Consider the following 55,730-nt stretch of genomic DNA (forward strand, 5'->3'; position numbering starts at 1 on the left):
TCGAGGAGACCCAGGTTCCCTCGCTGCCCTATATCTTCCGCTCCGTCGAGCACATGCACAAGGTGATGGACGGCGAGATCGGCCAGGAAATCCTCGAGGCCTTCTCCGCCCATGACCTCGTCGGCCTCGCCTTCTACGACGCCGGCTCGCGTTCGTTCTACAACCGCCAGAAGCCGGTCGAGACCATGGCCGACCTGTCGGGCATGAAGTTCCGCGTCATGCAGTCGGATCTCTTCGTCGACATGGTCAACGCGCTCGGCGCCAACGCGACGCCGATGCCCTATGGCGAGGTCTATTCCTCGATCCAGACCGGCGTCATCGACGGGGCCGAAAACAACTGGCCGTCCTTCGAAAGCTCCGGCCACTACGAGGTTGCCGGCCACTTCACGCTCGATGAACACCTGATCGTCCCGGAAGTGCTGGTCATGTCGAAGAAGAGCTGGGACAAGCTCTCGGCCGAGGACCAGGAGATCATCCGCCAGGCGGCCAAGGACTCCGTCCCGCACATGCGCAAGCTCTGGGCCGAGCGCGAGGCGGCCTCGGAAGCCAAAATCCGCGAGGCCGGCGTCCAGATCGTCAGCGAGATCGACAAGACGCCGTTCATCGAGGCGATGAAGCCGGTCTACGAGAAATACGTGACCTCCGACAAGCTGAAGGACCTCGTCGCCCGCATTCAGGCGACCGAGTGATCCCGACGTGACTTCGAACCCGCGGCGGCCGGTCCGCCGCGGGCTTCTTCTTGCCGGGAGGACGCATCTTGCAAGGGACAATGCGCGCCGTCGCGCGGATCACGGGCATCATCGGCCGCATCGCCCTGTGGCTGTCGGCAACGGGCCTGGTGCTGATGACCGCTTTCATTTCGGTCCAGGTGTTCTACCGCTATGTGCTGAACGACAGCCAGTCCTGGACGGAGCCCGCCTCGGTCATGCTGATGGGCTGGTTCATCTTCCTGGGCGCTGCCGTCGGCATCCGCGAAGGCTACCACCTGTCCTTCGACGTGCTGCTCTACGTGCTGCCGCTGAAGGTCAAACTGGCGCTGCACTCCGTCTCCGACGCGGTCGTCATCGCCTTCGGCGCCGGCATGGTCTGGTACGGCGCCGAGCTTGCCGCCAAGACCTCCGGCAACAAGCTGCCCTCGCTCGGCATCTCCGGCGCCTATGACTTCCTGCCCCTCGTCGCCGGCGGCGTTCTCATCGTCCTGTTCTCGCTGGAGCGGCTCGCCCGCCGCGCCGCAGGCCTGCCGACCGCGCGCTTCGGCGAAACCGAACTGGAGGATTGACCGATGGAACTGTTGATCCTCTTCGGCACCTTTACCACCCTGCTGCTGATCGGCACGCCCGTCGCCTTCTGCCTCGGCGTCTCGTCCTTCGCCACCATCGTCTATCTCGGCCTGCCGCCGGTCGTGGTGTTCCAGCGCCTGAACTCCGGCGTCTCCGTCTTCGCGCTGATGGCGATCCCGTTCTTCATCTATGCCGGCGAGTTGATGGTGCGCGGCGACATTGCCCGCCGGCTCGTCGCGCTTGCCGGTGCGCTGGTCGGCCATATGCGCGGCGGCCTCGGCCAGGTCAACATCACCGCCTCCGTGCTGTTCGGCGGCATTTCCGGCTCGGCCGCGGCCGATGCCTCGGCGATCGGCGGCCTGATGATCCCGCAGATGAAGGCGCGCGGCTATGACGTCGCCTACGGCGTCAACGTCACCGTCGTCTCCTCGATCATCGCCCTGATGCTGCCGCCCTCGCACAACATGATCATCTATTCGATCTCTGCCGGCGGGCGCATCTCCATCGCCGACCTGTTCACCGCCGGCATCCTGCCCGGCCTGCTGCTGGCGCTGGCGCTGATGTTCGCCGCCTGGTACGTCGCCCGGAAGCGCAACTATCCCATCGATCCGTTCCAGGGCTGGGCCATGGTCGGCTACCTCCTGATCAACGCGATCCCGGGCATCCTGCTGATCGCCATCATCTTCGGCGGCGTGCGCTCCGGCATCTTCACGGCCTCGGAGAGCTCGTGCATCGCCGTGGTCTATGCCCTGTTCATCACCGCCATCGCCTACCGCACCATGAGCTGGCAGACCTTCGTGCTGGCGACCACCGCCGCGGTGCGTACCACCGCCATGGTGCTGTTGGTGATCGGCTGCGCCGCCTCCTTCGGCTGGCTGCTCGCCTATCTGCGGGTACCGACGACCCTCGTCGCCGTCATGCAGGACATCTCCCAGAACCCGCTTCTCGTCCTGCTCCTGATCAACATCATCCTGCTGATCCTCGGCACCTTCATGGACATGTCGCCGCTGATCGTCATCACCACGCCGATCTTCCTGCCCGTTGCCCAGGCTTTCGGCGTCGATCCGGTCCATTTCGGCGTCATCCTGATCCTCAATCTCGGCATCGGCCTGTGCACCCCGCCGGTCGGCGCCGTGCTCTTCGTCGGCTGCGCCGTCGGGAGGATCACCGTCTGGGAGGCGGTGCGGTCGATCTGGCCCTTCTACTTCGCCGCCGTCGGAACCCTGCTGCTCGTCACCTATGTACCGGCCCTGTCGCTCTGGCTGCCCTCGCTGTTCCACTGATCCGAACGGAGCCCGCCCATGTCACCCCCCATGTCGCCCCTTGCCGCCTTTCCAGAAGTTGCGACCGGACCGGGGATAACCCGCCGCGTCGTCGCCGACAGTCCGCAGATGATGGTCGTCGCCTTCACCTTTGAGGCCGGCGCAGAAGGCGCGCTGCACAGCCATCCGCATATCCAGTCGACCTATGTGGAAAGCGGCCGCTTCGTCTTCACGCTTGACGGCGAGGAGTTCGAGGTCGGCCCCGGGGACAGCTTCATCATTCCCTCCAACGCGGTGCACGGCTGCCGCTGCCTCGAGGCAGGGCGCCTGATCGACGGCTTCACGCCCCGCCGCGACGACTTCCTCTGATCCCGAACATCCCCCTTTGAAGGAGCCGCCATGCTGAGCGTCGAGACTCGCCACGCCGTCCACCAGGACCATGCCAGGGGCATGGACACGGACGAGCTGCGCCGCCACTTCCATGCCGGGAGCCTCTTCCGCAACGGCGAGATCCGCCTCGTCTACACCCATTACGACCGCTTCGTGCTGGGCGGCGCGGTGCCGGGCGCCGGCAAGCTCACCCTCGACAAGGTCGAGGAAACCCGCACCGCCACCTTCCTGGAGCGGCGCGAGATGGCCGTCGTCAATATCGGCGCGACCGGCGAGGTCTCGACGGATGGCGGAAGCTGGACGCTGGAGCGCGGCGACGTGCTCTATCTCGGCATGGGCGCCGGCCCCGTCACCTTCTCCGGCGGCGGGCGCTTCTACATCACCTCCGCCCCGGCCCACCGCTCCCTGCCCGCGCGGCTGATCCGCCTGTCGGAGGCGAACAGCCTGAAGCTCGGCGCCACAGAGACCTCCAACAAGCGCACCATCAACCAGTTCGTCCATCCGCTGGTGATGGAAAGCTGCCAGCTCGTGCTCGGCTACACCACGCTGGAGGACGGCTCGGTCTGGAACACCATGCCCGCTCACGTCCACGACCGACGGATGGAGGCCTATCTCTACTTCGACATGACCGAGGATCAGCGCGTCCTGCACCTGATGGGCGAGCCGCAGCAGACCCGCCATCTCATCGTCGCCAACGAGGAAGCCGCGATCTCGCCGCCCTGGTCGATCCATTCGGGCGCCGGCACCGGCAGCTACACGTTCATCTGGGCGATGGCCGGGGACAATGTCGACTACACCGACATGGATTTCGTCAGCATGGCGGAGATGAAATGAGCCCCTCCTTCTCGCTCGCCGGCCGCAAGGCGCTGGTGACCGGCGCCAATACCGGCATCGGCCAGGCCATCGCGCTCGCGCTGGCGGCAGCCGGCGCCGAAGTGACCTGCGCCGGCCGCCGCTCCTGCCTTGAGACCGTCGCCATCATCGAGGCCGCCGGTGGAAAAGCCTTCTCGCTTACCCTTGATCTCGCCGACCCGATGGCGGCGCGCGACGTCTTCGCCGGCACGGGGCATTCGATCCTCGTCAACAATGCCGGCATCATCCGCCGCGGCGACAGCGCCGACTTCACGGAAGCTGACTGGGACGCGGTTATGGACGTCAATCTCAAGGCGCTGTTCTTCACCACCCAGGCCTTCGCCCGCGAGTTGCTGGCGCGCGGCGACGGCGGCGCGGTCGTCAACATCGCCTCCATGCTGTCCTTCCAGGGCGGCATCCGCGTGCCGTCCTACACCGCCGCCAAGCACGGGGTTGCGGGGATAACCAAGATCCTCGCCAACGAATGGGCAGCCAAGGGCATCAACGTCAACGCCATCGCGCCCGGCTATATCGCCACCAACAACACCAAGGCGCTGCGCGACGATCCGGACCGCTCCGCCGCGATCCTCGACCGTATCCCGGCCGGCCATTGGGGCGCGCCCGAGGACATCGCCGGCACCGCCGTCTTTCTCTGCTCCCCGGCCGCCCGCTACGTGCACGGCGCGGTGATCCCTGTCGATGGAGGCTGGCTTGCCCGCTGACCTGCCCCGCCTTTCGCCCCGCCGCAAAGGCCCCCGCCCCGGCACCGGCATCGTCCATCTCGGCCTCGGCGCCTTCTTCCGCGCCCATGGCGCCCTCTATATCGCCGAGGCGATGGCCGCGTCCGGCGGCGACTGGGGCATCATCGGCGTCTCGCTGAAGCGGCCCGACCAGCGCGACCGGCTGGCGCCGCAGGACTTCGCCTATACCGCGCTGGAGCTCGGCCCCAGCGGCGAGGTCCCTCGCCTCGTCGACGTGCTGGCCGGCGTCCTCGTCGCGCCGGAAGACCCGGAAGCGGTGGTCGCCCTGATGGCCGCACCCGCCACGCGGATCGTCACCCTCACGGTCACCGAGAAGGGCTATTGCCACGAGCCCGCGACCGGCCGGCTGTCGCTCACCCATCCAGACATCGTCGCCGACCTCGCCGAGCCGGCACGGCCGGCCTCGGCGCTCGGCTTCCTGGTGCGTGCGCTCGCCCGCCGCCGCGCGGCGGGGATAAAGCCCTTCACCGTGCTGACCTGCGACAACCTCCCCCACAACGGCGCGATGTTGCGCGGCCTCGTGCTGGAACTGGCCGAGCGGATCGACCCGGCGCTTTCCGAGTGGATCGCGGCGGAAGGTCGCTTCCCCTCCACAATGGTCGACCGCATCGTGCCGGCGACCAGCCCGGCAGATCTCGACCATGTCGCCCGCCTGATCGGCTGCCGGGACGAAAGCCCGGTGCTGCACGAGCCCTTCCGCCAATGGGTGATCGAGGACGATTTCGTCGGCGGCGATCGGCCGGACCTTGGCGCCAGCGGCGCGGAACTCGTCGCCAACGTCGCCCCGTACGAGCTGATGAAGCTGCGCTGCCTCAACGGCACGCACAGCTCGCTCGCCTATCTCGGCTACCTCGCCGGCTTTGAGACCATCGCCGAGACCGTCGCCGATCCGACCTTCTCGACCTTTCTCGATCGCCTTTGGGCCGAGGAGATCCTGCCCGGCCTCACCCCGCCGCCCGGCGTCGACCTTGCCGCCTATGCGGCACGGCTGAAGGAGCGCTACGCCAATCCGGCGATCCGCCACCGCACCTGGCAGATCGCCATGGACGGCTCGCAGAAACTGCCCCAGCGCATCCTGGGCCAGCTCGAGGAAGGCCTTGTCGCCGGCCGGTCGATGGCGGGCCTCATCCTCGCGGTCGCCGCCTGGATGACCTATGTCGGCGGCACCGATCTTTCGGGCAACCCCATCGACGTGCGCGATCCGATGGCCGACCGCCTGCGCGCCCTGTGCGATGCGGCCGAAGGTTCGGCCGCGAAGGTCGCCGCCCTTTTGGCGCTGCGCGAGATCTTTCCGGCAAGCCTTGCCGGCAACACAGCGTTCCGCACCCGTCTCGTCGAGGCCCATGCCGGCCTTGCCGAGCGGGGCGCCCGCGCCATGGTCGAGGCCTGTCATGCTTGAGAGCTGGCGCTGGTACGGACCGCTCGACCGCATCGGGCTTGACGAGATTGCGCAGACCGGCGCGCGCGGCATCGTCACCGCGCTGCACGAGATCCCGTACGGGGAAATCTGGAGCCGCCAGGCCATCGCCGCCCGCAAGGCGATGATCGCTGCAAGCGGTCTCGACCTCTCCTGGCAGGTGGTCGAGAGCCTGCCCGTGCACGAGCATATCAAGCGCGGCGACGGCGACCTCGCCCCGCTCTTTGCCAATTACCGCCAGTCTCTGGCGAACCTTGCGGCCGAGGGTATCTTCGCCGTCTGCTACAACTTCATGCCGCTGCTCGACTGGACGCGCACCGACCTTGCCAGCCCGGTCCGGGGCGGCGGCACCTGCCTGCGCTTCGACGCCGCGCGCATGTGCGCGCTGGAGATGTTCATGCTGGAGCGCGAGGGGGCGGAGGAGGACTATCCGGACGAGGTGCGCGCCCGCGCCCGCCGGTGGTTCGAGGCAAGCGATGAAGCCGCGCGCGAGGCGCTCGTCGCCGCGATCATGGCGGGCCTTCCCGGCGCCTATGACCGCTACGACATCCCGGCCCTGCGCCGGGCATTGACGCTCTATGCCGGCATCGACACGCAGGCCCTGCGCGCCAACTTCGCCCGCTTCCTCGACGAGGTGGTGCCGGCGGCCGCAGAGCTCGGCATGCGCCTGTGCGTCCATCCGGACGACCCGCCGCGCGACATTCTCGGCCTGCCCCGCATCGTTTCGGATGCCGAGGATATCGCCTGGATCCTCGGCCGCGACGAGACGCCGGCGAACGGCCTGACCCTGTGCTCCGGCTCGCTCGGCGCCAATCCGGCGAACGACGTACCGGCCATCGCCCGCCGTTTCGCCCCGCGCATCCATTTCGCGCATCTGCGCAATGTCGCCAAGGAGCCAGACGGCAGCTTCGAGGAAGCCGCGCACCTTGCCGGCGACACCGACATGGTGGCGCTCGCCGCAGCACTGCTCACCGAGGAGCGTCGCCGCCGGGACGAGGACCGGCGGGACGCGGAAATCCCCTTCCGCCCCGACCACGGACACGTGCTGCTGTCGGACTTCGACCGCGACACCCATCCGGGCTATCCTCTGATCGGACGCATGCGCGGCCTTGCCGAGTTGCGCGGCGTCGTCACGGCCCTCTCCCCCCCCGGAACCCGCCATGCCTGACACCGAAACCGGCCTCGCAGATCGACCACCGCTCGTCCTTTCGGAGCGCGACAATGTCGCGGTGCTTGCCGCCCGCGCGGAGGCCGGCAGCGATCCGCTGGGGCTGGGGGCACAGCTTTCGGCGGCGGTCGCGCCGGGGCACAAGATCGCCCGCCGGGCGATTGCGACGGGCGAACCGGTGGTCAAATACGGCCAGGTGATCGGCTATGCGACGGACGAAATTGTCGCCGGCGCGCATGTCCATTCGCACAATTGCGAGATCGGCGCGCATGAGCGCGCCTACCGCATCTCCGACAAGCTGGAGGAGGCGCGCGCCGCGATCCCGCGCCTTGCCGAGGGGGATATCGCCGGCAGCTTCCTCGGCTACCCGCGCACTGATGGGCGCGCCGGCACGCGCAACATGATCGCGCTGGTCGCCACGGTGAACTGCTCGGCGACCGTGGTGCGGCGGGCCGCCGACATCCTCAACGCCTCCGGCGTGCTTGACGACTGGCCGAACATCGACGGCGTCGTCGCCTTCGCCCACGGCACCGGCTGCGGCATGTCCTCGAGCGGCCCGGGCTGGGAGATCCTCCAGCGGGTGCTGTGGGGCCATGCGACCCATCCCAATGTCGGCGCTGCGGTTTTCGTCGGCCTCGGCTGCGAGGTGATGCAGGTGGCGCGCATGAAGGCGCTCTATTCGGACGGCGCGGAGACCCGCTTCCACGGCCTTGCGATCCAGGAGAACGGCGGCACACGCGCCACCATCGAGCGGATCGTCGCGACCGTCCACGAGCTGCTGCCGGAGGTGAACCGCACCGCCCGCCGGCCGGTGCCGATCTCGGCGCTGAAGCTCGGCCTGCAATGCGGCGGCTCCGACGGCTGGTCGGGGATAACCGCCAACCCGGCGCTCGGCATCGCCTGCGACCTCTTGGTGGCGCAGGGCGCGACCGTCGTCCTGTCGGAAACCCCGGAAATCTTTGGCGCCGAACAGCTTTTGCTGTCGCGCGCGGCCTCGCAGGAGGTCGCCGACCGCCTGATCGAGCGCATCCGCTGGTGGGAGGGCTACGCGGCGCAGAACGGCGCCTCGCTCGACCAGAACCCCAGCCCCGGCAACAAGGCCGGCGGCCTCACCACCATCCTGGAAAAGTCGCTCGGCGCCGTTGCCAAGGCCGGCGCCACGCCTCTGAACGAAGTGGTCGGCTACGGCGAACAGGTGAAGGGGCCGGGCCTCGTCTTCATGGACACGCCCGGCTACGACCCGGTCTCGGCGACCGGCCAGATTGCCGGCGGCTGTCAGCTCGTCGCCTTCACCACCGGGCGCGGCTCGGCCTTCGGCTCCAAACCGGCCCCGACCCTGAAGATCGCCACCAGCGACCGGCTCTACCGGGCAATGCGCGAGGACATGGACGTCAATGCCGGCGAGGTGCTGGAAACCGGCGTCTCATTGGCCGAAAAAGGCCGCGAGATCCATGCCCGGCTGATCGCCGCCGCCTCGGGCGAACGCACGAAATCCGAGGCTTTGGGCCTCGGCGACCACGAATTCGTGCCCTGGCAGATCGGCGCGGTGCTGTAGGGATCGGGATCGCCCCAAAACGCAAAAAGGCCGGGCGAACCCGGCCTTCCCTTGTGCCTCGATGAGTGCTGCCAGTACATCCGTGGTCAGCGCTCAGAAGCACGATTGCGTTCGTCGGGGCGTCGCCGTTGAGGGCGCCTGACAGGCGGGGATATGTCCGCCAAGCCTGTCAGTCCCGACGCTGCAGGTCCTTACGCGGCCTGCAGGTTGTCGGCGGCAGCCTTGCCGCTGCGGCGGTCGGTGACGATCTCGAAGCTGACCTTCTGGCCCTCGACGAGGCTGGTCATGCCAGCGCGCTCGACCGCAGAGATGTGAACGAAGACGTCGGGCTTGCCGCCGCCCTGCTCGATGAAACCGAAGCCCTTGGTGGTGTTGAAGAACTTCACGGTACCGGTGTTCATGGCGATTTCCTTTTCATATCGCGAACGGGTAGATGCCTGCCCAGCAAAAGCAAACGGCAGACGGTTCAGATCGATTTTGAGAGAGGAAGATCGCCGTTCACGCGCCACGCGCGCTCAGGAACAAAGTTCGACAACCCAGATCGATATGCCCCTATATGGACGCCAACGGTGACCAAAACAAGGCCTCATATCGCGGGGACAAAATAAATCGCACGGCCACCCCGCCAGCCCCTTTCGCTGTCGCAGGCCTCCCGCCCGGTCATCCGTCCCCCCGCCCGCTGGACCGGCAATAGAACAGCCCGGTCAGCGGCAGATCCGCAGCAGGATGTCGTGGCCGCCGCCGCTGCGATGCGACAGGTTGGTGGCCAGCGCCAGCGACCCGTCCGGCAGGACAGCGGCGGGCCCGGCCGAGGTCGCCCGCTCGAGCCGAGCATCGTCCTGCGGCGGACGGTTGTCGCTGCGCGTCTCCGGCGACCAGGCACCCGAAGCGCCGTCGAAGCGCAGCATCCGGTCGATCCCCCAGCCACGCTGGACCAGCCAGAAGCCGCCGTCGCGCGTCGGCTCGACCTGCGGCACCCCGGTGGAGCGCTTCATGTCCAGCCCCTCGATGGGCTGCGGCGCGCTCATCGCTCCGTCCTGGATACGCACCCAGCTATTGCTACCCCTTTGATGTTCAAGGACAAACAGCGCATCTCCCCAAGGCGAAGCGCCGCCCGCCAGCAGAGTGTGCGCCCCTTCGGGCTCCAGCACCGGCCCGATTGCTGCCCCGTCAAGGCCGACCCGAACCGCCCGCAGCGGCGCCCCCACATCCGACCACCAGAGCAGCAGTTCGCCGCCGAGACCGACCGCGCCGGTATAGCCGTTGGTCATCGCCACCCGGTCGCTGCCCGTCGCAGTGATCCGCGCGGGAGCGCCCCAACGGCCGGACGCCGCCTCGCGCGTCACCATATAGAGGTGCGGCCGGGCCAAGCTTGCCCCGTCCGCGAAGGGCTCGCTCCAGATCGCCGTCAGGTCGCCATTGGGATGCGAGGCGCCAATGACATGGCCGATCCGGGCGCCAGAACCGCCGGATTGCACCTCTTCCACCTGCCAGCCTCCTGCCCGCCCGGCGCGCACAGCCACCAACGAGCGATCCGAAAAGCCTTTAAGCATCAATAGGATCAGACTACCATCGCCGTTGCGATGGGCATGCAGGGGGCCTGCCGCAGGCGACGGGGCGCGGGTCTCGATCTCGCCGCCCGACGGGCCGCCGGGATCGATCAGACCCAGTGCCTGATCGCGGTAACCGGAGGCGGAGCGGACGGTGCCGGTCCAAACGCCGACGTGGCGGAGGGTCTGGTCGCGGAGCAGCACCGGGTCGCCGGACCCGACTTCGCCGCCGCCGGACGGCAGCGGCCCGGCCAGCGCCGGGCTGAGGCGCGCGAGCCGGACATCGGGCCGCAGCGCCGTCCACAGCACCTGCGGCGTGCCAGCGGCGTCGGCGAGGACAAAGTGGCCGAGGCCGCGCTCCGAGGGAACGAGCTGGCGGCTCTCGCAGATCGGCGGCGCCGAGACATCGACCGGGGCGGAGGCCACAGGTTGCGGCCGGGCAGCGGGCGCAAGCGGCGCCGGCGCGGCGGCCGCCGCCTGGCGCTGCCGCTCCTCTTCCTCCGCATCCTCGCGGGCATAGAGCGAGCCGCCCTCCAGCACCTCACCATAGCCTTCCCGCACCAGCATCGCCTCATAGGCCGGCGTCGCCACATCGAGCACCCGCCGGCTCTGCGGGTGGTCGGGATTGTTGAGATGCAGGTCGTGGTAAGGGTCCCAGGGACCGAGCGTGACGTCGCGGCCGCCGATCCGCGATCCGGCAAGGCCAGCGACCGCCGGATCGTGCAACACCTGGCACATGCCGGTCACGGTCAGCCGCGCCAGAACATAGCCGTCGAGCTCGAACCCGTGCACCTCGCCCTGCAGGTCGTCGAGCAGTTCCACCCGCAGCCAGGATCGCGGGTCGCGGGGATTGCCTGAGCGGACCCGGAGGCCGGTGCCGTTTTCCAGGGTCGCCAGAACCGGGTGCTGGGTGCCCGGCCCGGCGCGGACATTGAGCGTGTCGCCGCTCGCCGTGCAGCTCTCGATCAGCCAGCCGGCGCCGTCGTCGGAGGCAGACCCGGACGCGACCTCGGCAAGCATGACGACGGGGACAAGAAGCAGTGTCAGAAGGAAACCAATCGCCCGCATCCCGTCCCCTTTGCCGGTCTTTCGCAACAGCCGTGCCGTCATGCTGGGCGACAAACGGCCGGGGATCAACCCCTTGCGGCCGCCTTTTCCGGCCGGATCGGTCTTGCGCGACCCAACTCGCGGAATCACAAGGAAGTTCTGTTTTTTCAAAGGCTTGAACGCAATTTCAGGTTGCGACGATTTTTGCGAAATTCGCTCTCAAAATGCCCGAAAATTGAGACTCGCGTCGCAATCGCCGCTCAGACGGCAAGTTGCCGGGCGACCTCCGACAGGGTCGCCAGCAGCGGCGTCAGCGGTTCGCGCTGCACCATGACGAGGCCGATCGGCTCTCCCGCATCCGCGCTGTCGCCGGAGATCGGCACGGCGGCGATGGCGCCGGCGGAGACGAACATGCCGGCGAGCTTTTCCGGCACCACGGAGGCCCATTTGCCGGTGATAACATGGGCGACGAGGGCGATGATCGAGTTGGATTCGACCTGGGCCTTCGGCGTCACCCCGGCGGCCGCAAGATGCCGGTCGACAATGGCGCGGTTCTGCATGTCGGGGGTCAGGAGGCAGAGCTGCTCGCCGCCGAGCTCGTGCCAGCCGATCCGGTCGCGCGCTGCCAGCGGATCGGACACGGAGACAAGCAGACGATAGCGCTCGGCGTAGAGCGGCAGCACGGTGCGGCGGCGCCGGGCGTCGGCGTCGAGATAGGTGATGCCGGCATCGAGGTCGAGCCGGTCCATCTGCTCGAGGATCTCGGCCGAGGTGCGCGACAGGATCTGGAAGCGCACGCGCGGGTGGCGCAGCGCATAAGGAGAGACCAGATCGGCGACCATCGGCAGCGCCGTCGGGACGACGCCGATGCGCAAGGTGCCCTCCAGATCGGAGCGCACGGCGCGCATCTCCTCGCGCAGGGCACGCATGTCGCCGACGATCCGCAGGGCCAGCGCATGCACCCGCTCGCCCTCCGGCGTCAGCCCCTGGAAACGCGAGCCGCGATGGACGAGCTGGACGTTGAGCTGGTCCTCAAGCTGGCGGATCGCCGAAGACAGGGTCGGCTGGGTGACGCCGATGCTCTCCGCCGCGCGGCCGAAATGGCGCTCGCGCACCAAGGCAATGAACATTTCCAGCTTGTCGATCATGCCGCCGTACCCGTTTCCGCCCTTTATCGACGATCCGCCTTGCGGCAGCCGTCGCGATTGCGCCGGACGATAGCACGGGCGCGACCGCGCCAGACAGAGCATGGGCGCGACCGCGACGGGCGGCAGCGGCAGGCAAGGACAGTGGAAACCGCGTCAGATCGAACGCTGGTTGACGCGCGCCGACACCTCGGCCGCCGTCTCCACCCGCTCAGAATAGCGGTCGACCAACGCGTTGGAGCGCCCGCGCACCATCAGCGTGAACTTCACCAGTTCCTCGGTGACGTCGACGATGCGGTTGTAATAGGAGGACGGCTTCATCCGGTCGTCCTCGCCGAATTCGGCGAAGGCGCGGGCGACGGAAGACTGGTTGGGGATGGTGACCATCCGCATCCAGCGGCCGAGAATGCGCATCTGGTTGACCGCGTTGAAGCTCTGCGAGCCGCCGCAGACCTGCATCACCGCCAGCGTCTTGCCCTGGGTCGGGCGGATGCCGCCGAGCGACAGCGGCAGCCAGTCGATCTGCGTCTTCATCAGGCCGGTCATCGCCCCGTGCCGCTCCGGCGAGACCCAGACCATGCCTTCCGACCACATGGCGAGCTCGCGCAGCTCCCGCACCTTGGGGTGCTCCGGATCGGCCCCGTCGACCAGCGGCAAGTCGCGCGGGTCGAACATCCGCGTCTCGCAGCCGTGCCAGTCGAGCAGGCGGCGGGCTTCTTCCGCAACGAGGCGCGAGAAGGAGCGCGGACGCAGCGAGCCGTAGAGCAGCAGGATGCGCGGGGGATGGAAGGCCTCGCCCGGCAGGGCGTAATCGGCCGGGTCGATCCGGCGCATCTGCGAAAAATCGATGTTCGGCAGGTCGGCGGCGGCAAGATCGGCGACGGCAAGATCGGCGACGGAACTCACGAGGCGGCCTCCCCCGCCCCGGAAGCTGCCCCCGAAGCGGTACCGGAAGCGGAGCCGGCGACGACGATCTCGCCGTCCTCCTTGCGGAACGTGCCGATCGCCGCATTCGGCAGGATCTCCAGCACGGCTTCCGAAGGGCGGCAGAGGCGAATGCCCTTTTCGCTGACGACGATCGGCCGGTTGACCAGAATGGGATGCTCCAGCATGGCGGCAAGGATGGTCTCGTCGTCGACGGCGGGGTCGGTGAGGCCGAGCTCCTCGGCCGGCGACTTCGATACGCGCAGGGCGCTGCGCGGCGTCAGCCCGGCGCCGGCGAACAAGGCCTGTAGCTGCGGCCGGGTCCAGCCGGTCTTGAGATACTCGATGATGACAGGCTCCTCGCCGGAAGCGCGGATCATCTCCAGCACGTTGCGCGAGGTGCCGCAGTCGGGATTGTGGTGAATGACGATGGTCATGAGGGTCCTTAACGTATCACGGGGTCCGGCGCGCAGCAGGCCGGCAGCGACGCCAGCAGCGGACGGCAGACATCGGGCGCGCCGCCGCAGCAGTCTTCCATCAGGAAGGCAAGCAGCGCCGTCAGGCCGCCCATATCGGCGACATAGCGGATCGTCCGCCCCTGCCGGTGGCTGCGCAGCAGGCCGGCACGGGTGAGGATCGCCAGATTGGTCGACAGCGTGTTCTGCCGCACGCCGAGCGCGGCGGCGATGTCGCCGGCCGCCATCCCCGCGCTCCCCGCCCGGATCAGCAGGCGCAACACGTCGAGACGGGTCTCCTGCGACAGGGCGGCGAAGGCCGAAAGAGCGTCTGTCTTTTCCATATTTCGAGAATAGTCGATATATGAAGCCCGTCAAGCCCCATCAAATCCCCGGCGAACCCCCGGCGAACCCCCGGCGAGACCCTGGCGAGACCCTGGCGAGACCCGCCCGAAACGAAGGCGGGCCGCGCGATCCCGCACGGCCCGTCCGGTTATCGGCTCCGCCGGGCGGGCGGCGCGGGCGGGCGGCGCGGTCAGGCCGGCTGTTCGCCGCCGGTGCCGCGATAGGCTGCGTCCTCGCGGCGCGCGCCGCCTGCCGGCGCGGCGACCAGCCGCGTGTCGGCCAGTTCGCCGCAGGCCTCCAGGATCGGCTGGGCGACCACGACGAAATGGCCATGGATGCGCTTGAGGTCACGCAGCACGTCCATATGGATGGAGGTCGTCTCCATCGACAGCTTCACCCCATCGCGCAGCCGCGCGTAATGGCGCTCGGCATAGTGCCGCTCGAGATCGCGGATCGCCGTCTTTTCGGCGAAGAGCCGGCGTGCCAGGTCGACATCGCCGGTGGCGAAGACGTTGAGCGCGGTGGCGAAGTTCGACGCGACGCGGGAATGGAAGGTCTTGAGGTCGGCAAGCCCTTCGGAGGAGAAGGCGAGATTGCCGCGCCCCTTCTTCTCCGCCAGTTCCAGGAGCTGCTTGTCGATGACGTCGCCGATATGCTCCAGATTGGTGGTGAAGGAGAGGATCTCCATGAAGCGGCGGGAATCCTCCTCCGACATGCCCTTGCGCGACATGCGCACCAGATGCAGCTTGATCGCCTCGTTGACCGCGTCGACCGCGTCGTCGCTGGCGCGGATGTCGCGGATCAGCTTCGGATCGCCGGTCTCCAGCGCCTCCATCGAGCGGATCAGCATCGCCTCGACCCGGTCGCCGAGCGCCAGCGCCTCGCGATGGGCGGCGGCCAGCGCCTCCGACGACATGTCGGTGGCGGCGCTGCCGAGATAGCGCGGCCGCTTCGGATCGGCGGGCTGCGCCGCGGCCGGCACGAGCCGCTCCAGCAGCCGCGACACCGGCCCGACCAGCGGAATGAAGATCAGCGCGACAAGGATGTTGTAGGCCAGATGCACGTCGACGGTCAGCCGCGCGCCGACCAGCCCGTGGCTGGTGGCGAGATCGGCCAGCACGCCGGAAAACGGCACCAGCACCGCCGCGACCGCGCCGCGCATCAGCATGTTGCCGAGCGGCACCCGCTTGGTCTCCGGCGGCCCGCCCCAGTTGGCCGAAAGCGGCGCCGCGGCGGCTCCGACATTGGCGCCGAGCACGGCGGCGATGGCGAGCGTCGGCGTGACCGCGCCGGTGAGCGCCAGGGTGGCGATGACGAGCACCACGGCGAGCGAGGAATGCGCCGCCCAGGTGATGCCGGCGGCCAGGATGGCGGCGAGGATCGGCTCGCTGCCGAGCGCGGCGAGCACCAGGGCGAAGGTCTCGGACTCCGTGAGCGGCACCACGGTCGCCCGCAGCGCCTGCAGCGACAGGGTCAGCAGGCCGAGGCCGATCAGCGCCCGGCCGATGCACTGCGCCCGGTCGGCCTCCATCGACAGGAAGGTGACGACGCCGGCGGTGACGAAGACCGGCCACAGATAGGAGACGTCGAGCGACAGGATCTGCGCGGCGATGGCCGAGCCGACATCGGCGCCGAGCACCACCGCCAGCGCCATGGCGAGCGGCACCAGCCCGCGCCGCGAGAACGAGGTGAGCAGCATCGCCGTCGCCGTGGCGCTCTGCATCAACACGGTGACCCCGGCGCCGGCCAGCGCCGCTGTCGCCCGGTTGCGCGTCGCCGAGGCGAGCACCGCCCTCAGCGAGGAGCCGAACGCCCGCACCACGCCGGTGCGCACCATCCGCACCGCCCAGATCAGCAGCGCAACGCCGCCGATAAGCTGCACGAAGACCGCACTCGCACTCATCATCTCTTCGTCGTCCTCTTGCCCGTCATCTTGGCGCCCGTCATGTCGGTGCCTGTCGTCTTGGCACCTGTCGTCTTGGCGCCTGTTGTTTTGGCGCCTGTCGTCTTGCCGCCCGTCTTTTGCCGGCGGTCTCGCGGCCCCTCTCCGGGTCGCCGGACGGACGCCGCCAAACACCGAACCGTCGTCAAACCGTAATGTTCATCCGCCATTGCTGCGCGTGCCGGAGCCAGGGACCGTCCGGCACGGAGCGTTCTGAAGTCTCGCCGTCAAACATGGCGGCAGGATGCCGACAAACCGCTTTTCCATCGGCCGAATACGTGGAAAAACAAAGATGGCAGATATTTGTCGGCTAAGTAAGAGGAAAGCATGAGCGCACCCCTGAATCCGGACGTGACGTTGCGGTTTCTTGCCCTTCAAGGACTTGCGGCCGAAGCCGCGGCCCTTGCCATGCGGTATTTCGACAATCGCGACGCCATGGCCGTCTCGCTGAAAGGCGCCCAGGACTGGCTCACCGAGGCCGACGGGGCGGTGGAAGCCCTGATTCGCGCCCGCATCGCCGAAGTGTTCCCGCAGGACAGCGTGCTGGGCGAGGAAGGCGGCGGCGAGGTGAGCGAGCGGGTGTGGATCGTCGACCCGATCGACGGCACCTCCAATTTCGCCCATGGCGACCGCACCTGGTGCATTTCCATCGGCTTCCTCCTCAACGGCACCCCGGAACTCGGCTGCATCGCCGCCCCGGCGCTCGGCGAGACCTATCTGGCGCGGCGCGGCCATGGCGCGACGCTGAACGGCAAGCCGATCAAGGCGGCCGCCACCGACACCATCACCCGCGCCACGCTGGAGCACGGCTGGTCGCCGCGCCTGCCGGTCGGCCGCTTCATCGACACGGTCCGCGCCCTGTTCGAGGCCGGCGCCAATGTCAAGCGCTCCGCCTCCGGCGCGATGGGCCTTGCCTCCGTCGCCTGCGGCCGCAGCGACGGCTATCTGGAAGGCCATATCGACTCCTGGGACGTCGCCGCCGGGATCGTCATCGCCAGCGAGGCGGGCGCCCGCGTCAGCGACTTCTTCAGCGGCGACTGGACGAACGGAAATCCGATCCTCGTCGCAGCCCCCGCTGTCGCCGAGGAGACCGCGCGCGTCGCCGGTCTGTCGCTCCCCTCGCCTGCCTCAGCCCTGGCAGTTTCCCCAGGGTCAAAGGCGGGAGATTGACGATCGGCCTCGCGCAATTCAAGTTGAACGCACGAATGCACAGGTTTGCAAGCCTGTTTCGTAAAGGGAGGAAATCATGAAAACGACTGCCAGCAAGATCACCGTCAGCCTGCGCGCGCTCGCGTCAAGCGCCGCCTTCGGTCTCGCCGGACTGGTGTGGGCCGTGCCCGCCTCGGCCTCCGGCGAACTCACCCTTTACTGCTCGGTCCAGGAGGAATGGTGCCGGCCGATGGCGCTGGCCTTCGAGCGCGAGACCGGCATCAAGGTCAACATGACCCGCAAGTCGTCCGGCGAGACGCTGGCCCAGATCAAGGCGGAAGCCGCCAATCCGCGCGGCGACGTGTGGTGGGGCGGCACCGGCGACCCGCATCTGCAGGCGGCCGAGGAGGACCTGACGGCCGAATACCAGTCGCCGATGCTGGCCGAGCTGCAGCCCTGGGCCGTGTCCCAGGCCGAGCAGTCCGGCTTCAAGACCGTCGGCATCTATGCCGGCGCGCTCGGCTACTCGTTCAACACCGAGATGCTCGCCTCCACCGGCGCGCCGGAGCCGGCCTGCTGGTCTGACCTTCTGCGCGAGGAATTCCGCGACGAGGTGCAGGTCGCCAACCCGAACTCGTCGGGCACCTCCTACACGATGGTCGCGACGCTGGTGCAGTTGATGGGCGAGGATGCGGCCTTCGACTACATGAAGGCCCTGCACAAGAACATCAACCAGTACACCAAGTCGGGCGCGGCCCCGGCGCGTGCCGCCGCCACCGGCGAATCGCTGATCGGCATCACCTTCCAGCATGACGGCGTCACCCAGGTCGTCCAGGGCGCGCCGATCAAGGTGGTCTCCCCCTGCGAGGGCACCGGCTACGAGATCGGCTCCATGTCGATCATCAAGGGCGGCCCGAACCCGGACAATGCCAAGAAGTGGTACGACTGGGCGCTGACCCCGGCGGCGCAGGAAATCGGCGCGGCGGCGAACTCGTTCCAGGTGCCGTCCAACAAGGCGGCCAAGGCCCCCGAGGAGGCGCCGGACCTGTCGTCGGTCAAGCTGATCGACTATGATTTCGCCAAATACGGCTCGTCGGCCGAGCGCAGCCGCCTGCTGTCGAAGTGGGATGCGGAGGTCGGTGCCGCGCCGAAGTGAGGCGCGCCACCGTCCCTCGACCGACAACATCGCGATGATCGACCGATTTCCGGTGATCCTGGCCGCCGCCGGGCTGATTGGCCCGGCGGTGCTGGCCTACCATGCCGACGACGGCACCCGCCTCGGCGGCGTGCTCGCCGCCGGCCATCTGGCACCGGCACTCGGGTGCCTCGCGCTCGCCCTGTCGGGCGCCGCAAGCCTTGCCGGCGCCCAGCGCGCCGGCGCCCTTTTCGGGTCGATCGGCGGCGCGCTGGCGCTCGCCGCGCTCGTCGTCGCCGGTTTCTTCCCCGTCCTCGCGCTCTCTCTCGGCTTTGCCGCGAGCGAGGTCGCCCGGCCGCTCGGCCCCGGCGCCGGCATTCTCGCCCTAGCGCTGATCGCCCTGGCCGCCGGCGCCATCGCCCGCTTCGGCGCCTTCCGCAACGACCGCTTCGTCTCGGTCAGCGTCGTCACCATCGGCGCGCTGGTGGTGCTGTTCGTGTTCTGGCCGGTGCTGCGCATGCTCTCGGAAGCCTTCCAGGGCGACCGGCAGGCCGACGCCGGCGTGTTCCTCGACCGGCTGCTGCAGGCCGACATCTGGGCGCTCGACTGCCTGTGGTCGAGCGCGCGCTGCGGCGTTGCCCCCAACACCGTCATTCTCGGCATTCTCGCCGCCTTCTTCTCCACGACGCTGGCGCTCGGCCTTGCCCTGATCGCGGTGCGCACCAAGGTGCGCTTCCCGCGCGCCTTCGACGCGCTCGCCATCCTGCCGATCATCACCCCGCCCTTCGTCATCGGCCTGGCGCTGATCGTGCTGTTCGGCCGCACCGGCATCATCACCACGTTCCTGTGGGAGTGGTTCGGCATTCCGCGCACCCGCTGGCTCTACGGCATGCCCGGCGTGCTGCTGGCGCAGGTGCTGTCGCAGGTGCCGCTGTCCTTCCTGATCCTGGTCGGCGCGCTGAAGGCGCTGTCGCCGACGCTGGAGGAGGCGGCGCAGACCCTGCGCGCCAACCGCACCCGCATCCTGTTGACCGTGACGCTGCCGCTCCTGCTGCCGGCCATCGCCAACACCTATCTGCTGGCCTTCGTCGAGAGCCTCGCCGATTTCGGCAACCCCCTGGTGCTCGGCGGCAATTTCGAGGTCCTGTCGACCAAGATCTTCTTCGCCATCGTCGGCGCCCAGCACGAGCCCGGCCGCGCCGCGGTGCTCGCCATGGTGCTGCTCGCCTTCACGCTGGCCGCCTTCCTGGTGCAGATGCGCCTGCTCGCCAACACCTCCTTCGTCACCGTGTCCGGCAAGGGCGACAGCGGCGTGCCCGCCGCCCTGCCGAAGGGCCTGCCGGCCGGCCTGTGGGGCGTCATCGTGCCGTGGATCGGCCTGACCGTCGCCGTCTACACGATCGTGCTGATCGGCGGCTTCGTGAAGGACATCGGCCGTCTCGACATGACGCCGACGCTCGACCACCTGCGCACGGGCTTCCTGGTGGAATGGTCCGGCGGCGGCCTGTTGTGGGCCGGCTCGGCCTGGAACTCGTTCTGGACCACGGTGATGGTCTCGGCGGCGGCAGCGCCGCTGACCACGATCATCGGCCTGCTGACCGCCTATGTGCTGGCGCGCCAGCGCTTCCGCGGCCGCAGGACGCTGGAGTTCTTGACCATGCTGTCCTTCGCCATTCCCGGCACGGTGATCGGCGTTGCCTATATCCTCGCCTTCAACGTGCCGCCGGTGGAGATCACCGGCACCGGCTTCATCCTCATCGCCTGCTTCGTCTTCCGCAACATGCCGGTCGGCGTGCGCGCCGGGATCGCCGCCCTGTCGCAGATCGACACCTCGCTGGACGAGGCCTCGGCGACCTTGCGGGCGCGCACCGGCCGCACGCTGGTCGCGGTCGTGCTGCCCCTGATGAAGCCGGCCATCGTCGCCACCCTCGTCTTCTCCTTCGTCCAGGCGATGACGGCGGTCTCGGCGATCATCTTCCTCGTCACGGCGCGCTACAACATGGCGACCGCCTATATCGTCGGCCGGGTGGAGGCGGGCGAATACTCGCTCGCCATCGCCTATTGCGCCTTCATGATCGTCTTCATGATCGCCGCCATCGCCACCATCCGCTTCCTCGTCGGGGAGGCGAGGCTGGGCCGGCGCGGCAGCGACTCCATCGTCGCAGGGGGACACTGATGGGACCGGCAAGCCTCGACTTCATCGGCGTCACCAAGCGCTACGGCACGGTGACCGCCGTCGACAATGTCGCCTTCCGCTGCGAGGCGGGAACGCTGACGACGCTGCTCGGCCCCTCGGGCTGCGGCAAGACCACCACCTTGCGCATGATCGCCGGGCTGGAACTCGCCAGCGAAGGCAAGATCCTGATCGACGGCAAGGACGTGACGCATCTGTCGGCGGCCGAGCGCGACGTCACCATGGTGTTCCAGTCCTATGCGCTGTTCCCGCATATGAGCGTGCTGGAAAACGTCATGTACGGCCCGCGCTCCTCCGGCATCGGCAAGGCGCAGGCCGCCGAGATGGCGCGCGAGAAGCTCGCCCTGCTCGGCCTTGCCGGCTACGACGCGCGGCTGCCGTCGGAACTCTCCGGCGGCCAGCAGCAGCGCGTCGCCGTCGCCCGCGCCCTGGTGCTGGAACCCTCGATCCTGCTGTTCGACGAGCCGCTGTCCAACCTCGACGCCCGCCTGCGCCGCAAGGTGCGCGAGGACATCCGCGCGCTGCAGAAGGATCTCGGCCTGACGGTCGTCTATGTCACCCACGACCAGGAGGAGGCGCTCGCCGTCTCCGACGAGGTCATCGTCATGTCGAACGCCCGCATCGCCCAGATGGCGAACCCGCGCGAGCTGTGGAACGCCCCGGCGAACCTCTTCGTCGCCGACTTCATCGGCGATGCCAATGTGGTCGACGGCACGATCACCGCGGTCACCGGCGAGACCGCGGCGCTCGACCTTGGCGGCGCCAGCGTCGAGGCGCCGGCGCGCGGTCTCACCCCCGGCCCGGTCAAGGTCGCGGTGCGGCCCGACGCGCTGCGCCTGGAGCCGCTCGGCGAGGGCGATGCCGGCGGGCTGACCGGCAAGGTGACGACGGCGAGCTATCTCGGCAAATACATGGAATACGAGATTAAGACGCCGCTCGGCGAACTCTTCGTCACCGCCCCCGCCGATGGCGGCGAGGTCGGCGCCGGAGCCAGGGTGCGGCTGCTGCCCAAGGGGCACGGCATCGCCGTCATTCCGCAATAACCGGCACGCGCTCCGCCCACGACACGGCGGGGCGGAAAACCCCGCCGCATCCGCGACATGGACGAGGAGCGCGCCAGCGTGGGCGCGCCTCCCGGCCGCGACAGAGCGGCGCAGGTTATAGGGCTGCGCAATAGCTCCGTGCATGCAAAGATATTTCCGGCAAGGCCCCGGACCTGCGATTTTGCGCCCAGCCAATTTCCGGGCCGGGCTAAACGCCGTGGCCTGCTGGACGTCTCGGGAAACACCATGAACGCCTTCGATCCGACAGCCGAATACAGCGCCATTCGCGACGGTGTCGCCAAGGTCTGCGCCGGGTTCCCCGGCGAGTACTGGCGCGACCTCGACGCCCGCCGCGCCTATCCCAAGGACTTCGTCGACGCGCTGATCCGCGAGGGCTATCTCGCCGCGATGATCCCGGAGGAATACGGCGGGTCGGGCCTCAACCTGTCGGCCTCCGCCGTTATCCTGGAAGAGATCCACCGCAACGGCTGCAACGCCGCCGCCTGCCACGCCCAGATGTACACGATGGGCACGGTGCTGCGGCACGGCAGCGACGCGCAGAAGCAGCAATACCTGCCGGGCATCGCCGACGGCACGCTGCGCCTGCAGGCCTTCGGCGTCACCGAGCCGACCAGCGGCACCGACACGCTGGCGCTGAAGACGACGGCAAAGCGCGACGGCGACGACTACATCGTCAACGGCCAGAAGATCTGGATCTCCCGCGCCGAGCACTCCGACCTGATGGTGCTGCTGGCCCGCACGACGCCGCGCGACCAGGTGAAATCCAAGACCGACGGCCTGTCGGTGTTCCTCATCGACCTGCGCGAGCTGAAGGGCAACGGCGTCGAGATCCGCCCGATCCGCACGATGATCAACCACGCGACGACGGAGATCTTCTTCGACAACGCGCGCATTCCCGCCTCCAGCCTGATCGGCGAGGAGGGCAAGGGCTTCCGCTACATCCTCTCGGGCATGAATTCCGAGCGCATCCTGATCGCCGCCGAGTGCATCGGCGATGCCAAGTGGTTCATCGAGAAGGGCTCCAACTACGCCAAGGAGCGGGTGATCTTCGGCGCGCCGATCGGCCGGAACCAGGGCGTGCAGTTCCCGCTCGCCCGCGCCTATGCGCATATGATGGCGGCCGAGGCGATCGTCTACCGCGCCGCCGCCATGTATGATGCCGGACACAATCCGGGGGTGGAGGCCAACAGCGCCAAGATGCTGGCCGCCGATGCGAGCTGGGAGGCGGCCGAGGCCTGCCTGCAGACCCATGGCGGCTTCGGCTTCGCCGAGGAATACGACGTGGAGCGCAAGTTCCGCGAGGCGCGGCTCTACCAGGTGGCACCGATCTCCACCAACCTGATCCTGTGCTTCATCGCCGAGCAGGTGCTCGGCCTGCCGAAATCCTACGGGGCCCCGAAGGCATGACGCTGATCGACCGCATCCTCGACCTTGCCCTGCTGCCGGCAGGTGAGCTGCCGACCCCGGCTCTCGCCATGGCCCGCTTCTCGCTGTTCGACTGGCTGGTCTGCGGACGGGCCGGCATCACCGAGCCGCTGGCCGGCAAGCTGCGGCAGCTTGCGGAGGAGGAAGGCGGCCGCGGCACCGCCTCGGTGTTCGGCGGCGCGCCCGCCCCGGCCCGCATGGCGGCGCTGGTCAACGGCGCGACCAGCCACGCGCTCGACTATGACGACACCCATTTCGGCCATATCGGCCATACCTCCGTCGGCATCTACCCGGCGGCGCTCGCGGCCGGCGAAACGGTCGGCGCCAGCGCCGAGGCCGTGGTCGAGGCGTTTCTGGTCGGCGCGGAAGCCTCCATCCGCATCGGCATGGCGCTGGGGTCCGTTCACTACAATCGCGGCTTCCACCAGACGGCGACGGCCGGCGCCTTCGGCGCGGCGATCGCTGCCGGGCGGCTCTTCGGCCTGACCCGCGACGAGATGCGCGTCGCCATCGGGCTGTGCGCCACCCGCGCCTCCGGCCTCAAGTCGCAGTTCGGCACCATGGGCAAGCCGTACAATGCCGGCATCGCCGCCGCCAATGGCGTCGAATGCGCAAGGCTCGCGGCGCTCGGCTTCACCTCCGCCGACGACGGCTTGATGAACGCGCAAGGCTTCATCCCCACCCATTCCGATGCGCCCGATCCGGACGCCGGATGGGAGACGCCGCCGCCGGGAACGTTCCTCTTCGAGGACATCAAGTACAAGCTGCATGCCTGCTGCCACGGCACCCATGCGATGATCGAGGCGCTGCGCACGGTGCGTGCCGACGAAGGCATCGGCATCGGCGATATCGCCGCGATGGTGCTGCGCACCAACCCGCGCTGGCTGTCGGTCTGCGACATCAAGGCGCCGCGCACCGGGCTGGAGGTGAAGTTCAGCTACAATTGGCTGGCCGGCATGGTGCTGGACGGGCGCGACACCGCCCGCGACGACACCTATACCGACGCGCTGGCCGCCGATGCAGAGCTTGCCGTCTTCGCCGACGGCATCACCGTCGACGGCGATCCGGCCTTGAGCGACATGCAGGCCGAGGGCCTGTTGCAGCTCACCGACGGCCGCAGCCTCGCCTTCTCGCACGATCTCGCTCGCCGGCTGGGCGAAGAGGAACTTGCCGCCGGCCTTGCCGCCAAGGCGGCGGCGCTGCTCGGCGAAGAGGGCGACCGGCTGCGGCAGGCGGTCGAAACGCTGGACCGGCTGACCGCCGCAGACCTCGGCGCCCTGGTGGGGGCACCGGCATGAGCGACTATGGGGAGTGGATCGGCAGGCAGCGGCGGGTGAGCGAGACGCTCGACCGCGAGCTGCTGCAGCGCTACCGCGCGACCCTGTCCGGCATGCTGTGGCAGACCGAGGTGCCGGCCGGCGTGCACTGGTGCCTGGCACCGGACGTGGTCGAGCCCGGCGATCTCGGCCGCGACGGCCATCCGCGCACGGGGATCTTCCTGCCGGCGCTGCCCCTGCCCCGGCGCATGTGGGCGGGCGGCCATCTGGAATACCGCAAGGCGTTCTCGCCCGGCGACGAGGTCACCCGCGTCACCACCATCCGCGACGTGACCTTCAAGCAGGGCCGCAGCGGGCCGCTCGGCTTCGTCACGCTGGACCATGTCTATGAAGTCGCCGGCGAGGCGCATGTCGTCGAGCGCCACGACATCGTCTATCGCGAGGATCCGAAGCCCGGCGCCGCCACCGCGCCGCTGCCGGCAGAAGACTGGCAGGCGCTGGCACGCTGGCAGGTTGAGCCGACGCCGACGCTTCTCTTCCGCTATTCGGCGCTGACCTTCAACGGCCACCGCATCCACTATGACCAACCTTACGCGACCGGCGTCGAGGGCTATGACGGGCTGGTGGTGCACGGGCCGCTGCAATCGATCTGGATGCAGAACCTTGCCGCCGCCCTGCTCGGCAAGCTGCCCGGCGACTTCAGCTATCGGGGCCTGTCGCCGCTGACCTGTGGCCGGCCGGTCACCGTCGAAGCGCGCGAGGCCGAGGACGGCGGACTGGAGCTGCGCGTGCGGCGCGACGAGGATGGGGTGGTGACCATGCAAGCCACCGCCCGTTAAGGAACAGCCTCAGCTTTCGATCAGGTTGCCTTCCCAGATCCCGCGCCGCACCAGGTCGCGGGCGACCTCCAGCGTGATCTGCTCGACCGCGCGGCAGGCGCGGCTGGTCGAGCGGGAGGGCTTGCTGACCAGATAGACCGGGCGCGAGATCGTCGGCTCGACGATCGGCGCCTTGAGCAATTCGCCGCGCGCGACGAAGTCGTGAACGGCGGCGGGGGCGAAGATCGTGTGGCCGGAGCCCCGCGCCACCAGCTCCTTGATCTGGGTCATCGCATCCATCTCGATGACGACGTTGAGATTGACGTCGCAGGCCGCCGCGTGCCGCTCGATGGTCTTGCGCAGCCCGTGCGAGACGCCGGGCAGGATCATCTCCAGCTTCTCCAGCGCCTGCATCGGCACCGGCGCGCCGGGCGGGGTATCGAGCGGCCAGGTGTCGGGCGCGGAGAAGAAGAAGAGCTGCTCGTCCAGAACGTGGATGATGCGGAAATGCTCGACCTTCTCCAGGTCGTAGATGAAGCCGATATCGACCGTCTCGTCCTCGATCCAGTTCTTGATATAGCCGCTCATCGCCTCGATGGCGCGCAGCCGCACGTCCGGCAGCTCGACGCGGACGGTCTCGGCCAGCGGCACCGACATCACCATGGAGACCGACGGCGGCATGCCGAAGCCGACCTTGCCCCGGATCGCCCCGCCAAGGTCGCGCATTTCCGCGATGCAATGCTCCATGCTGGCGCAGATCTCGCGGGCATGGCGCACCAGGAGGTGCCCCTCCTCGGTCAGCACCGTGCCGCGCGGCGAGCGCGCGACGAGCTGCACGCCGAGCTCCTGTTCCATCCGCTGGACATATTGCGACAGCGACGGCTGGGCGACGCCGAGCACCTGCGCCGCCGCGGAGAGCGACGGCGCCTCGGAAATGGCGATGAAATAGCGAAGGTGGCGAATGTCCATGGAGGGCAGATTAGCGGTTTGTCAGCCGAACTCCACCACCTGGCGGATCGCCGAACCGTCTTCCAGCCGGTCCATCGCCACGTTGATATCGGCAAGCGGCAGGCGGTGGCTCAGCATCTTCTCCACCGGCAGCAGGCCTCGGCGATGCAGCGCGAACATGCGCGGCAGGTCGCGCTGCGGCACGCAGGAGCCGATATAGCTGCCCTTCAGCGAGCGCTCCTCGGCGACCAGCTTCAAGGCGTTGAGCGCCATGCGCGAATCCGGATGCGGCAGGCCGGCGGTGACCGTGGTGCCGCCGCGCCGGGTGATGTCGTAGGCGGTCTCCAGCGCCCGCACCGAGCCGGCGAGCTCGAACGCATAGTCGACGCCGCCCTTGGTGAGGTCCCGCACCGCCTCGACGGTCGCCTCGTCCGCCTTGACCGCGTCGGTCGCGCCCATCTGCCGGGCGACGGCGAGCTTGTTCTCGAACGGGTCGATGGCGACGATCTGCCCGGCCCCGGCGGCGGCTGCGCCGAGGATCGCGGCCATGCCGACACCGCCGATGCCGACCACCGCGACCTTGGCGCCCGGCTTGATATGGGCGGTGTTGAACACCGCGCCGGCGCCCGTCAGCATGGCGCAGGAGAACAGCGTCGAGATATGCGGGGCGATGTCCTGGTCGGCCTTGACCAGCGACTGGCGGGCGACCACCGCATGGCTGGCGAAGGCGGAGATGCCGACGTGATGATGCACGGGCCGCCCGTCCATCGACAATCGGCGGTGGCCGGTCATCAGCTCGCCGACGCCGTGATGCTTCGCCGCCTTCTCGCACAGGGCCGGCCGGCCTTCCGCACACGGGGTACAGCGGCCGCAGCCGGGCGCGAAGATGCACACGACGTGATCGCCGGGCGCAAGGTCGTCGACGCCCGCGCCGACCTCCTCGACATAGCCGGAGGCCTCGTGGCCAAGCACCATCGGCAGCGGCCGCGGCCGAGTGCCGTTGATCACCGAGAGGTCGGAATGGCAGACGCCCGCTGCGGCGATGCGGATCAGCACCTCGCCGGGACCGGGCGGCGCCAGCTCGACCTCGCGCACGGTCAGCGGCTTCTCCGCCGCGTAGTTGCCCTTGACCTCGCCGCGCTCCAGCACCGCCGCCGTGATCTTCATGTCTCCACCCTTCATTGTCTTCTTCGCCCGGGGTCTTCTTCGCCCAGGCGCCCGCGATGCGGCCCCATTGTTCGGGGGGATGCTAGCGGCAAACGCCCCCGAGGACAGACCCTAAATGGCGTTTCGTCCCGGGCCATAGGTTTTTGCAATAGCCGAGCACCAAGCAAATTATTGGTGCACCCTGTCGGCAATACCTAGGCTCGCTCGTCTCACATGCTCTGGGAGGGAAGCGATGAGAGCCGACTGCCGACCCGCGCAAGCCATGCGCCGCCGACAGCCCCGCGCAAGCCGTGGCACACGCCCCGCGCCGGCGGTCCCAGGCCGAGTTCACCAGACGAGACCCCTCGCAGCCTCCGCCAGCAACTGACGGAGCGAACCGACACGCGGGCGGCACGCAATCGCCCGCGGCAACCTTGAAAGGGAGTGAAACCATGCGGAAATTCCTGCTTACCACGGCGGCGATCCTCGCGGCCCCGTTTGCCGCCCTGGCGGCGGAAAAGCCGGCCGAGCTGAGGGTCGGCATCACCACCTTCCTGACCGGCCCGGCCTCGGTCTTCGGCGTGCCGGCGCGCGATGCGGCCGAGATCATCGTCGAGAAGCTCAATGCCGAAGGCGGCATCGGCGGCGTGCCGGTGCGCCTGTCCTTCATCGACGAGGGCGCCGGCGCCGAGGCGCTGACCACCGAGTTCCGCCGCCAGGTCGAGGCCGGTGCCCATGCGATGATGGGCGCGATCTCCTCCGGCAACTGCCAGACGCTGGCCCCGCTCGCCGAGGACCTCAAGGTGCTCAACCTGATGTGGGACTGCGGCACCCAGCAGATCTTCGAGCAGAACGACTACAAATACGTCTTCCGCACCCAGGCCAACGCCACGCCGGAAATGCTCGCCACCGTGCTCTACCTGCTGAAGGTCAAGCCGGACTTCAAGACCATCGCCGTCGTCAACCAGGACTATGCCTGGGGCCGCGATAGCTGGCAGATCTTCTCCGCCGCGCTGAAGGCCTTGAAGCCGGACGTCCAGGTGGTCGGCGAGTTCTTCCCCAAGTTCGGCGCCGCCGACTTCTCCACCGAGATCTCCCGCCTGCAGGCGATGCAGCCGGACGTCATCCTGTCGACCTCCTGGGGCGGCGACCTCGACACGTTCATCCAGCAGGCGGCCCAGCGCGGCCTGATGAACTCCTCGACCTTCGTCATTCCGCTCGCCGAAAGCTCGCTGGAGCGGCTCGGCTCGACCCTGCCGGCCGGCCATATCATCGGCGCGCGCGGCGACCACTACTTCCTGCATCCCGAGCGCCGGGACGATGCCGACTTCCAGGCGTTCATGACCGCCTTCCGCGAGAAGACCGGCGCCCATGCGATCTATCCCGTCTTCCACATGTCGCAGGCGCTCGCCGCGCTGAAGGCGGCCTATGACAAGGCGATCGCGGCCAAGGGCGGCGAGTGGCCGGAGAAGGACGACGTCGTCGCCGCCTTCGAGGGCCTGACCTTCCAGGGCCTCGGCCGCGAGGTGACGATCCGCGAGGACAACCAGGGCATCGAGGCGCAGCTCCTCGGCATGAGCGTCCAGACCGGCGACTATCCCTTCGCCACGCTGGAGAACATCATGATCTTCGACGGCGCCGCGCTGACCACCCCGGTCGGCCAGGAGTCGGTCGCCTGGGTCAGCCAGCTCACCCCGGAATATGTCGAGAGCGTCAAGATCGACGCTTACGAGAAGTAACCTGGCGACAAGTAAGCCGGCGACACGTAAGCCGGCGAAGCATGAGCGGGCGGGGCCGGCGCGCCCCGCCCTCCTCCCGAACCGCCCCGGACGGCCTCCCGCCCGGGGCGGTTTCGAAACAGCCGCCGCGCCCCGCCTCGCGCGCCGTGCCGCCCCCTGATCCGCCCATTGACCTGAATGGACGACCATGAACCTCACCATATTCCTTCTGGCCCTGTTCGACGGCATCGCCTATGCGGCCCTCGTCTTCAGTGTCGCCGTGGGGCTCACGCTGATCTTCGGCGTGATGCGCATCCTCAATGTCGCGCACGGCTCGCTCTATGCGGTCGGGGCGTATCTGACGGCCACGCTCACCGGCTATGCGCTGGCGCTCGGCTTCGCGCCGCTGCTCGCCTTCCCGCTGATGATCGCCTCGGCGGTGCTGGTCGGCGTGCTGGTCGGCGGCCCGATCGAATGGCTGCTGCTGCGCCGGATCTACAACAAGCCGGAAGTGCTGCAACTGCTGGTGACCTTCGCCGTGTTCATGATCCTGGAGGACGTGCAGCGGCTGGTCTGGGGCACCCAGCCCTATTTCCAGGCCGCGGCGCTGCAGGCGCTCGGCATGGTGCGGGTGTTCGGCGTCAACTACACGGTCTATCAGTTGATCCTGCTGCCGCTGCTGGCCCTGACGCTGCTGGTGGGCCTGCGCTTCTTCCTGCGCCACACCATCCTCGGCAAGCTGATCCTGGCGACCACCGAGGACCGCGAGGCGGCGCAGTCGATCGGCATCAATGCCGACAAGGTGTTCCTGGTGACCTTCATCGTCGGCGCCGCCCTTGCCGGGCTCGGCGGCGCGCTGGCCTCGCCCACCACCTCGATCCTGCCGGGCATGGGCGCGGACATGATCGTGCTGTCCTTCGCCGTGGTGGCGACCGCCGGCCTCGGCCAGATCGAGGGCGCGGCCTTCACCGCGCTGCTGATCGGCCTCGGCCGCTCCTTCGCCGTCTATGTCTGGCCGGAGACGGCGGTGCTCGTCCCCTATCTCATCATGCTGATCGTCCTGCTGGTGCGCCCGGAAGGGCTGTTCGGCAGCCCGACCGCCCGCAAGATCTGAGGAGGAGCGGATGACCCTTCGTCTGGCCATTCCGGCCCTTCTCATACTCGCCGTCGCCGCGATCCCCTTCGCCGCGCCGCAGCTCCAGCTCCTGATGAACCTGGCGCTCGCCAAGGGCATTGCCGTCGTCGGCGTGACGGTGCTGCTGCGCGCCGGCCAGGTCTCCTTCGGCCACGCGCTCTATTTCGCCATCGCCGCCTATGCCGCCGCCTTCCTGTCGGCCTCCATGCCCGGCGCCGACCTTGCCCTGGTGCTCCTCGTCGCGATTTCCGGCGCGGTGCTGTCGGGCATCGTTGTCGGCCTGTTCGTGGTGCGCTATCGCGGCATCTTCTTCGGCATGCTGAACCTTGCCTTCTCGATGATCTTCTGGTCGATCCTGGAGAAGTTCTACCACTACACGGGCGGCGCCGACGGCATCCGCCTGCCGCGCCCGACCGTGTTCGGCATGGCGCTGGAGCGCGGGCCGTTCGAGCTGATCATGTTCTACCTGTCGGTGGCGCTGGTGCTCCTTCTCGGCTGGTTCACCATCCGCTGGTTCGCCTCGCCGACCGGGCAGATCTTCCAGACCATCAAGACCAACGAGACCCGCCTGCAATATCTCGGCGTCTCGCCGCAGCGCGCGCTGCTGTCCGGCTATATCCTGTCGGCGGCGCTGTGCGGCACCGGCGGCGTCATCATGGGCATCGTCCAGGGTGTGGTGACGCCGGAATTCGCCTGGTGGATCCGCTCCGGCGAGATGGTGTTCATCGCCGTGCTCGGCGGGGCCGGCTCCGTCGCCGGCGCCTTTGTCGGCGCGGTGATCTACGAGGCCGTGCGCGTCTATGCCTCCGCCTTCGCCGGCGACATCTGGCAGTTGGTGCTCGGCGGCTTCCTGCTGGTCATCATCCTGTTCGCCCCCAAGGGCGTGATCGGCATCTACGACGCGGCGCTTGCCCGACTGACCGGCAAAGGCCTGACCGGCAAAGGGAGGTCGGAATGAGCGAGATCCTTCTCGAAGCCCGCAACCTGCAGATCAGCTTCGGCGGCGTCGTCGCCGCCGACGACGTGTCGCTCGCCATCGAGCGGGGCAAGAACCTTGCGATCATCGGCCCGAACGGCGCCGGCAAGACGACATTCCTCAACATCTGCACCGGCTGGATCAAGCCGACCAGGGGCAGGGTCTATTTCGAGGGCCAGGACGTGACGCCGCTGCCGCCGCGCCGCATCGTGCGGCTCGGCGTCGCCCGCGCCTTCCAGATCCCGCAGCTCTTCACCGAGCACACGGCGCTGGAGAACCTCCTGATCTCGGCCGCCGCCCGCGAGCAGCTCGGCAATCCCTTGCAGGACCTGCACCGGATCCGCGAGCGGGCGGAGATGCTGCACCTGCTCGACATGGTCGGCTGCGCCGATGTCGCCGACCGGCTGGTGGTGGAACTCTCGGAAGGCCAGCGCAAGCTGGTCGACATCGCCGTGGCGCTGGCCCTGCGGCCGAAGCTGCTGCTGATGGACGAGCCGACCTCGGGCGTCGCCTCCTCGGAGAAGTTCAAGGTCATGGAAATCCTGGTCAAGGCGCTGGCCGAGGCGAAGGTGACGAGCGTCTTCGTCGAGCACGACATGGGCATCGTCTCGCGCTATGCCGACGAGGTCGCCGTGTGGGCCGCCGGGCGGCTGCAGATGCAGGGATCGCCGGAGGAAATCCTGCGCCATCCCGACGTGATCCGCGACGTCATCGGGGAGGCCGTGTGATGCTGGAACTGAGCAATGTCGGCGCCTCGATCGGCATCATCCCGATCCTGCGCAATCTCGACGTTTCCATCGCCGCCGCCGAGACGGTGGCCCTGATCGGCCGCAACGGCGCCGGCAAGACCACCCTGCTGCGCTCGATCATGGGCTTCACTACGGTCACCGGCAGCATCCGCTTCGATGGTGAGGACATCACCGGCCTGATGCCGGCGAAGCGTCCGGGCCTTGGCATCGGCTACGCGCCGGAGGACCGGCGGCTGTTCTCCGCCTTCACCGTGGAGGAGAACATCCTGCTGCCGGCGCAGGTCGCCAAGCTGGATGCGGCGGAGACCCAGCGCCGGCTCGACCGGGTCTACACGATCCTGCCCGAGCTGCGGGAAATGGCCGGCCGCCCGGCCGGCAATGTCTCCGGCGGCCAGGGCAAGATGGTGGCGCTCGGCCGCGCCCTGATGCTCGGCACCCGCCTGATCATGCTCGACGAGCCGTTCCAGGGCCTCGCCCCGGCGCTGGCGCTGCGCTATGCCGAGGCGCTGAAGGCGCTGCGCGACGCCGACCGCACCGTCACCCTGATCATCACCGAATCCAACCCCGCACTGCTGCGCGGCTTCGCCAGCCGCACGCTGCTGATCGAGCGCGGAGAGATCTCCGAAAGCTCGCTCGAGCACGAAAGGACCCACTGATGAAAGCCACCAACGTCCCCCTGCCCCGCGCCCTCAACCTGATCGACGGGAGATGGGTGCCGGCGGCCTCCGGCAAGGAGATGGACGTGCGCTCGCCGATCGACGGCGAGGTGTTCACGAGGATTGCCGACAGCGGCCCGGAGGATGTCGATGCGGCGGTCGCCGCCGCCCGCGCCGCCTTCGACGGCGGGCCCTGGTCGAAGCTGACGGCGGCCGAGCGCGGCCAGCTGATGATGGCCCTCGGCGCCCGCATCCTGGAGGAGGCCGAGGCGCTGGCCCGGCTGGAGACCCTGGACAACGGCAAGCCGATCAAGCAGTCGCGCGCCGACATGATCGCCACCGCCCGCTACTTCGAATATTACGGCGGCGCCGCCGACAAGGTGCATGGCGAGGTCATTCCGTTCCTCAACGGCTACAATGTGCAGGTGCTGCGCGAGCCGCATGGCGTCACCGGCCATATCATCCCGTGGAACTACCCGGCGCAGATGTTCGGCCGCTCGATCGCCCCGGCGCTGGCCATGGGCAACGCCACCGTGCTGAAGCCGGCCGAGGACGCCTGCCTGACCGCCCTGCGCCTCGGCGAGCTGGCGATGGAGGTCGACTTCCCGGCCGGCGCCATCAACATCGTCACCGGCCGCGGCGAGGTCGCCGGCAAGGCCCTGTCGGAGCATCGCAAGGTCGACTTCCTGTCCTTCACCGGCTCGCCGGAGGTCGGCGTGCTGATCCAGACGGCGGCGGCGCGCAACTTCATCGGCTGCACGCTGGAGCTCGGCGGCAAGTCGCCGCAGATCATCTTCGACGATGCCGATCTCGACGCGGTCTATCCGGTGCTGGTCAACGCCATCATCCAGAACGGCGGCCAGACCTGCTCGGCCGGCTCGCGCGTGCTGATCCAGCGCGGCATCTACGACACGGTGATGGCCGAGTTGAAGACCCGCTTTGCGGCCGTCGCGGCCTCCGATTCCGGCGAGGATGCGGTGCTCGGGCCGCTGATCTCGGCCCGCCAGAAGAAGCGGGTGGAGACCTATATCGCCGAGGCCGACGCGCCGCTGGTCGCCCGCGGAACCATCGCCGAGGGCTCGCCGGAGGGCGGCTACTATGTCGCCGCCGCGCTGTTCGGCCCCTGCGACCCGAACTCGAAGATCGCCCAGGAGGAAGTGTTCGGACCGGTGCTCTGCGCCATCCCTTTCGAGGACGAGGCGGAGGCGATCCGCATCGCCAACGGCACCGACTACGGCCTCGTCGCCGGCATCTGGACCCGCGACGGCGGCCGCCAGCAGCGCGTCGCCAAGGCGATGCATTGCGGCCAGGTCTTCATCAACGGCTATGGCGCGGGCGGCGGCATCGAGCTGCCCTTCGGCGGCATCCGCAAGTCCGGCCATGGCCGCGAGAAGGGCTTCGCGGCGCTGCACGAGTTCTCCCACATCAAGACCGTCGTCCACAATCACGGCTGAGGACAGCAAGGACATGCGACTTCAAGGAAAGACCACTCTCGTCACCGGTGCCGCCTCCGGCTTCGGCAAGGGCATCGCCGAGACCTATGTGCGCGAAGGCGCCAAGGTGGCGATCGTCGACCTCAACGAGGACGGCGCGAAGGCTGTCGCCGCCGAGCTCGGCGATGCGGCCATCGCCATCAAGTGCGACGTCTCCAGGGCCGAGGACGTGGCGGCGGCCGTTGCGAAGACCTGCGAGGCCTTCGGCTCGCTCGACATCGTGGTCAACAATGCCGGCTGGACCAACCCGAACCGGCCGTTGATGGAGACCGACGAGGCGACCTTCCGCAAGATCTACGACATCAACGTGCTGTCGATCTTCCACATGACCAAGACCTGCGTGCCGGTGTGGCGCGAGCAGGGCGCCGGCGTGATGATCAATATCGGCTCGACCGCCGGCATCCGGCCGCGTCCGGGCCTGACCTGGTACAACTCGTCGAAGGGCGCGGTGAACCTGATGACCCGCAGCCTTGCCGTCGAGCTCGCCCCCGACAGGATCCGCGTCAACGGCATCGCCCCGGTGATGGGCGTCACCGGCCTGCTGGAGCAGTTCATGGGCATGCCGGACACGCCGGAGAACCGCGAGAAGTTCCTCGCCACCATCCCGCTCGGCCGCCTGTCGCAGCCGCGCGACATCGCCAATGCGGCGCTCTACCTTGCCTCCGACGAAGCCGACTTCATCACCGGCGTCATCCTCGAGGTCGATGGCGGCCGCACCATCTGAGCAGCCTGGGGTCCCCTGCCCCGCGACTGACGCCCGTGCCGATGGCGCGGGCGTCTTTTTTTGCGAAGAGGCACCTGTCAGCCGGCGGCGGAGCCGGCGCGGGCCAGGATCTGCCGGGCCCTGGCGATCACCGGCGCATCGACCATCGCCCCGTCGACGGCGACCGCCGCAGCGCCCCCTTCCACCGCCGCCAGCACCCGCTGCGCCCATTCGCACTCGGCCTCAGACGGCGCAAAGCCACGGCGGGCCGGCGCGATCTGCGCCGGATGGATGAGCAGCTTGCCGGCAAAGCCCATGTCCACGGCATGGCGGCAGTCGCCGATGATCGCCTCCTCGTCCCTGAGCGCCGTCGTCACCCCGTCGATGGGGCCGGACTGGCCGGCAAGGCGCGCGGCCATCGCCAGCGCGAACCGCGCCGGGCGCAGCACCTCGCGCTCATGCGCCATGCCGAGATCGGCGGCGAAATCGATGGAGCCGAAGGCGAGCCGGGTGCTGGCACCGGCGACCTCGCCGGCATTGGCAAGGCCGCGGGCGCTCTCGATGAGCGCGATCACCGGCAGGCCGGTGGCATCCGTAACGCGCGCGCAATCACCCGCCGTCTCCGCCTTGGGCAGGACGATGCCGGCAAGGCCGGCAATGCCGGCGCAGGCGGCAAGGTCCGCCGCGTGCCAGGGCGTGCCGCCGGCATTGACGCGCACAAGGACGCGCGCCGGCCTCAGAAGCGGCGCCAGCGCCTCGGCAAGCCCGGCGCGCGCGGCCTCCTTGGCGGCGGGGGCGACCGCGTCCTCCAGATCGACGATGACCGCATCGGCGCCGGCGGCGACCGCCTTGGCGAAGCGCTCCGGCCGGTCGCCGGGCACGAACAGCGGCAGGGTGATGCGGCCGATTCCAGCGGCCGTCTCGTTCGGGTGCGTCATGATGTCATCCGCCAGATGCGTTGTTCGGAAAAGGTGCAAGGAGCACAAGAGCCCGGCGGCGGCGGCCGCGCCAATAGCGATTTCGGCCCGCTCTCATTGATCGCGGCTATGACCGGCGGCCGGACAATGCCCATCAGGCATAGATTGTGGCAATAGCTGCGGGCACTCCCCTCTATTACTCCGGGCAGTGCGCTTCGGGCATACTGGGGCCAACAATAGGGAGAAGCGTTGAAAATGCAGGGTGATCTGTCCGGTCTCTTCGTGGTGTCCGTCGAGCAGGCGGTGGCCGCGCCCTATCTGTCCGGGCGGCTGGCGGAAGCCGGCGCGCGGGTCGTCAAGGTGGAGCGGCCGGAGGGCGATTTCGCCCGCGCCTACGATCACCTGGTGCATGGCGAGAGCGCCTATTTCGTCTGGCTCAACCGCGGCAAGGAGTCCGTCTGCCTCGACCTGCGCAGTGAAGCCGACCGCGACCTGCTGGCGGCGATGATCGCCAGGGCCGACGTCTTCATCCAGAACCTTGCGCCCGGCGCCATCGACCGGCTGGGCTTCGCGCCCGAGCGGCTGCGGCAGGAGAACCCGCGGCTGATCACCGTGTCGATCTCCGGCTATGGCGACGAGGGCCCGTTCCGCGACCTGAAGGCCTATGACCTGCTGGTGCAGGCGGAAAGCGGACTGTCGGCGATCACCGGCAATGCGGAAGGCCCGGCGCGCGTCGGCGTCTCGGTCTGCGACATCGCCGCCGGCATGACCGCGCATCAGGCGGTGCTGCAGGCGCTCTTCGCCCGCGAGCGCAGCGGCGAGGGCCGCCACATCGCCGTGTCGCTGTTCCACGCGCTCGCCGACTGGATGAACGTGCCTTACCTGCAATTTGCCTATGGCGGCAAGGAGCCGGAGCGCAACGGCCTCAACCACCCGACCATCGCCCCCTATGGCGCCTATTCGGGCAGCGACGGCAAGGACGTGCTGTTCTCGATCCAGAACGAGCGCGAATGGGTCAATTTCTGCCGCGACGTGCTGGAGCGGCCTGAAGTGGCGACCGACACCCGCTTCACCAGCAATTCGCGCCGCGTCGCCCACCGCGCCGAACTGGACGCGATCATCAACGAGGTGTTCTCGGCCCATACCCGCGACGAACTGGCCGACCGGCTGCGCGAGGCCCGCATCGCCTTCGGCCGGGTCAGCACCATGGACGACCTGGTCCGCCACCCGCAGAACCGCCATGTCGAGACGGACACGCCGTCCGGCCCGGTGCGCCTGCTCGCCCCCGGCGCGCTGGTCGACGGCAAGTCGCCGGACTTCGGCCCGGTGCCGGCGCTCGGCGCCGATACCGACAGGGTCCGCGCGGAGTTCTCCCATGTCGACGCCTGAGGCTCCGGTTTCCCAGCAGGCCCCGCAGACCGGCGAGCGGCTGCTGGCGATCCTCAACGACCGCAAGGCACGCAAGGTGCTGGATATCGGCTGCGGCCATGGCGCGCTGTCGCGCTCGCTCGCCGCCAAGGGGTTCGAGACGACCGGCATCGACCCGGACGCGGCCGCCGTCTCCGCCGCCCGCGAGGCGGTGCCGCACGCGCGCTTCGAGCAGGCGACCGCCGAGGCGCTGCCGTTTGCGGATGCCAGCTTCGACGCGGCGATCTTCCTCAACGCCCTGCACCATGTGCCGGAAGCGGTGATGCGCCAGGCGCTGGCCGAGGCGCGGCGGGTGATCGGGCCCGCCGGCGCGCTGATCGTCGTCGAACCGCTCGCCCGCGGCAGCTTCTTCGAGGTGATGCGCCCGGTCGAGGACGAGACGCAGATCCGCGCCGCTGCCCTGCGTGCGCTCGAGGCCGACATCGCCTCCGGCACCTGGCAGGTCGCCCGGCACGACACCTATGACCGGCTCTCGGACTTCGCCGCGCTGGAGGAGTTCATCGCCTATCTCGTCGCCGTCGATCCGGCGCGCAAGGCGGTGGCCGATGAGCGCCGCGCCGAGCTGGACGCCCTGTTCAGGGCCAAGGCAACAGCGAGCGAAAAGGGCTTCCGGCTGATCCAGCCGCTCACCCTCTACGAGCTGCATCCGGCCGCAGGCTGACGGCGCGTCACCGACCGCGAACGGGCTCAACCCGCCTCGCGATCCGGCGGCCGGCGGCGGCGCAGCGCCGCGCGCGCCAGCCGGGGCAGCGGCGTCTGCGAGATCAGCAGCGCCAGGAAGGCGATCAGCAGCACGCAGGAAATCGGGTGCGACAGGAAATCCCAGAGGAAGGTCGCCGGATCGTTGCGCGCCCCGATCATCGCCCGGCGGTAATTGGCATCCATCATCGGTCCGAGGATGACGCCGAGGATCACCGGTCCGACCTGGAAACCGTAGACTTTCAGGAAATAGCCGAACACGCCGAACAGCAGCATCCAGTAGATGTCGATCGGGTTGTTCTGGATGGCGTAGGAGCCGACCGCCGACAGGATGATGATCAGCGGGATCAGCACCGCCTTCGGGCACTCGACGATCTTGGTGAAGATGCGAATGCCGGTCAGGCCGAAGATCAGCAGGAAGACATTGGCGAGCGCCAGGTTGCCGACGGTGAACCAGAACAGGTGCGGGGTCTCGACCAAGAGCAGGGGCCCCGGCTTCAGCCCGTGGATGAACAGCGCGCCGATGATCACGGCGGTCACCGCATCGCCCGGAATGCCGAGTGTCAGCATCGGCACGAAGGCGCCGCCCACCGCCGCGTTGTTGGCCGCTTCCGGCGCCACCAGCCCCTCGCGGGCGCCCTCGCCGAACGGCACCTGCGGGTTCTTCGTCGCCCGCTTGGCATCGTCATAGGCAAGCAGCGCGGCGATGTCGCCGCCGGTGCCCGGCAGCGCGCCGATCACCGTGCCGATGCCCGAGGCGCGCAGGGCGACGCGGAAATAGCGGCGCAGGTCGGCAAGGCGCGGGATCACCCGATCGATCTTCTGCTTCACCGCCGGCAGGTCGAGCCGGTGCAACTGCACGAAGGCCTCGGCGACGCCGAAGAAGCCGATCATCGCCACCACGTAAGGGATGCCGCCCATCAGGGTGATCGTATCGAAGGTGAAGCGCCCCTCCGCCGTCATCGGATCGAGACCGACCATGCCGATCAGCACGCCGAGCGCGCCGGCGAAGACGCCCTTGGCGAAGCTCTCGCCCGACAGGGTGCCGACCAAGAGGATGCCGATCAGCGCCAGCAGCAGATAGTCGCGCGAGGTGAACATCAGCGCGAAATCGGCGAGCAGCGGCGCGAACAGGGCGAGCGCGGCGATGCCGACGAAGCCGCCGAACACCGACATCACCGTGGTCAGGCCGACCGCCTCGCCGGCCTCGCCGCGCTTGGCCATCGGGTAGCCGTCGAGCGCGGTGGCAATCGCGCTCGGCGCGCCGGGAATGTTGAGCAGGATCGCGGTGCGCGAGCCGCCATAGACGCCGCCGACGAAGACCCCGGCGATCAGCGCCAGGGCGTCGTTGACGCTCCACTTGAACGTGAAGGAGATCAGGATCGACACGGCCATCGTCACCGACAGGCCGGGGATCGCGCCGACATAGATGCCGGCGAGCGTGCCCGCCGCCGTCAGCATCAACAGCCAGGGGTCGAGCCAGGAAAGGGTGAGGTAGCCGAGCGTTTCCAGCATCTCAGATGAGACCCCGCAGCAGGGTTCCCTTCGGCAGCACCACCTGGAAGACGAGCGTGAACACCACATGGATCGCCGCGAGCCCGGCAAGGCTGACCAAGGCCGTCAGCACCACGCTGCGCCGCCACAGGAACTGGATCGAGGCGAACAGGAAGAGGCCCGAGGCGGCAAGGAAGCCGAGGTAAGGCATCGCCGCGATATAGGCAAAGACCAGCGCCACCATCACGGCCTGGCGCAGCGGCGTGATATCGGCGAGGAAGCGGCGCAGGCCGCCGCCGGCCGGGCCCATCGCCAGCACCTTCACCAGGATCGCCAGCGACGAGGCGACCATCAGGCCGCTCGCCAGCATCGGGAAGACGCCGGGCGTCGACAGGCCGGAAAAGCCGGAAATCTTGTAGGCTTCGGCGAACAGCCACAGGCTGAACGCGAGCAGGGCGACGGCGAAGGCAAGCTCGCCCGGTCGCCGCTGGGCGCGCGGGGACATGATGACCCTCCAGGCGGAGCGCGGGACCGCGGCCGGCCACGAGGAGCCGGCCGCGGCGCGGTATTACGGGCGCGGGATGCCGAGGCTCTCCGGGCTGACCTTGGCGCCGCCCGTGTCCTGCAGCGCCCAGGCGGTGACCTGCTGCCACTTGACGAGGAAGGCCTCGGCCTCCTCGCCGGAGATGTTCATCAAGACGTTGCCGCGATTGGCCATCAGCGTCTTGAACTCGTCGCTTGCGGCGGCGCTCGCGAAGGCCTCGACCAGCTTGGCGGTGACGTCGTCCGGCGTGTCCTTGCGCACGAAGACGCCGTAGAACGGCCCCCACGGCAGATAGGCGGACATGCCCGGAAGCGTGTCGGTCACCGCCGGAACGCCCGGCAGCGTGTCGACCGGCTCGTTGTTGACGACGGCGAGCGCGCGCATCGTGCCGGCCTTGATCTGCTCGGCCGCCGCCGACAGGCCGGACGGCATGAAGTCGACCTCGCCGCCCAGCATCGCGGTCAGGCCGGGGCCTTCGCCGTCGAAGGGAATGGCGGTGACGTCGAACGGCGCGGAGTTGGACAGAAGCGCGCTGACCGTCGAAGGCAGGCCGCCGGGGCCGGTGGAGCCCATCTTGACCTTGCCCGGATTGGCCTTGATGTCGTCCAGCAGCTCGGCCAGCGTCTGGTACTTGGAGGCCTGCGGCACGACGATCACGGCAACGCCGCGGCCGAGAATGTTGACCGGCGAGAAGTTGGAATAGTCGAGCTTGCTGACGCCCATGATCGGGTGCAGTTGCGGGTTCTCGGCGCCATAGAGGAAGGTGTAGCCGTCGGCGGGCGCGGCGTTGACATAGGCGGTGGAAATGGCGCCGGCGCCGCCCGCCTTGTTGAGCACGACGATGGGCTTGCCGAGGGCGGCTTCCGCGGCCGGGTTGACCGCACGGGCGACCACGTCGGTGGCGCCGCCCGCACCCCACATCACCACGCCGAGGAGCTCGCGCTCCGGGAAGTCGGCGCTGGCAACACCGGCGGACAGGGCAAGAGCAGCAACTGCTCCGGCAAGACTGCGGATCATCGTTTCCTCCCAGGGATCGTTGTGGCGGTTCTCCGGGCCCTCCCAGGCCCGCAAGATGGCGGCCGCTTTTGCCTGTCAAAACTTGCATGACAGAAAACGCAAGGCAAATGCCAATCAGGGCGAAATCAACAAGCTGGCTTCCTGTCGCCCGCCGGCCCGCAGATCCGGGGCCGCTCCGCCTCAGGCCGGCGACAGGCCGTAAAGCGCCTGCACCGCCGCAGTGTCGTCGCCGATGCCGAAGGTCTCGCGGGCGGACGCCGCCCGGTCGTAGTCGGTGATCGCCTCGTGCTGAGTGTGCGGCCAGTCGCTGCCCCAGACCACATGGCCGGGCGGCAACAGGTCGAGCAGCGCGCGCGCATGCGGGGCGACATCGACCGGCGCGCGGTAGGGGGCGGAGAATTTCACGAAAAGCCGCGACAGGTCGACCCCGCGCGACAGCGATGCCAGCCAGGGCTCGCGGGCGGGATCGGCCGCCTCCGGCAGGCCGAAATGATCGACCACCACGGTGACGCCGCGCGACAGCAGCGGGCTGACAAGGGCGGCCAAGCGCGGCCCCTCGAGCTGGATCTCCAGATGCAGGCCGCGCTCGCAAAGGCGCTGAAGCAGCCCGGCGACGGCCGGGCTTTCGAGGTCGGGCAGCGGCGCGCCGCGCACCAGGTTCCAGCGGATGCCGCGAATGCCGCCGGCAACCAGCGCATCGAGGCCGGCCGCGTCGATCTCTTCCGGCACCACGGCGACGCCGGCAAAGCGCTGCGGGTCGAGCTGCGACAGGGCGCCGAGCAACTGGGAATTGTCGACGCCGAGAAAGCTGACCTGGACGATGACGCCGCCGGCAAGCCCGTGCCGCGCCAGGCCGGCCTGCCAGTGCCCCAGCGGCGCCGGGCCCGCCGGCACGTAGCGCGCGCCGCGCGTCGCGCTCACTTCCTCATAGACATGAACGTGGCAATCGAACCGGATCATCCGCACCCTCCGACAGAAGTCATATATATGACTAGTTGACTGAATGGGTCAACATCCGCTAAAACTGCTGCGAGGAGGAGACGGAATGACCCACAGGATCCCCAGCGCGGACGAGCGGCTGCCGGCCTATGCGAAGCTGCGCGACGCGCTGGCCGCGCGCATCGCCAGCGGCGAGTGGGGGCCGAACCATCCGATTCCCTCCGAGGCGCGGCTGGCGCGCGACTACGGCATCTCCATCGGCACGGTCCGCAAGGCGGTCGACGGGCTGGTGGCGGAGGGCCTGCTGGAGCGGCGCCAGGGCTCGGGCACCTATCTGCGCCGCCCGTCCTTCGACGCGACGCTGTTCCGTTTCTTCCAGGTGCGCGGGCCGGACGGCGCCCCCTCCTCGATCCCGACTAGCGAGCTGATCCTGCGCGCCCGCACCGCGGCGCCGAAGGAGGCGGCGGCGGCGCTCGGCACCGACGACGTCATCGGCATCATCCGGTTGCGCTCCCTGTCGGACCAGCCGGTGCTGTTCGAGGAGCTCTACATTCGCGCCGATCGCTTTGCCGGCTTCGAAAGCCTGCCCGACAGCGCCTTCGGGCCGCTGCTGTATCCGCTCTACTTCGAGCGCTTCGGCGTTTTGGTGAAGCGGGCGACCGACGATCTGTCGTTCGGCCATGCCGACGCGCAGGTCGCCGCCCGGCTGAAGCTCAAAGCCGGCGATCCGCTGGCGATCATCAAGCGCACCGCCTTCGACATCGACGGCACGCCGGTCGAATGGCGCATCGCCCGCGGCAGTGCCGCGCAATTCCACTACCGCAGCGAAATCGGCTGACAAAAGCCGCCTCACGGGAGAGAAAGTCCATGAAAATCAACAAGATCATTGTCGCGACCGCTTTGCTCGCCGGCACCACTATGCCCGCGCTCGCCGACTATCCGCAGCGCCCCATCGAGCTCACCGTCCCGGCCGGCGCCGGCGGCGGCACCGACACCAGCGCCCGCAAGCTGGCCGTGCTGCTGGAACAAAAGCTCGGCACCTCGATCGCCGTGCTCAATGTCGGCGGCGGCGGCGGCTCGGTCGGCGCCTCGCAGTTCATGCAAGCGAGGCCCGACGGCTACGCGCTCTTCGCCACCTGGAACAGCCCGCTGACCACCGTGCCGCAGGTCCAGAACGTCGCCTACACGCTCGACAGCTTCACGCCGATCGCGTCGACCTCCGAGACGGCCTACACGCTTTGCGTCCATCCGGAGTTTCCGGCCGAGACCGGCGAGGAGTTTCTGGCCGAGCTCGCCGCCAACCCGGACAAGTACACCTATGGCAATGACGGCATCGGCGGCACGATGCAACTGGCGGCCGAACGCATCTTCCAGGCCCGCGACATCAAGGCGGTCGCCATTCCGTTCGGCGGCGCCGGCGAGACCTTGCAGAACTTTCTCGGCAAGCATGTCGACATCTATGGCGGCTCGATCTCGCCGGTCCTGCCGTATGTGGGCTCCAAGGAGGCCAAGTGCCTGGTCGTGACCTCGGCCGCCGACGTGCCGGCGCTGCCGCAGGCGGCCGGCCTTGAGAGCCTCGGCCTCGGCGACAAGGAGACCCTGCTGTGGCGGGCGATCCTGGGCCCGAAGGGCCTCGACCAGGCGATCGTCGACACCCTCGCGAGCGCCATCGACGAGGCGGTCAACGATCCCTCCTATGTCGAGTTCCTGGCCGCCAACGGCGAGATCCCGAACGTCGTCAAGGGCGAGGCGCTCGCCGAGCGGCTGAAGAGCGAGTTCGACGCGCTCGCCGCCGTCTCCAAGGCCCTGGGCCTGGCGAAGTAACATGGAACGCAGCCAGGACCTCGCCCTTGGCCTGCTCGTCGCGGGCCTGGGCCTGGCGGCGGCATGGCAGGCCGGCTCCTATCACGGAGCCGGCGGCACCTACCCGATGGTGCTGGGCCTGGTCCTGGCGCTGTGCGGCGGTCTCGTCATGCTGCGCGCCGCCCGCGCCAAAACCGATGCGCCGCGACGGCTCGTCGACGTGCCGGCCAACCTCGTCAAGGCGCTGGCCGCCGGCGTCATCTACGTGGCGCTGATCCTGCCGCTCGGCTTCTACACCGCCTCGGCGCTCCTGATGCTGGCGCTGCCGCCGGTGCTGGGCTTCCGCCGGCCGCTCTACACGGCGGTGGTGGCGGCGAGCTTCGTCGCGCTGGTCTGGGCGGTCTTCTCGCTGGTGCTCAACAAGCCGCTGCCGGCCGAGCTTTGGGCCGCCTCGCGCCTGGGAGGCTGAGATGGACTTCTTCCTGAACGCCGCCTCGGCCGTGCTGACGACCGGGCCGCTCGCCGCCATGCTGGGGGCGACGCTGCTCGGCGTGCTGATCGGCGCCCTGCCCGGCCTCAACCCGGTGATGGCCATAGCCCTCTTGCTGCCGCTGACCTACTCGATGGACCCGCTGGTGGCGCTGGCGATGGTCGCCGGCATCTATAACGGCTCGATGTATGGCGGCGCGATTCCGGCGATTCTCCTGCGGATTCCGGGCACTCCGGCCTCCATCGCCACCACTTTCGACGGCTTCCCGATGGCCGAGAAGGGCGAAGCGGCCAAGGCGCTGAAGATCGCCTGCTGGTCGTCGGCGATCGGCGGCATCGCCAGCGCGCTGGCCTTGATGAGCGTCGGGCCGCTGCTGGCCCGGGCGACGCTGCAGTTCGGGCCGGCCGAATATTTCTGGATCGCCATGTTCGGCATGGCCTCGGTCGGCGTCATGGTCGGCAGCGATCCGGTCAAGGGCATCCTGGCGGCGGTGCTCGGCCTGCTGGTCGGGACGGTCGGCATCGACTCCCTGTCGGGCCAGGCGCGCTTCACCTTCGGCCAGCCCTGGCTGCTCGGCGGGCTCGACCTGGTGGTGGTGCTGGTCGGCCTCTACGCCTTGCCGCCGGTGCTGCAACTGGCCGAAAAGTGCGATCTTAGAGGCCTTTCGGCCGCCCAACTGAAGCTCGCCAGCGTGCCGTTCCGCAAAGGCGAGGTGCGAAGCCTGCTGCCGACCTGGGGCCGCTCGTCGCTGATCGGCATCTTTGTCGGCGTGCTGCCGGGAGCGGGCGGCAACATCGCCGCGTTCCTGAGCTACAACGCCGCCAGGAGCGCCAGTTCCGAGCCGGAAAGCTTCGGAAAGGGCAACCCGCAAGGGGTGGCGGCTGCCGAATGCGGCAACAACGCCGACAACGCCGCCTCGATGATTCCGGCGCTGACCCTTGGCATTCCTGGCAATGTGGTGGCGGCGCTGGTGCTGAGCGCGCTGATGATCCACGGGCTGCAGCCGGGGCCGCAACTGTTCCACCAGAACCCGGTGCTGGTCGGCGGCTTCATGATCGAGATGCTGCTGACCTCGGTGCTGATCCTGCTGGTCGGCGGGGCTGCCGCAACACGAATTTTCGCGCAAATTCAAAGGCTTCCGGGCGTTCTGCTGGTGCCCTCGATCCTGGTGCTGATGTGCGTCGGCGTCTATGTGATCAACGGACGGCCGGTCGATCTTTGGGTGATGCTGGCGGCAGGCGCCGCCGGCTACCTGCTGGAAAAGCTGAACGTGCCGCTGGCGCCGATCATCCTGGGCATGATCCTGGGGCCGATGGCCGAGCAGAGCGTCCGGCGGGCGCTCCTGATCAGCCGGGGCGACCCGACAGAGCTGCTGACCCGGCCGATCTCGGCGGTGCTGGCACTGGCGACGCTCGGCATGATCCTGTGGCCGCTGCTGCGGGCGATCAAGCGCCGCCGCGCCAAAAAGGCGAGCGAAAACAAGCCTTAAGAGAATTTCGAGAATTTTCGAGACGGATTTTGCAAAATTTCGAGAAATTTTGACGCGCACGCTCTCAATCGTCGCAAAAACCGGCGCCCGGACGAAGACCCGTCCGGGCGCTGTCGTTTCGGGGATAAGCGGGAACCATCCCCGAGAGGCCGGCGGGCGCCGGCAGGGCGCTTCTCCCCCCGCAACCGGAAACTAACCCCCGCCGGTCCGAGCCGTGGCATGATGGCGACGGATCGGACGAGCGGGAAGACCGGTTCAGGCAGTGGCGTTCAGGCAGTCGCGTTCAGGCGGTGGCTTCGGCGACCTTTCCGGCGCGGGCGGCGTTCGCCTCGCCGATGTCCCAGAACAGGCCGGCCATCATCGCCAGCGCCTCGCGGGTCGTGGAATGGAGCGCGTGCTCGTTCGGCGCGTGCTGGGAGCAGCCGGGGTAGGAATGCGGCACCCAGACGGTCGGCAGGCCGAGAATGTCGGCGAAGGTCTCGTTCGGCAGCGAGCCGGCGAGGTTGGGCAGGATCGCCAGCTTCTTGCCCGTCGTCGCCTCGATCGAGGTCCTGACGCGCGTCACCCAGGGATGGCCGGGGTCGAGGCGCGTTGCGTGGAAGAAGCCGCGATCGGCCGGAACGATCTCGACCATCTCGAAGCCGTTGGCGTCGAGATGGCGACGCAGCGCCGGCAGGATGTCGTCGGGATCGGTGCCGACCACATAGCGGAGCTGGCAATGGGCATGGGCACGGCCCGAGATGGCATTGACCGGGGCGGAGGGAACGCCGCTGGTCTGGGCGAGCACGGCGAAGCTGTTCCAGCCGAAGGCGCGCTCGGACGGGGTGAGGCTCTCCTCGCCCCAGTCGGTGTCGACGGTCGGGCCGTCGAAACCGCCGACCGGGCAGTCCTTCAGCGCCTCGCGCACCGCCGGGGTCAGGCTGGTCGGGCGCCATTCCGGCACCTTGATCTGGCCGCGGCGGTCGGTGATCGAGGCGAGCGCATGGGCGAGCACGATGGCCGGGTCGCGCAGCAGCCCGCCCCAGTTGCCCGAATGGTGGGCGCCCTCGCGCAGCTCGACGCGCAGGTCGAAATTCACCGCCCCGCGCGAGCCCATGAACAGGGTCGGCCGGTCGGGATGCAGGCGCGGGCCGTCGGAGGCGATCAGCACGTCGGCGGCGAAGGTCTCGCGGTTCTGCGAAAACAGCTCGGCAAGGCCGGGCGAGCCGCATTCCTCGCCCATCTCGATGATGATCTTGCAGTTGAAGCCGAGCGCGCCGCGCTCCTCGAGAATGGTCCGCAGCGCCGCGATGTTGATGCAGTGCTGGCCCTTGTTGTCGGCGGTGCCGCGCCCGTAGAGCTTGTCGCCCTCGCGCACCAGGCGGAAGGGATGCAGCCCCTCGCGCCACTGGTCGGTCTGGGCGCGGATGACGTCGCCATGGCCATAGGTGAGGACGGTCTCGAAGGCCGGATCCTCGATGCGCTCGGCGAAGAGGAAGGGCACGGACGGGTCGACCGGGTTGGTCATGATGCGGCAGGTGAAGCCGAGCCCGGTGAGCTTGGGCTCCATCTCCTCGACGAGATAGCGCATCAGCTCCGCCCGGCGGGACGGGTCCTGGCTCTCGGTCTCGAAGGCGAGCATGCGGGCCAGCTCGCTCTCGTAGCCGCCGCTCGAAAGGTAATTGTCGATGCGCGCGATGGCGCTCTCACGGTTCGCCATGTCAGGCTCCCTCGGTTTCGGGCACGGCGTCGCCCCATGGCGACATGATCTCCGTGCAGCCCATGTTCATGCCGTCCTGCCGCAAGACGCCGGCCGGGCAGGCGAAGGCGTATGGGAAGACGGTGCGGCGGGGCGCCGTCACCGGATGGACGGCGGCAAGCGCGGCAAGGACCGGCTGCGGCAGCGTCTCGTCGGCGAGGATCGCCCCGCCGCCGCTGTTGTCGATGCGCGGCTGGTGGAACGCCGCCTCCAGCGACATGTCGAAGTCCAGCAGGAAGGAGGTGAGATTGAGCACGGCGGGAAGGATCTTGCGGCCCCCCGAGGCGCCGATGGCGAAGCGCCGGCCGTCCTTGCTGCCGACCGCCGGACAGACATTCATCAAGCAGGCCTTGTTCGGCGCCAGCGAGTTCGGCTTGCCGGGCTCGGGATCGAACCACATGATGCCGTTGTTCATGAGCAGGCCCGTCGAGGGCGAGACGACGCGCGAGCCGAACACCGACAGCAGGGTCTGGGTGACGGCGCACATGTTGCCGTGCCGGTCGACGACGCTGAAATGGGTGGTGCAGGACGGCGTGCCGGAGCCCTCCGCCTCGCCGGTGTCGCCCATTTCGCGCAGGCGCCGCGCGTAAGCGACCGACAGGGCGCGGGCCATCTCGGCATAGCTGGTGCCGTCCGGCGCGGAGGCAGGCGTGAAGGCCGCCTCCATCATCGCCAGACACTCGACCAGATTGGCGCCGGCCGTCAGCCCGCGCGCGGTGTGGATGGTGCCGCCGCGATAGGAGGTCTTGAGCGCGGGAGCGAGCACCGGCCGGTAGGCGGCAAGGTCGGCCTGCGACAGCGAGCCGCCCTTGGCCTGGACATCGGCGGCCATCGCCACGGCGATGTCGCCCTCGTAGAAGTCGCGCGCGCCGCCTTCCGCGATGCGGCGCAGCGTGTCGGCAAGCCGGCCCTGATCGAGGCGGATGTCGGAAATCGCCGTCCAGCCGGCGGATTTCGGCCAAACCCCGTCATCGAGGAACATCGCCGCCGCATCCGGGTCCTTGGCAAGGTCGCGGGCGACCGAGGCGATGATCAGCGACGCATACCAGTCGACCAGCATGCCCTTTGCGGCAAGTTCGGCCGCCGGCAGGACGAGGTCCTTCCACGCCATCCGGCCCCAGGTGGCATGCGCCAGCTCCATGCCGGCGACGGTGCCGGGGACCGCGATCGCCGTGGCGCCCTGGACGTTGCGATCCCCCTCGACCGCCGGCCAGGGGAAGAGGTCGCCGGCCTTGCCGTCGCTGGACAGCGGATAGTCGGCCGGATCGAGGCCGGCCGGCGAGCGCATGCCGAAATTGACGCTGTGCGCCTGCTGCTCGCCCTCGCGCCAGACCACCATGGCACCGCCCCCGGCCGGGCCGCTCATCCACGGCTCGACGACGCCGACGGCGAAGGAGACGGCGACCGCCGCATCCACCGCATCGCCGCCGGCGGCAAGGACGGCGGCGCCGATCTCGGCGGCCACCCGGTGCTGCGAGGCGACGACGCCGCCTCTTGTCTCGAGGACATGCTTTCGCACGGACTGGGTGCGCGACAGGTTGCTCATGGGCGGGTCTTCACCGAACGGGATGGAACGGAACGTCAACAGGGCATCAATGGGCGGGAACCGCGTGCAGATGGCAGTCGACATGGCCCTGCGCGCTCCTGACATGGGGCGGCGGGGTGGTCTTGCAGATCTCCAGCGCACTGGCGCAGCGCGGATGGAAATGACAGCCGGACGGCGGGTCGATCGGGTTGGGATAGGTCGCGCCGAGATGGGTGTCGGGCACCGAAAGGTTCGGGTCCGGCGTCAGCACGGATTCCAGCAGCGCCTTCGTATAGGGATGGCGCGGCCCGGCAAAGAGCTCAGCCGCCGGCGCCTCCTCGACGATCTTGCCGAGATACATGACGGCAACGCGGGTCGCCAGATGCTCGACCACCGCCAGATTGTGGCTGATGAACAGATAGGTGAGGCCGAGTTCCTCGCGCAGGTCGCCGAGCAGGTTGAGGATCTGCGACTGCACCGACACGTCGAGCGCCGAGGTCGGCTCGTCGCAGATGACGATCTCCGGGTTCATCACCAGGGCGCGGGCGATGGCGACGCGCTGGCGCTGGCCGCCGGAGAGCTGGTTGGGATAGCCGCGCAGCACCCGCTGCGGCAGGCCGACGAGATCGAGCATGCGGGCGACGGACTTCGCCCGCGAGGCGCTGTCGCCGATCTTGTGGACGACCAGCGGCAGGGCGATGATGTCCTCGATGCTCTTGCGCGGATTGAGCGAGGAATAGGGATCCTGGAAGATCGGCTGGATGCGGCGGGCGAGCACGGTGCGCTCGCGCGCCGTGACCTCGCGCCCGTCGATCAAGACCTGGCCCGAGGTCGGCGCCTCCAGCCCGAGCAGGATCTTGGCAAGGGTCGACTTGCCGCAGCCGCTCTCGCCGACAAGGCCGAGCACGTCCTTGCGATAGATCCGCAGGCTGACGCCGCCGAGCGCATGCAGGGGCCTCGCGGCGGAGAACATGCCCTGCTTGACCCGGTAGGTCTTGGTGACGGCGGCAAGCTCGAGAACGGGAGTGGCGCCGGCTTCGGGCGCGACGGCCTGGGCCGCGGCAGCTTGGGTCGTCGTGGTGGTGCTCATGACGGGGCTCCTGGCTGGACCTCGTGGATGCAGCGATACATGTGATCCTCGCCGGTGCGGCGGACCGGCACGTCCGAGGCACAAGCGACTTCCGCCACGTCGCAGCGCGAGCGGAAGGCGCAGCCGTCCATATGGCCGATCAGCGAGGGCACGATGCCGGGGATCGAGCCGAGATGCTCGCCGGGCCTGGTCTTGCCCGGAACCGGGATGCAGCGCAGCAGGCCGCGCGTATAGGGGTGGCGCGGGGTCTCGAAGATCTCGCGGGCGCTGCCCTTTTCCACCACCTCGCCGGCATACATCACCACCACCTTGTCGGCGATGCGGGCGACGACGCCGAGATCGTGTGTGACCAGGATCATCGCCATGTTCATCTCGCGCTGGAGATCGGCGAGCAGGCGCAGGATCTGCGCCTGGATGGTGACGTCGAGGGCGGTGGTCGGCTCGTCGGCGATGATCAGCTCCGGCTCGCACATCAAGGCCATGGCGATCATCACGCGCTGGCGCAGGCCGCCGGAGAGCTGGTGCGGATATTGCGAGAGCCGGCTTTCCGCCGCGGTGATGCCGACCTTGCCGAGCAGCTCGATGGCGCGGGCCCGCGCCTCGGCCCGGCCGACCGGCCGGTGAAGCTGGAGCGCCTCCATCAACTGGTCGCCGATGGTATAGGCCGGGTTCAGCGAGGTCATCGGCTCCTGGAAGATCATCGCCATGCGGTCGCCGCGCAGGGCCCGCATGGCGCGGGGCGACTGCTTGCGCAGATCGATGCCGGAAAAGTCGAGCCTTGCCGCATTGCAGCGCATCTTCTTCGACAGAAGGCCCATGATGGCGAGCGAGGTCAGCGACTTGCCGCTGCCGCTCTCGCCGACGATACAGAGCGTCTCGCCGCGCTTCAGCTCGAAGTCGATGCCGCGCACCGCATGCAGCGTGCCCTGGGCCATCGGGATGTCGATGGTGAGGTTTTCTACCCTGAGGACGGGTTCGCTCATGATCGCTCTCAGCCCCTGTTTTCCGGCGCGGTGACGTCGCGCAGCCCGTCGCCGAGCAGGTTGATGGCCAGCACCAGGACGAACAGCGCGACGCCCGGAATGGCGATCAGCCAGGGCTCGAACAGCATCATCTGCTTGCCTTCGGAGATCATCAGGCCCCAGGACGGGGTCGGCGGCTGCACGCCGAGGCCGAGGAACGACAGCGCCGCCTCCAGCAGGATGGCATGGGCCATTTCCAGCGTCGCCACGACGATCAGGTTGTTGACCACGTTCGGCATGATCTCGCGCAGGATGATGCGCCGGGTCGAGCAGCCGATGGCCCTGGCGGCATTGACATATTCAAGGTCGCGCACCTGCAGCACCGAGGAGCGCATGACCACCGCGAAGCGGTCCCACAAGAGCAGGCCGAGGACGCAGACCACCACCTGCAGCGAGCCGCCGAGAATGGCGACGACGGCGAGCGCCACCAGCACCACCGGCATGGCGAGGCGCACGTTGATCAGGAAGGTGACGACGAGATCGACCCGGCCGCCGAAATAGCCGGCGGCAACGCCCATCGCCGTGCCGATGAGGCCGGAGATCAGCGCCGCGAACAGGCCGATGGCGAGCGAGATGCGGGCGCCGTACAGCAGCCGGGCGAGATAGTCGCGCCCGAGATAGTCGGTGCCGAGCAGATGGCTCGGGTCGGAACCTGCCATCCAGAACGGCGGCTTCATCCGCCCCATCAGGTCCTGGGCGTAGGGGTCGTGCGGCGTCAAGAGCGGCGCGAACACCGCCAGCGCCACGACGATGGCGAGGGCGCAAAGGCCGAAGACCAGCCCGTAATGGCCGAAGACGCGCTTGCGCAATTGGGCGGCCGGGCTCGGGATGCGGAGCTCTTCCGCGACGGTTTCGATGGTGCGTGCCATGTCGGATCAGCCCACCCGGATGCGCGGATCGAGCCAGGCATTGACCAGATCCGACAGGAACGTGAAGACGATGTAGAACAGCGAGAAGATCAGGATCAGCGCCTGCACGGTCGGCAGGTCGTTGCGGCCGATCGATTCCCAGGCGAGATAGCCGGCGCCGTGCAGGGCGAAGATCGACTCCACGACGATGGAGCCGCCGAGCATGAAGCCCATCTGCACCGCGGCGAGGCTGACCACCGGCACCACCGCGTTGCGCAGCGCATGCTTGAACATCACCCGCGTCTCGCTGGCGCCCTTGGCCCGCGCGGTGCGGATATAGTCGGCGTTGAGCACCTCCAGCATGCCGGCGCGGGTCAGGCGCATGATCGCCGGCATGGCGTAATAGCCGAGCACGACGGTCGGCATGATGAAATGCCTCCAGGTCGAGGAGCCGGACGGCGGCAGCCAGCCGAGCTGGATCGAGAAGACGACGATCAGCACCAGGCCGAACCAGAAGCTCGGCATCGCCTGGCCCATCACCGACAGGAACAGCGCGGTGCGGTCGATCAGCGAATTCGGCCGCATCGCCGCCGCGACGCCGAGCGGAATGGCGGTGAGCAGGGCGAAGGAAATGCCGCAGACGCCGAGCAGCATCGTCGTCGACAGCCGTTCGGCGATCAGCGTCGAGACCGGCATCTTGAAATAATAGCTCTGGCCGAAATCGCCGGACAGGGCGCCGAACAGCCAGTCGGCATATTGCACCAGGAAGGGCCGGTCGAACCCGTAGAGCGCGCGGATCGCCTCGATGTCGGTGGCGGTGGCGTTCTCGCCGGCGATCGCCGAGGCCGGATCGCCGGCCATGAACAGCAGGCTGAAGCTCAGCAGCGACACGGTGAAGGTCACCAGGATGGCGAGCCCCAGCCGTTTCAGGGTGAACATAAGCATCTCGGGTTCCGATCGTCAGGCGCCGCAACAGGCGGGGGGCGGAGCGAAACGCGCCGGCCAATGCCCGCTCCCGCCGCGCTCCGGAACGGGAGGCGGAGGGTCGCCCAGGCATGGCGAAGCTGCGAAGGACGCGGGATCCGCGCCCGGCGAAAGCAAAGCCGGGCGCGGGCCGCAGTCTGACGTTAGTTCCAGCGAACGTGGAAGAAACGCACGACCTCGTCCGGGGTCGGGGTGAAGTCCGCCTCCTTCGTGAACACGTAGTTCGCGTTGTAGGAGAACAGCGGCACCCAATAGGCCTCGTCGGCGATCTTCTTCAACGCCTTGGAGTAGTTCTCCTTGCGCACTTCGGGATCGACCGAGGTGTCGGCGATGTCGAGCCAGGCCAGCACCTCGTCGTCGCGGGCGAAGTCCTCCGCCCCGTGCTTGAAGAACTGGCTGGTGATCGCCGAGGCGTCGTTGATCGAGTAGGAGCCCCAGGTCTGGAAGCTCATGCTGGTCTCGCCCTTGTGGCGCAGGTCGCGCAGGGCCGAGTACTGCAGGTACTTCAGGTTGGCCTTGATGCCGACATTGGCGAGATAGGACAGCATCGCCTCCGCATAGGAGCGGTCGCGATAGGCGTAGAAGTCGACCGAGAAGCCGTCCGGATAGCCGGCCTCGGCAAGCAGCGCCTTGGCCTTCTCCGGATCGAACTCATAGGCGGCGACGTCCTGCTCGCAGCCGAACTGGGTGGGGAAGCAGGCCGCGTCGACCACCTTCGAGGCGCCCTTGAGCAGGCTGTCGATGATGGTCTGGCGGTCGATCGCATGGTTGATCGCCTGACGCACCAGCTTGTTGGTCATCGGATTGTCGGCGCCGCTGCGGCCAGCCGCGTCCAGCTCCAGATAGCCGATGCGCATGGTGCTCTCGTTGACCACCGTCAGCCGGTCCATCAGCGCCAGCTTCTCGGCCTGGTCGGCCGGCACACCCCAGATGAAGTCGAGGCCGCCGCTGAACAGTTCGGCGAGCTGGGTGTTGATGTCGGGAATGGTGCGGATGTCGACCGTGCCGATCGAGGCCATGCCCTTCGGGCCGCCGTGATAGCCCTCGTACTTCTTCAGCACGAAGCGCTTGCCCGGCTCGACGCTCTCGACCCGGTAAGGACCGGTGCCGACCGGCTTCAGCGCCATGCCGGCCGGGCCGGCCTCGGCGTAATACTCGTTCGGATAGATCGACACCGGGCCGGCGAGATACTCGAGCGCGGCCGGGAACGGACCATTGGTGAAGATGCGGACGGTGTACTTGTCGACCTTCTCCGCGCCCTTCATCCAGTTGACGTTGCGCTGGGTGACGACGCCGTTCTCCGGCTTGGAAACGAACTCGACCGTGTAGACCACGTCGTCGGCGTCGAACTCCTCGCCATTGTGGAAGGTGACGCCCTCGCGCAGCTTCAGCTCCAGCGTGGTGTCGTCGACCCAGGTCCAGGAGGTCGCAAGGTTGCCCTCGTACTCGCCGGTCGCCTGGTTGAGATAGAGCAGGCCGTCCCAGATCGAGCGCTGCAGGATGACGCCCTCGCGGGCCGAATTGAAATAGCTGTCGACCGATTCCAGTTCCTTGGTGAAGGCGGCATTCAGCGTGTCGTTGGCCTTGTCGGCCAGGGCGCTGCCGGCAGTCATGACGACGGCCAAGGCAACGGAGCTCATCAGGAGGCGTGTCTTCATCTGCTCATTCAACCGGTGGTGATCCGGTTCCTCTGGTTTCGATTATTATATACTAATACGATTGACCGTATTATGGTTCAGCGTATTGAGCAGTTTGGAATGTGTCAAGAATGCAGCAACGGGCCGGCGCAAGATCCTTGACGCCCGGCCCCAAAAAAACCGGAGGTGGCGATGGCGAGGGAAAAGCAGGACACGTTGTTCGTGGGCTCGCTGGAGAAGGGCTTGCGGGTGCTGAGCCTGTTCAACGAGCATCACACGGTGCTCGGACTGACCGAGATCGCCGACCTCACCGGGCTCGACAAGAGCGCCGCCCAGCGCCTGACCAACACGCTGTACAAGACCGGTTTTCTCAACAAGGACCCGGAATCGCGGCGCTACAGTCCCTCGATCAAGTTCCTGGAACTGGGCAATGCCTATCTGTGGGCCGACCCGCTGGTGCAGCTCGCCATGCCCAAGGCGATCGAGCTCGGCCGCTCGCTCGGCGAGCGCGTCAATGTCGCAAGGCTCGCCGGCCAGGAGATCGTCTATGTCATCCGCATCCCGACCCAGCTCACCGCTTTCGGCGCGATGGTGGCCGGGCGGCGGCTGTCGGCGCTGACCACCTCCAGCGGGCGGGCGATGATCGCACGGCTGAGCGAGGCGGAGCGCAAGGAGGCGGTCGAGACCTGGCCGATCAAGGTGCTGACGCCGAAGACGACGACCGACCGGCGCAAGATCGCCGAGGCCATCGAGGAGGCCGTGGCCTGCGGCTACGGACTGACCCATAGCGAGAACATCATGAGCGAGATCGGCATCGCCGCGCCGATCATGTCCGGCGACGGCCGGCCGGTCGCCACCGTGCAATGTTCGGTCTCGAGCCTGAAATGGAGCGTGGAGCGGGTGCGCAGCGAGCTGGCGCCGCGCCTGATCGAGATCGCCAACTCGATCCACCTGCCGCGCGGCGCCTGAGGCCGCAAGCCTCTCTCAGGCCGCGAAATCAGGAAGCGAAGTCAGGCGGCAAAGTCAGGCAGTAAAGTCAGGCAGTAAAGTCAGGCGGCGAACCGGTCGAAGAGATCGAGCGGGCCGACCTGCCCGCCCTTGAGCAGCAGCCGCAATCCGTCGAGCGGCGTGCCCGGCGCATGGCCCCGGCAGACGGCGACGCCCGAGCCGGCGCGGCCCTCGAAGGACAGGCTGTCGAAGCCGAGCCGGCGCACCACCGCCCCCGACGTGTCGCCGCCGGCGACCGCAAGACCGGCAGGGGGCTGCAGGGCGGCGATGCGCGCGGCAAGCTCCGCCAGCCGTTCCGACAGCGCGTCCGGGGCAATCCCGTAATCGGCGTCCGGCCGCAGATGGGCCAGCACATTCGCCCCCCGCGCCAGCATTCCGG

At 68.5% G+C, this 55,730-nt stretch carries 52 protein-coding genes (2 of these 52 only partly in view); 30 read left to right on the forward strand and 22 right to left on the reverse strand.

Translation table 11 applies throughout. The annotated features are described in order from the left end of the window. From TSB10P1A_RS11640 to TSB10P1A_RS11680, 9 genes are all read left to right on the forward strand, one after another. Positions 1-689: the 3' portion of a TRAP transporter substrate-binding protein gene (locus tag TSB10P1A_RS11640; protein ID WP_186388096.1), read on the forward strand. The gene continues 292 nt to the left of window position 1, outside the view; only the last 689 of its 981 coding nucleotides appear in the window; the start codon falls outside the window, past its left edge; the stop codon is at positions 687-689. Positions 690-769: 80 nt separating this feature from the next. Further along, positions 770-1,279, forward strand: a complete 510-nt coding sequence (locus TSB10P1A_RS11645; protein WP_186388474.1) for a TRAP transporter small permease — start codon at positions 770-772, stop codon at positions 1,277-1,279. 3 nt (positions 1,280-1,282) lie between these two features. Further along, positions 1,283-2,563 (forward strand): TRAP transporter large permease, encoded by a 1,281-nt coding sequence (locus tag TSB10P1A_RS11650; RefSeq protein ID WP_186388097.1) that lies wholly within the window; start codon positions 1,283-1,285, stop codon positions 2,561-2,563. A gap of 30 nt (positions 2,564-2,593) precedes the next feature. Beyond that, complete coding sequence (locus tag TSB10P1A_RS11655) at positions 2,594-2,911, forward strand: cupin domain-containing protein (RefSeq protein WP_186388475.1); 318 nt, start codon at positions 2,594-2,596, stop codon at positions 2,909-2,911. A gap of 30 nt (positions 2,912-2,941) precedes the next feature. Beyond that, positions 2,942-3,766, forward strand: a complete 825-nt coding sequence (gene kduI / locus TSB10P1A_RS11660; protein ID WP_186388098.1) for a 5-dehydro-4-deoxy-D-glucuronate isomerase — start codon at positions 2,942-2,944, stop codon at positions 3,764-3,766. Further along, positions 3,763-4,506, forward strand: a complete 744-nt coding sequence (kduD, locus tag TSB10P1A_RS11665) for a 2-dehydro-3-deoxy-D-gluconate 5-dehydrogenase KduD (protein WP_186388099.1) — start codon at positions 3,763-3,765, stop codon at positions 4,504-4,506. Before kduI ends, kduD begins: the two co-directional genes overlap by 4 nt. Next, positions 4,484-5,944, forward strand: coding sequence for a mannitol dehydrogenase family protein (locus TSB10P1A_RS11670; RefSeq protein ID WP_186388100.1), 1,461 nt, complete (start codon positions 4,484-4,486; stop codon positions 5,942-5,944). The genes kduD and TSB10P1A_RS11670 overlap by 23 nt, the downstream gene beginning before the upstream one ends. Then, positions 5,937-7,130 (forward strand): mannonate dehydratase, encoded by a 1,194-nt coding sequence (gene uxuA, locus TSB10P1A_RS11675; RefSeq protein ID WP_186388101.1) that lies wholly within the window; start codon positions 5,937-5,939, stop codon positions 7,128-7,130. The genes TSB10P1A_RS11670 and uxuA overlap by 8 nt, the downstream gene beginning before the upstream one ends. Further along, positions 7,123-8,685: a UxaA family hydrolase gene (locus TSB10P1A_RS11680; RefSeq protein WP_186388102.1), complete on the forward strand. Its 1,563-nt coding sequence runs from the start codon at positions 7,123-7,125 to the stop codon at positions 8,683-8,685. The genes uxuA and TSB10P1A_RS11680 overlap by 8 nt, the downstream gene beginning before the upstream one ends. A 191-nt stretch (positions 8,686-8,876) precedes the next feature. On the opposite strand, the gene TSB10P1A_RS11685 is transcribed toward TSB10P1A_RS11680, so the two are convergent. The 7 genes from TSB10P1A_RS11685 to TSB10P1A_RS11715 form a co-directional block, all read right to left on the reverse strand. Continuing rightward, positions 8,877-9,086: a cold-shock protein gene (locus TSB10P1A_RS11685; protein ID WP_186388103.1), complete on the reverse strand. Its 210-nt coding sequence runs from the start codon at positions 9,084-9,086 to the stop codon at positions 8,877-8,879. A 303-nt stretch (positions 9,087-9,389) separates the two neighbouring features. Then, positions 9,390-11,303 carry an SH3 domain-containing protein gene (locus tag TSB10P1A_RS11690; RefSeq protein ID WP_186388104.1) on the reverse strand — a complete coding sequence of 638 codons (1,914 nt, stop codon included), beginning with the start codon at positions 11,301-11,303 and terminating at the stop codon, positions 9,390-9,392. Between the two features lie 239 nt (positions 11,304-11,542). Next, complete coding sequence (locus tag TSB10P1A_RS11695) at positions 11,543-12,430, reverse strand: LysR family transcriptional regulator (RefSeq protein ID WP_186388105.1); 888 nt, start codon at positions 12,428-12,430, stop codon at positions 11,543-11,545. Positions 12,431-12,583: 153 nt separating this feature from the next. Further along, positions 12,584-13,333, reverse strand: a complete 750-nt coding sequence (gene arsH / locus TSB10P1A_RS11700; protein ID WP_256376673.1) for an arsenical resistance protein ArsH — start codon at positions 13,331-13,333, stop codon at positions 12,584-12,586. Next, on the reverse strand, positions 13,330-13,788 hold the full coding sequence (gene arsC, locus TSB10P1A_RS11705; protein ID WP_186388106.1) for an arsenate reductase (glutaredoxin): 459 nt from the start codon (positions 13,786-13,788) through the stop codon (positions 13,330-13,332). The genes arsH and arsC overlap by 4 nt, the downstream gene beginning before the upstream one ends. 8 nt (positions 13,789-13,796) lie before the next feature. Beyond that, complete coding sequence (locus tag TSB10P1A_RS11710; RefSeq protein WP_186388107.1) at positions 13,797-14,150, reverse strand: helix-turn-helix transcriptional regulator; 354 nt, start codon at positions 14,148-14,150, stop codon at positions 13,797-13,799. A 191-nt stretch (positions 14,151-14,341) separates the two neighbouring features. Continuing rightward, positions 14,342-16,057, reverse strand: a complete 1,716-nt coding sequence (locus TSB10P1A_RS11715) for a Na/Pi cotransporter family protein (RefSeq protein WP_186388108.1) — start codon at positions 16,055-16,057, stop codon at positions 14,342-14,344. Positions 16,058-16,420: 363 nt separating this feature from the next. On the opposite strand from TSB10P1A_RS11715, the gene TSB10P1A_RS11720 reads away from it, so the two are divergent. From TSB10P1A_RS11720 to TSB10P1A_RS11750, 7 genes are all read left to right on the forward strand, one after another. After that, entirely contained in the window at positions 16,421-17,263 is an 843-nt protein-coding gene (locus TSB10P1A_RS11720) for an inositol monophosphatase family protein (protein ID WP_186388109.1), read from the forward strand. A 76-nt stretch (positions 17,264-17,339) separates the two neighbouring features. Next, the gene (locus tag TSB10P1A_RS11725) at positions 17,340-18,398 is read left to right on the forward strand and encodes an ABC transporter substrate-binding protein (RefSeq protein WP_186388110.1); all 1,059 of its coding nucleotides are present in this window, start codon (positions 17,340-17,342) and stop codon (positions 18,396-18,398) included. Then, complete coding sequence (locus TSB10P1A_RS11730; protein WP_208987084.1) at positions 18,382-20,553, forward strand: iron ABC transporter permease; 2,172 nt, start codon at positions 18,382-18,384, stop codon at positions 20,551-20,553. The genes TSB10P1A_RS11725 and TSB10P1A_RS11730 overlap by 17 nt, the downstream gene beginning before the upstream one ends. Next, positions 20,553-21,614, forward strand: a complete 1,062-nt coding sequence (locus TSB10P1A_RS11735; protein ID WP_186388111.1) for an ABC transporter ATP-binding protein — start codon at positions 20,553-20,555, stop codon at positions 21,612-21,614. The genes TSB10P1A_RS11730 and TSB10P1A_RS11735 overlap by 1 nt, the downstream gene beginning before the upstream one ends. 246 nt (positions 21,615-21,860) lie before the next feature. Further along, positions 21,861-23,042, forward strand: a complete 1,182-nt coding sequence (locus TSB10P1A_RS11740; RefSeq protein WP_186388112.1) for an acyl-CoA dehydrogenase family protein — start codon at positions 21,861-21,863, stop codon at positions 23,040-23,042. Continuing rightward, positions 23,039-24,358, forward strand: a complete 1,320-nt coding sequence (locus TSB10P1A_RS11745; protein WP_186388113.1) for an MmgE/PrpD family protein — start codon at positions 23,039-23,041, stop codon at positions 24,356-24,358. Before TSB10P1A_RS11740 ends, TSB10P1A_RS11745 begins: the two co-directional genes overlap by 4 nt. After that, positions 24,355-25,176, forward strand: coding sequence for a MaoC family dehydratase N-terminal domain-containing protein (locus TSB10P1A_RS11750; protein ID WP_186388114.1), 822 nt, complete (start codon positions 24,355-24,357; stop codon positions 25,174-25,176). Before TSB10P1A_RS11745 ends, TSB10P1A_RS11750 begins: the two co-directional genes overlap by 4 nt. A 9-nt stretch (positions 25,177-25,185) precedes the next feature. Here the strand turns inward: TSB10P1A_RS11750 and TSB10P1A_RS11755 are convergent, their stop codons facing one another. Together TSB10P1A_RS11755 and TSB10P1A_RS11760 are read right to left on the reverse strand one after the other, a co-directional pair. Continuing rightward, on the reverse strand, positions 25,186-26,124 hold the full coding sequence (locus tag TSB10P1A_RS11755) for a LysR family transcriptional regulator (RefSeq protein ID WP_186388115.1): 939 nt from the start codon (positions 26,122-26,124) through the stop codon (positions 25,186-25,188). A gap of 21 nt (positions 26,125-26,145) precedes the next feature. After that, the gene (locus TSB10P1A_RS11760; protein WP_186388478.1) at positions 26,146-27,270 is read right to left on the reverse strand and encodes a zinc-binding dehydrogenase; all 1,125 of its coding nucleotides are present in this window, start codon (positions 27,268-27,270) and stop codon (positions 26,146-26,148) included. Between the two features lie 431 nt (positions 27,271-27,701). On the opposite strand from TSB10P1A_RS11760, the gene TSB10P1A_RS11765 reads away from it, so the two are divergent. The 7 genes from TSB10P1A_RS11765 to TSB10P1A_RS11795 all read left to right on the forward strand — a co-directional run bounded on the left by TSB10P1A_RS11765 (position 27,702) and on the right by TSB10P1A_RS11795 (position 34,700). Next, a complete protein-coding gene (locus TSB10P1A_RS11765; RefSeq protein ID WP_186388116.1) occupies positions 27,702-28,988 on the forward strand; it encodes an ABC transporter substrate-binding protein in 1,287 nt (428 codons plus the stop codon). Between the two features lie 187 nt (positions 28,989-29,175). Beyond that, positions 29,176-30,081 carry a branched-chain amino acid ABC transporter permease gene (locus tag TSB10P1A_RS11770; RefSeq protein ID WP_186388117.1) on the forward strand — a complete coding sequence of 302 codons (906 nt, stop codon included), beginning with the start codon at positions 29,176-29,178 and terminating at the stop codon, positions 30,079-30,081. 10 nt (positions 30,082-30,091) lie between these two features. Continuing rightward, positions 30,092-31,060 carry a branched-chain amino acid ABC transporter permease gene (locus TSB10P1A_RS11775; RefSeq protein ID WP_186388118.1) on the forward strand — a complete coding sequence of 323 codons (969 nt, stop codon included), beginning with the start codon at positions 30,092-30,094 and terminating at the stop codon, positions 31,058-31,060. Next, positions 31,057-31,806, forward strand: a complete 750-nt coding sequence (locus TSB10P1A_RS11780) for an ABC transporter ATP-binding protein (RefSeq protein WP_186388119.1) — start codon at positions 31,057-31,059, stop codon at positions 31,804-31,806. The genes TSB10P1A_RS11775 and TSB10P1A_RS11780 overlap by 4 nt, the downstream gene beginning before the upstream one ends. Then, positions 31,806-32,483 carry an ABC transporter ATP-binding protein gene (locus TSB10P1A_RS11785; protein ID WP_186388120.1) on the forward strand — a complete coding sequence of 226 codons (678 nt, stop codon included), beginning with the start codon at positions 31,806-31,808 and terminating at the stop codon, positions 32,481-32,483. Before TSB10P1A_RS11780 ends, TSB10P1A_RS11785 begins: the two co-directional genes overlap by 1 nt. Beyond that, the gene (locus TSB10P1A_RS11790; RefSeq protein WP_186388121.1) at positions 32,483-33,937 is read left to right on the forward strand and encodes an aldehyde dehydrogenase family protein; all 1,455 of its coding nucleotides are present in this window, start codon (positions 32,483-32,485) and stop codon (positions 33,935-33,937) included. The genes TSB10P1A_RS11785 and TSB10P1A_RS11790 overlap by 1 nt, the downstream gene beginning before the upstream one ends. 13 nt (positions 33,938-33,950) lie before the next feature. Continuing rightward, positions 33,951-34,700 (forward strand): SDR family oxidoreductase, encoded by a 750-nt coding sequence (locus TSB10P1A_RS11795; protein WP_186388122.1) that lies wholly within the window; start codon positions 33,951-33,953, stop codon positions 34,698-34,700. A gap of 77 nt (positions 34,701-34,777) precedes the next feature. On the opposite strand, the gene TSB10P1A_RS11800 is transcribed toward TSB10P1A_RS11795, so the two are convergent. After that, positions 34,778-35,617 carry a CoA ester lyase gene (locus tag TSB10P1A_RS11800; RefSeq protein ID WP_186388123.1) on the reverse strand — a complete coding sequence of 280 codons (840 nt, stop codon included), beginning with the start codon at positions 35,615-35,617 and terminating at the stop codon, positions 34,778-34,780. 234 nt (positions 35,618-35,851) lie between these two features. Here TSB10P1A_RS11800 and TSB10P1A_RS11805 point away from each other — a divergent pair, with 234 nt between their 5' ends. After that, on the forward strand, positions 35,852-36,985 hold the full coding sequence (locus TSB10P1A_RS11805) for a CaiB/BaiF CoA-transferase family protein (protein WP_186388124.1): 1,134 nt from the start codon (positions 35,852-35,854) through the stop codon (positions 36,983-36,985). Next, positions 36,972-37,685 carry a class I SAM-dependent methyltransferase gene (locus tag TSB10P1A_RS11810; RefSeq protein WP_186388125.1) on the forward strand — a complete coding sequence of 238 codons (714 nt, stop codon included), beginning with the start codon at positions 36,972-36,974 and terminating at the stop codon, positions 37,683-37,685. Before TSB10P1A_RS11805 ends, TSB10P1A_RS11810 begins: the two co-directional genes overlap by 14 nt. Before the next feature lie 26 nt (positions 37,686-37,711). On the opposite strand, the gene TSB10P1A_RS11815 is transcribed toward TSB10P1A_RS11810, so the two are convergent. The 4 genes from TSB10P1A_RS11815 to TSB10P1A_RS11830 all read right to left on the reverse strand — a co-directional run bounded on the left by TSB10P1A_RS11815 (position 37,712) and on the right by TSB10P1A_RS11830 (position 41,738). After that, entirely contained in the window at positions 37,712-39,238 is a 1,527-nt protein-coding gene (locus tag TSB10P1A_RS11815) for a tripartite tricarboxylate transporter permease (RefSeq protein WP_186388126.1), read from the reverse strand. 1 nt (position 39,239) lies between these two features. Next, entirely contained in the window at positions 39,240-39,722 is a 483-nt protein-coding gene (locus tag TSB10P1A_RS11820; protein ID WP_186388127.1) for a tripartite tricarboxylate transporter TctB family protein, read from the reverse strand. Positions 39,723-39,785: 63 nt separating this feature from the next. Beyond that, positions 39,786-40,778, reverse strand: coding sequence for a tripartite tricarboxylate transporter substrate binding protein (locus TSB10P1A_RS11825; RefSeq protein ID WP_186388128.1), 993 nt, complete (start codon positions 40,776-40,778; stop codon positions 39,786-39,788). A 180-nt stretch (positions 40,779-40,958) separates the two neighbouring features. Beyond that, the gene (locus TSB10P1A_RS11830) at positions 40,959-41,738 is read right to left on the reverse strand and encodes an amidohydrolase (protein WP_186388129.1); all 780 of its coding nucleotides are present in this window, start codon (positions 41,736-41,738) and stop codon (positions 40,959-40,961) included. Positions 41,739-41,823: 85 nt separating this feature from the next. Here TSB10P1A_RS11830 and TSB10P1A_RS11835 point away from each other — a divergent pair, with 85 nt between their 5' ends. From TSB10P1A_RS11835 to TSB10P1A_RS11850, 4 genes are read left to right on the forward strand one after another with little or no spacing between them, the layout of a single operon-like run. Beyond that, positions 41,824-42,555: a GntR family transcriptional regulator gene (locus TSB10P1A_RS11835; RefSeq protein ID WP_186388130.1), complete on the forward strand. Its 732-nt coding sequence runs from the start codon at positions 41,824-41,826 to the stop codon at positions 42,553-42,555. A 29-nt stretch (positions 42,556-42,584) separates the two neighbouring features. Continuing rightward, on the forward strand, positions 42,585-43,541 hold the full coding sequence (locus TSB10P1A_RS11840) for a tripartite tricarboxylate transporter substrate binding protein (protein ID WP_186388131.1): 957 nt from the start codon (positions 42,585-42,587) through the stop codon (positions 43,539-43,541). Between the two features lies 1 nt (position 43,542). Next, positions 43,543-43,989 carry a tripartite tricarboxylate transporter TctB family protein gene (locus tag TSB10P1A_RS11845; protein ID WP_186388132.1) on the forward strand — a complete coding sequence of 149 codons (447 nt, stop codon included), beginning with the start codon at positions 43,543-43,545 and terminating at the stop codon, positions 43,987-43,989. 1 nt (position 43,990) lies between these two features. Beyond that, the gene (locus TSB10P1A_RS11850; RefSeq protein ID WP_186388133.1) at positions 43,991-45,499 is read left to right on the forward strand and encodes a tripartite tricarboxylate transporter permease; all 1,509 of its coding nucleotides are present in this window, start codon (positions 43,991-43,993) and stop codon (positions 45,497-45,499) included. 283 nt (positions 45,500-45,782) lie between these two features. Here TSB10P1A_RS11850 and TSB10P1A_RS11855 read toward each other — a convergent pair whose 3' ends face one another. From TSB10P1A_RS11855 to TSB10P1A_RS11885, 7 genes are all read right to left on the reverse strand, one after another. Beyond that, positions 45,783-47,198: a M20 family metallopeptidase gene (locus TSB10P1A_RS11855; RefSeq protein WP_186388134.1), complete on the reverse strand. Its 1,416-nt coding sequence runs from the start codon at positions 47,196-47,198 to the stop codon at positions 45,783-45,785. Position 47,199: 1 nt separating this feature from the next. Then, entirely contained in the window at positions 47,200-48,783 is a 1,584-nt protein-coding gene (locus TSB10P1A_RS11860) for a gamma-glutamyltransferase (protein WP_186388135.1), read from the reverse strand. Positions 48,784-48,829: 46 nt separating this feature from the next. Next, positions 48,830-49,735 carry an ABC transporter ATP-binding protein gene (locus TSB10P1A_RS11865; protein WP_371515096.1) on the reverse strand — a complete coding sequence of 302 codons (906 nt, stop codon included), beginning with the start codon at positions 49,733-49,735 and terminating at the stop codon, positions 48,830-48,832. 113 nt (positions 49,736-49,848) lie between these two features. Then, entirely contained in the window at positions 49,849-50,835 is a 987-nt protein-coding gene (locus TSB10P1A_RS11870) for an ABC transporter ATP-binding protein (RefSeq protein ID WP_186388137.1), read from the reverse strand. 8 nt (positions 50,836-50,843) lie between these two features. Beyond that, positions 50,844-51,743: an ABC transporter permease gene (locus TSB10P1A_RS11875; RefSeq protein ID WP_186388138.1), complete on the reverse strand. Its 900-nt coding sequence runs from the start codon at positions 51,741-51,743 to the stop codon at positions 50,844-50,846. A 6-nt stretch (positions 51,744-51,749) separates the two neighbouring features. Continuing rightward, positions 51,750-52,667, reverse strand: coding sequence for an ABC transporter permease (locus TSB10P1A_RS11880; RefSeq protein WP_186388139.1), 918 nt, complete (start codon positions 52,665-52,667; stop codon positions 51,750-51,752). A 182-nt stretch (positions 52,668-52,849) separates the two neighbouring features. After that, complete coding sequence (locus tag TSB10P1A_RS11885) at positions 52,850-54,364, reverse strand: ABC transporter substrate-binding protein (protein ID WP_186388140.1); 1,515 nt, start codon at positions 54,362-54,364, stop codon at positions 52,850-52,852. A 171-nt stretch (positions 54,365-54,535) separates the two neighbouring features. On the opposite strand from TSB10P1A_RS11885, the gene TSB10P1A_RS11890 reads away from it, so the two are divergent. Beyond that, positions 54,536-55,312 carry an IclR family transcriptional regulator gene (locus TSB10P1A_RS11890; RefSeq protein WP_186388141.1) on the forward strand — a complete coding sequence of 259 codons (777 nt, stop codon included), beginning with the start codon at positions 54,536-54,538 and terminating at the stop codon, positions 55,310-55,312. 80 nt (positions 55,313-55,392) lie between these two features. Here the strand turns inward: TSB10P1A_RS11890 and TSB10P1A_RS11895 are convergent, their stop codons facing one another. Beyond that, positions 55,393-55,730: the final stretch of a four-carbon acid sugar kinase family protein gene (locus TSB10P1A_RS11895; RefSeq protein WP_186388142.1), read on the reverse strand. It continues 946 nt past the right edge of the window; only the last 338 of its 1,284 coding nucleotides appear in the window; its start codon lies off the right edge, out of view; it ends in the stop codon at positions 55,393-55,395.

It is taken from the genome of Stappia sp. TSB10P1A, assembly GCF_900185725.1.
In the GTDB taxonomy this organism is placed as follows: domain Bacteria; phylum Pseudomonadota; class Alphaproteobacteria; order Rhizobiales; family Stappiaceae; genus Stappia.

Excerpts from the sequence above, each read along its gene's own strand:
- TSB10P1A_RS11645 (WP_186388474.1), top strand. The coding sequence starts at position 770 with ATGCGCGCCGTCGCGCGGATCACGGGCATCATCGGCCGCATCGCCCTG.
- TSB10P1A_RS11650 (WP_186388097.1), top strand. The coding sequence starts at position 1,283 with ATGGAACTGTTGATCCTCTTCGGCACCTTTACCACCCTGCTGCTGATC.
- TSB10P1A_RS11655 (WP_186388475.1), top strand. The coding sequence starts at position 2,594 with ATGTCGCCCCTTGCCGCCTTTCCAGAAGTTGCGACCGGACCGGGGATA.
- kduI (WP_186388098.1), top strand. The coding sequence starts at position 2,942 with ATGCTGAGCGTCGAGACTCGCCACGCCGTCCACCAGGACCATGCCAGG.
- kduD (WP_186388099.1), top strand. The coding sequence starts at position 3,763 with ATGAGCCCCTCCTTCTCGCTCGCCGGCCGCAAGGCGCTGGTGACCGGC.
- TSB10P1A_RS11670 (WP_186388100.1), top strand. The coding sequence starts at position 4,484 with ATGGAGGCTGGCTTGCCCGCTGACCTGCCCCGCCTTTCGCCCCGCCGC.
- uxuA (WP_186388101.1), top strand. The coding sequence starts at position 5,937 with ATGCTTGAGAGCTGGCGCTGGTACGGACCGCTCGACCGCATCGGGCTT.
- TSB10P1A_RS11680 (WP_186388102.1), top strand. The coding sequence starts at position 7,123 with ATGCCTGACACCGAAACCGGCCTCGCAGATCGACCACCGCTCGTCCTT.
- TSB10P1A_RS11685 (WP_186388103.1), bottom strand. The coding sequence starts at position 9,086 with ATGAACACCGGTACCGTGAAGTTCTTCAACACCACCAAGGGCTTCGGT.
- TSB10P1A_RS11690 (WP_186388104.1), bottom strand. The coding sequence starts at position 11,303 with ATGCGGGCGATTGGTTTCCTTCTGACACTGCTTCTTGTCCCCGTCGTC.
- TSB10P1A_RS11695 (WP_186388105.1), bottom strand. The coding sequence starts at position 12,430 with ATGATCGACAAGCTGGAAATGTTCATTGCCTTGGTGCGCGAGCGCCAT.
- arsC (WP_186388106.1), bottom strand. The coding sequence starts at position 13,788 with ATGACCATCGTCATTCACCACAATCCCGACTGCGGCACCTCGCGCAAC.
- TSB10P1A_RS11710 (WP_186388107.1), bottom strand. The coding sequence starts at position 14,150 with ATGGAAAAGACAGACGCTCTTTCGGCCTTCGCCGCCCTGTCGCAGGAG.
- TSB10P1A_RS11715 (WP_186388108.1), bottom strand. The coding sequence starts at position 16,057 with ATGATGAGTGCGAGTGCGGTCTTCGTGCAGCTTATCGGCGGCGTTGCG.
- TSB10P1A_RS11720 (WP_186388109.1), top strand. The coding sequence starts at position 16,421 with ATGAGCGCACCCCTGAATCCGGACGTGACGTTGCGGTTTCTTGCCCTT.
- TSB10P1A_RS11725 (WP_186388110.1), top strand. The coding sequence starts at position 17,340 with ATGAAAACGACTGCCAGCAAGATCACCGTCAGCCTGCGCGCGCTCGCG.
- TSB10P1A_RS11735 (WP_186388111.1), top strand. The coding sequence starts at position 20,553 with ATGGGACCGGCAAGCCTCGACTTCATCGGCGTCACCAAGCGCTACGGC.
- TSB10P1A_RS11740 (WP_186388112.1), top strand. The coding sequence starts at position 21,861 with ATGAACGCCTTCGATCCGACAGCCGAATACAGCGCCATTCGCGACGGT.
- TSB10P1A_RS11745 (WP_186388113.1), top strand. The coding sequence starts at position 23,039 with ATGACGCTGATCGACCGCATCCTCGACCTTGCCCTGCTGCCGGCAGGT.
- TSB10P1A_RS11750 (WP_186388114.1), top strand. The coding sequence starts at position 24,355 with ATGAGCGACTATGGGGAGTGGATCGGCAGGCAGCGGCGGGTGAGCGAG.
- TSB10P1A_RS11755 (WP_186388115.1), bottom strand. The coding sequence starts at position 26,124 with ATGGACATTCGCCACCTTCGCTATTTCATCGCCATTTCCGAGGCGCCG.
- TSB10P1A_RS11760 (WP_186388478.1), bottom strand. The coding sequence starts at position 27,270 with ATGAAGATCACGGCGGCGGTGCTGGAGCGCGGCGAGGTCAAGGGCAAC.
- TSB10P1A_RS11765 (WP_186388116.1), top strand. The coding sequence starts at position 27,702 with ATGCGGAAATTCCTGCTTACCACGGCGGCGATCCTCGCGGCCCCGTTT.
- TSB10P1A_RS11770 (WP_186388117.1), top strand. The coding sequence starts at position 29,176 with ATGAACCTCACCATATTCCTTCTGGCCCTGTTCGACGGCATCGCCTAT.
- TSB10P1A_RS11775 (WP_186388118.1), top strand. The coding sequence starts at position 30,092 with ATGACCCTTCGTCTGGCCATTCCGGCCCTTCTCATACTCGCCGTCGCC.
- TSB10P1A_RS11780 (WP_186388119.1), top strand. The coding sequence starts at position 31,057 with ATGAGCGAGATCCTTCTCGAAGCCCGCAACCTGCAGATCAGCTTCGGC.
- TSB10P1A_RS11785 (WP_186388120.1), top strand. The coding sequence starts at position 31,806 with ATGCTGGAACTGAGCAATGTCGGCGCCTCGATCGGCATCATCCCGATC.
- TSB10P1A_RS11790 (WP_186388121.1), top strand. The coding sequence starts at position 32,483 with ATGAAAGCCACCAACGTCCCCCTGCCCCGCGCCCTCAACCTGATCGAC.
- TSB10P1A_RS11795 (WP_186388122.1), top strand. The coding sequence starts at position 33,951 with ATGCGACTTCAAGGAAAGACCACTCTCGTCACCGGTGCCGCCTCCGGC.
- TSB10P1A_RS11800 (WP_186388123.1), bottom strand. The coding sequence starts at position 35,617 with ATGACGCACCCGAACGAGACGGCCGCTGGAATCGGCCGCATCACCCTG.
- TSB10P1A_RS11805 (WP_186388124.1), top strand. The coding sequence starts at position 35,852 with ATGCAGGGTGATCTGTCCGGTCTCTTCGTGGTGTCCGTCGAGCAGGCG.
- TSB10P1A_RS11810 (WP_186388125.1), top strand. The coding sequence starts at position 36,972 with ATGTCGACGCCTGAGGCTCCGGTTTCCCAGCAGGCCCCGCAGACCGGC.
- TSB10P1A_RS11815 (WP_186388126.1), bottom strand. The coding sequence starts at position 39,238 with ATGCTGGAAACGCTCGGCTACCTCACCCTTTCCTGGCTCGACCCCTGG.
- TSB10P1A_RS11820 (WP_186388127.1), bottom strand. The coding sequence starts at position 39,722 with ATGTCCCCGCGCGCCCAGCGGCGACCGGGCGAGCTTGCCTTCGCCGTC.
- TSB10P1A_RS11825 (WP_186388128.1), bottom strand. The coding sequence starts at position 40,778 with ATGATCCGCAGTCTTGCCGGAGCAGTTGCTGCTCTTGCCCTGTCCGCC.
- TSB10P1A_RS11830 (WP_186388129.1), bottom strand. The coding sequence starts at position 41,738 with ATGATCCGGTTCGATTGCCACGTTCATGTCTATGAGGAAGTGAGCGCG.
- TSB10P1A_RS11835 (WP_186388130.1), top strand. The coding sequence starts at position 41,824 with ATGACCCACAGGATCCCCAGCGCGGACGAGCGGCTGCCGGCCTATGCG.
- TSB10P1A_RS11840 (WP_186388131.1), top strand. The coding sequence starts at position 42,585 with ATGAAAATCAACAAGATCATTGTCGCGACCGCTTTGCTCGCCGGCACC.
- TSB10P1A_RS11845 (WP_186388132.1), top strand. The coding sequence starts at position 43,543 with ATGGAACGCAGCCAGGACCTCGCCCTTGGCCTGCTCGTCGCGGGCCTG.
- TSB10P1A_RS11850 (WP_186388133.1), top strand. The coding sequence starts at position 43,991 with ATGGACTTCTTCCTGAACGCCGCCTCGGCCGTGCTGACGACCGGGCCG.
- TSB10P1A_RS11855 (WP_186388134.1), bottom strand. The coding sequence starts at position 47,198 with ATGGCGAACCGTGAGAGCGCCATCGCGCGCATCGACAATTACCTTTCG.
- TSB10P1A_RS11860 (WP_186388135.1), bottom strand. The coding sequence starts at position 48,783 with ATGAGCAACCTGTCGCGCACCCAGTCCGTGCGAAAGCATGTCCTCGAG.
- TSB10P1A_RS11865 (WP_371515096.1), bottom strand. The coding sequence starts at position 49,735 with ATGTTCTCCGCCGCGAGGCCCCTGCATGCGCTCGGCGGCGTCAGCCTG.
- TSB10P1A_RS11870 (WP_186388137.1), bottom strand. The coding sequence starts at position 50,835 with ATGAGCGAACCCGTCCTCAGGGTAGAAAACCTCACCATCGACATCCCG.
- TSB10P1A_RS11875 (WP_186388138.1), bottom strand. The coding sequence starts at position 51,743 with ATGGCACGCACCATCGAAACCGTCGCGGAAGAGCTCCGCATCCCGAGC.
- TSB10P1A_RS11880 (WP_186388139.1), bottom strand. The coding sequence starts at position 52,667 with ATGCTTATGTTCACCCTGAAACGGCTGGGGCTCGCCATCCTGGTGACC.
- TSB10P1A_RS11885 (WP_186388140.1), bottom strand. The coding sequence starts at position 54,364 with ATGAAGACACGCCTCCTGATGAGCTCCGTTGCCTTGGCCGTCGTCATG.
- TSB10P1A_RS11890 (WP_186388141.1), top strand. The coding sequence starts at position 54,536 with ATGGCGAGGGAAAAGCAGGACACGTTGTTCGTGGGCTCGCTGGAGAAG.